The 54,886-nt window shown below is 61.2% G+C and carries 55 protein-coding genes and 1 pseudogene (2 of these 56 running past the window's edge); 21 read left to right on the top strand and 35 right to left on the bottom strand.

The genetic code is table 11. From position 1 onward, the window contains the following. Positions 1-618, top strand: partial view of a hypothetical protein gene (locus AC1DUP_RS13335; RefSeq protein ID WP_477832879.1) — the 3' portion only. Its footprint begins 297 nt before the window's first position; 618 of the gene's 915 nt are visible here — the last part of the coding sequence; the start codon falls outside the window, past its left edge; the stop codon is at positions 616-618. Positions 619-737: 119 nt separating this feature from the next. On the opposite strand, the gene AC1DUP_RS13330 is transcribed toward AC1DUP_RS13335, so the two are convergent. The 5 genes from AC1DUP_RS13330 to AC1DUP_RS13310 all read right to left on the bottom strand — a co-directional run bounded on the left by AC1DUP_RS13330 (position 738) and on the right by AC1DUP_RS13310 (position 4,580). Continuing rightward, the gene (locus AC1DUP_RS13330; protein WP_477832878.1) at positions 738-884 is read right to left on the bottom strand and encodes a hypothetical protein; all 147 of its coding nucleotides are present in this window, start codon (positions 882-884) and stop codon (positions 738-740) included. A 66-nt stretch (positions 885-950) separates the two neighbouring features. Continuing rightward, positions 951-1,142 carry a hypothetical protein gene (locus AC1DUP_RS13325; RefSeq protein WP_113300917.1) on the bottom strand — a complete coding sequence of 64 codons (192 nt, stop codon included), beginning with the start codon at positions 1,140-1,142 and terminating at the stop codon, positions 951-953. A 134-nt stretch (positions 1,143-1,276) separates the two neighbouring features. Continuing rightward, positions 1,277-2,179: a uracil-DNA glycosylase gene (locus AC1DUP_RS13320; protein WP_477832877.1), complete on the bottom strand. Its 903-nt coding sequence runs from the start codon at positions 2,177-2,179 to the stop codon at positions 1,277-1,279. Between the two features lie 68 nt (positions 2,180-2,247). Further along, positions 2,248-3,543, bottom strand: coding sequence for an Hsp70 family protein (locus AC1DUP_RS13315; protein ID WP_477832876.1), 1,296 nt, complete (start codon positions 3,541-3,543; stop codon positions 2,248-2,250). 146 nt (positions 3,544-3,689) lie between these two features. Continuing rightward, the gene (locus AC1DUP_RS13310; RefSeq protein WP_477832875.1) at positions 3,690-4,580 is read right to left on the bottom strand and encodes a LysR substrate-binding domain-containing protein; all 891 of its coding nucleotides are present in this window, start codon (positions 4,578-4,580) and stop codon (positions 3,690-3,692) included. Between the two features lie 104 nt (positions 4,581-4,684). Here AC1DUP_RS13310 and blaOXA point away from each other — a divergent pair, with 104 nt between their 5' ends. Continuing rightward, on the top strand, positions 4,685-5,509 hold the full coding sequence (gene blaOXA, locus AC1DUP_RS13305) for a class D beta-lactamase (RefSeq protein ID WP_477832874.1): 825 nt from the start codon (positions 4,685-4,687) through the stop codon (positions 5,507-5,509). Between the two features lie 37 nt (positions 5,510-5,546). Here blaOXA and AC1DUP_RS13300 read toward each other — a convergent pair whose 3' ends face one another. Both AC1DUP_RS13300 and AC1DUP_RS13295 read right to left on the bottom strand, forming a co-directional pair. Further along, positions 5,547-8,663, bottom strand: a complete 3,117-nt coding sequence (locus AC1DUP_RS13300; protein ID WP_113300922.1) for an efflux RND transporter permease subunit — start codon at positions 8,661-8,663, stop codon at positions 5,547-5,549. Continuing rightward, on the bottom strand, positions 8,660-9,976 hold the full coding sequence (locus AC1DUP_RS13295; protein WP_477832873.1) for an efflux RND transporter periplasmic adaptor subunit: 1,317 nt from the start codon (positions 9,974-9,976) through the stop codon (positions 8,660-8,662). Before AC1DUP_RS13295 ends, AC1DUP_RS13300 begins: the two co-directional genes overlap by 4 nt. 295 nt (positions 9,977-10,271) lie before the next feature. On the opposite strand from AC1DUP_RS13295, the gene AC1DUP_RS13290 reads away from it, so the two are divergent. Further along, a complete protein-coding gene (locus AC1DUP_RS13290) occupies positions 10,272-11,153 on the top strand; it encodes a phosphotransferase family protein (RefSeq protein ID WP_477832872.1) in 882 nt (293 codons plus the stop codon). Positions 11,154-11,162: 9 nt separating this feature from the next. Here AC1DUP_RS13290 and AC1DUP_RS13285 read toward each other — a convergent pair whose 3' ends face one another. Next, a complete protein-coding gene (locus AC1DUP_RS13285) occupies positions 11,163-11,951 on the bottom strand; it encodes an SDR family oxidoreductase (RefSeq protein ID WP_113300924.1) in 789 nt (262 codons plus the stop codon). 254 nt (positions 11,952-12,205) lie between these two features. On the opposite strand from AC1DUP_RS13285, the gene AC1DUP_RS13280 reads away from it, so the two are divergent. Together AC1DUP_RS13280 and AC1DUP_RS13275 are read left to right on the top strand one after the other, a co-directional pair. Beyond that, positions 12,206-13,870 carry an electron transfer flavoprotein-ubiquinone oxidoreductase gene (locus AC1DUP_RS13280; protein WP_477832871.1) on the top strand — a complete coding sequence of 555 codons (1,665 nt, stop codon included), beginning with the start codon at positions 12,206-12,208 and terminating at the stop codon, positions 13,868-13,870. Between the two features lie 230 nt (positions 13,871-14,100). Beyond that, the gene (locus AC1DUP_RS13275) at positions 14,101-14,721 is read left to right on the top strand and encodes a L,D-transpeptidase (RefSeq protein WP_477832870.1); all 621 of its coding nucleotides are present in this window, start codon (positions 14,101-14,103) and stop codon (positions 14,719-14,721) included. A gap of 76 nt (positions 14,722-14,797) precedes the next feature. Here AC1DUP_RS13275 and AC1DUP_RS13270 read toward each other — a convergent pair whose 3' ends face one another. After that, complete coding sequence (locus tag AC1DUP_RS13270) at positions 14,798-15,703, bottom strand: DMT family transporter (RefSeq protein WP_477832869.1); 906 nt, start codon at positions 15,701-15,703, stop codon at positions 14,798-14,800. A 145-nt stretch (positions 15,704-15,848) separates the two neighbouring features. Between AC1DUP_RS13270 and AC1DUP_RS13265 the strand changes: the two genes are divergently transcribed. From AC1DUP_RS13265 to AC1DUP_RS13245, 5 genes are all read left to right on the top strand, one after another. Beyond that, positions 15,849-16,322: an Lrp/AsnC family transcriptional regulator gene (locus AC1DUP_RS13265; protein WP_115036547.1), complete on the top strand. Its 474-nt coding sequence runs from the start codon at positions 15,849-15,851 to the stop codon at positions 16,320-16,322. Positions 16,323-16,445: 123 nt separating this feature from the next. Then, a complete protein-coding gene (locus AC1DUP_RS13260) occupies positions 16,446-17,378 on the top strand; it encodes an ABC transporter substrate-binding protein (protein WP_477832868.1) in 933 nt (310 codons plus the stop codon). Between the two features lie 6 nt (positions 17,379-17,384). Next, positions 17,385-18,398, top strand: a complete 1,014-nt coding sequence (locus AC1DUP_RS13255; RefSeq protein ID WP_477832867.1) for a FecCD family ABC transporter permease — start codon at positions 17,385-17,387, stop codon at positions 18,396-18,398. Continuing rightward, entirely contained in the window at positions 18,395-19,402 is a 1,008-nt protein-coding gene (locus AC1DUP_RS13250) for a FecCD family ABC transporter permease (protein WP_477832866.1), read from the top strand. The genes AC1DUP_RS13255 and AC1DUP_RS13250 overlap by 4 nt, the downstream gene beginning before the upstream one ends. After that, complete coding sequence (locus AC1DUP_RS13245) at positions 19,395-20,192, top strand: ABC transporter ATP-binding protein (RefSeq protein ID WP_477832865.1); 798 nt, start codon at positions 19,395-19,397, stop codon at positions 20,190-20,192. The genes AC1DUP_RS13250 and AC1DUP_RS13245 overlap by 8 nt, the downstream gene beginning before the upstream one ends. A 316-nt stretch (positions 20,193-20,508) precedes the next feature. On the opposite strand, the gene mgtE is transcribed toward AC1DUP_RS13245, so the two are convergent. Beyond that, positions 20,509-21,882 (bottom strand): magnesium transporter, encoded by a 1,374-nt coding sequence (mgtE, locus tag AC1DUP_RS13240; protein ID WP_477832864.1) that lies wholly within the window; start codon positions 21,880-21,882, stop codon positions 20,509-20,511. A gap of 316 nt (positions 21,883-22,198) precedes the next feature. Then, on the bottom strand, positions 22,199-23,212 hold the full coding sequence (locus AC1DUP_RS13235; RefSeq protein WP_477832863.1) for a zinc-binding alcohol dehydrogenase family protein: 1,014 nt from the start codon (positions 23,210-23,212) through the stop codon (positions 22,199-22,201). Between the two features lie 104 nt (positions 23,213-23,316). On the opposite strand from AC1DUP_RS13235, the gene AC1DUP_RS13230 reads away from it, so the two are divergent. Then, the gene (locus AC1DUP_RS13230) at positions 23,317-23,718 is read left to right on the top strand and encodes a winged helix-turn-helix transcriptional regulator (protein WP_113300934.1); all 402 of its coding nucleotides are present in this window, start codon (positions 23,317-23,319) and stop codon (positions 23,716-23,718) included. On the opposite strand, the gene AC1DUP_RS13225 is transcribed toward AC1DUP_RS13230, so the two are convergent. After that, positions 23,686-24,906, bottom strand: coding sequence for an MFS transporter (locus tag AC1DUP_RS13225; RefSeq protein ID WP_477832862.1), 1,221 nt, complete (start codon positions 24,904-24,906; stop codon positions 23,686-23,688). The genes AC1DUP_RS13230 and AC1DUP_RS13225 overlap by 33 nt on opposite strands. Positions 24,907-25,208: 302 nt before the next feature. Between AC1DUP_RS13225 and AC1DUP_RS13220 the strand changes: the two genes are divergently transcribed. Beyond that, positions 25,209-26,153 carry a diacylglycerol/lipid kinase family protein gene (locus AC1DUP_RS13220; RefSeq protein WP_113300936.1) on the top strand — a complete coding sequence of 315 codons (945 nt, stop codon included), beginning with the start codon at positions 25,209-25,211 and terminating at the stop codon, positions 26,151-26,153. Positions 26,154-26,156: 3 nt separating this feature from the next. Here the strand turns inward: AC1DUP_RS13220 and AC1DUP_RS13215 are convergent, their stop codons facing one another. Both AC1DUP_RS13215 and AC1DUP_RS13210 read right to left on the bottom strand, forming a co-directional pair. Beyond that, positions 26,157-27,932, bottom strand: a complete 1,776-nt coding sequence (locus AC1DUP_RS13215) for a GGDEF domain-containing protein (protein WP_477832861.1) — start codon at positions 27,930-27,932, stop codon at positions 26,157-26,159. 165 nt (positions 27,933-28,097) lie between these two features. Then, on the bottom strand, positions 28,098-29,474 hold the full coding sequence (locus AC1DUP_RS13210; RefSeq protein ID WP_477832860.1) for a glutamine synthetase family protein: 1,377 nt from the start codon (positions 29,472-29,474) through the stop codon (positions 28,098-28,100). Between the two features lie 45 nt (positions 29,475-29,519). On the opposite strand from AC1DUP_RS13210, the gene AC1DUP_RS13205 reads away from it, so the two are divergent. Continuing rightward, positions 29,520-30,887 (top strand): aspartate aminotransferase family protein, encoded by a 1,368-nt coding sequence (locus AC1DUP_RS13205; RefSeq protein WP_477832859.1) that lies wholly within the window; start codon positions 29,520-29,522, stop codon positions 30,885-30,887. On the opposite strand, the gene AC1DUP_RS13200 is transcribed toward AC1DUP_RS13205, so the two are convergent. Next, entirely contained in the window at positions 30,884-32,374 is a 1,491-nt protein-coding gene (locus AC1DUP_RS13200) for a glycosyltransferase family 39 protein (RefSeq protein WP_162748624.1), read from the bottom strand. The two genes, AC1DUP_RS13205 and AC1DUP_RS13200, sit on opposite strands and share 4 nt — an antisense overlap. Before the next feature lies 1 nt (position 32,375). After that, positions 32,376-33,386 carry a glycosyltransferase family 2 protein gene (locus AC1DUP_RS13195; RefSeq protein WP_113300940.1) on the bottom strand — a complete coding sequence of 337 codons (1,011 nt, stop codon included), beginning with the start codon at positions 33,384-33,386 and terminating at the stop codon, positions 32,376-32,378. An 82-nt stretch (positions 33,387-33,468) separates the two neighbouring features. Between AC1DUP_RS13195 and AC1DUP_RS13190 the strand changes: the two genes are divergently transcribed. Next, the gene (locus AC1DUP_RS13190; RefSeq protein WP_113300941.1) at positions 33,469-34,428 is read left to right on the top strand and encodes a lysylphosphatidylglycerol synthase domain-containing protein; all 960 of its coding nucleotides are present in this window, start codon (positions 33,469-33,471) and stop codon (positions 34,426-34,428) included. A gap of 7 nt (positions 34,429-34,435) precedes the next feature. Here the strand turns inward: AC1DUP_RS13190 and AC1DUP_RS13185 are convergent, their stop codons facing one another. From AC1DUP_RS13185 to AC1DUP_RS13170, 4 genes are read right to left on the bottom strand one after another with little or no spacing between them, the layout of a single operon-like run. Then, complete coding sequence (locus AC1DUP_RS13185) at positions 34,436-35,671, bottom strand: RNA polymerase sigma factor (protein WP_477832858.1); 1,236 nt, start codon at positions 35,669-35,671, stop codon at positions 34,436-34,438. Between the two features lie 10 nt (positions 35,672-35,681). Beyond that, positions 35,682-36,041 carry a YciI family protein gene (locus tag AC1DUP_RS13180; RefSeq protein WP_113311472.1) on the bottom strand — a complete coding sequence of 120 codons (360 nt, stop codon included), beginning with the start codon at positions 36,039-36,041 and terminating at the stop codon, positions 35,682-35,684. A gap of 2 nt (positions 36,042-36,043) precedes the next feature. Next, the gene (locus AC1DUP_RS13175) at positions 36,044-36,403 is read right to left on the bottom strand and encodes a YciI family protein (protein WP_477832857.1); all 360 of its coding nucleotides are present in this window, start codon (positions 36,401-36,403) and stop codon (positions 36,044-36,046) included. Positions 36,404-36,415: 12 nt separating this feature from the next. Beyond that, the gene (locus AC1DUP_RS13170; protein ID WP_477832856.1) at positions 36,416-36,766 is read right to left on the bottom strand and encodes a YciI family protein; all 351 of its coding nucleotides are present in this window, start codon (positions 36,764-36,766) and stop codon (positions 36,416-36,418) included. Between the two features lie 156 nt (positions 36,767-36,922). Between AC1DUP_RS13170 and AC1DUP_RS13165 the strand changes: the two genes are divergently transcribed. After that, entirely contained in the window at positions 36,923-37,090 is a 168-nt protein-coding gene (locus AC1DUP_RS13165; RefSeq protein ID WP_477832855.1) for a hypothetical protein, read from the top strand. A gap of 44 nt (positions 37,091-37,134) precedes the next feature. On the opposite strand, the gene amn is transcribed toward AC1DUP_RS13165, so the two are convergent. The 3 genes from amn to AC1DUP_RS13150 all read right to left on the bottom strand — a co-directional run bounded on the left by amn (position 37,135) and on the right by AC1DUP_RS13150 (position 39,360). Continuing rightward, entirely contained in the window at positions 37,135-38,637 is a 1,503-nt protein-coding gene (amn, locus tag AC1DUP_RS13160) for an AMP nucleosidase (RefSeq protein ID WP_113300946.1), read from the bottom strand. Between the two features lie 72 nt (positions 38,638-38,709). After that, positions 38,710-38,889, bottom strand: coding sequence for a hypothetical protein (locus AC1DUP_RS13155; protein ID WP_113509043.1), 180 nt, complete (start codon positions 38,887-38,889; stop codon positions 38,710-38,712). A 132-nt stretch (positions 38,890-39,021) separates the two neighbouring features. Then, positions 39,022-39,360: a DUF2147 domain-containing protein gene (locus AC1DUP_RS13150; RefSeq protein WP_113300948.1), complete on the bottom strand. Its 339-nt coding sequence runs from the start codon at positions 39,358-39,360 to the stop codon at positions 39,022-39,024. Between the two features lie 431 nt (positions 39,361-39,791). Here AC1DUP_RS13150 and AC1DUP_RS13145 point away from each other — a divergent pair, with 431 nt between their 5' ends. Next, positions 39,792-40,061 carry a sel1 repeat family protein gene (locus AC1DUP_RS13145; protein ID WP_477832854.1) on the top strand — a complete coding sequence of 90 codons (270 nt, stop codon included), beginning with the start codon at positions 39,792-39,794 and terminating at the stop codon, positions 40,059-40,061. A gap of 146 nt (positions 40,062-40,207) precedes the next feature. Here AC1DUP_RS13145 and AC1DUP_RS13140 read toward each other — a convergent pair whose 3' ends face one another. From AC1DUP_RS13140 to AC1DUP_RS13130, 3 genes are all read right to left on the bottom strand, one after another. Then, complete coding sequence (locus AC1DUP_RS13140; RefSeq protein WP_113311470.1) at positions 40,208-41,320, bottom strand: pyridoxal phosphate-dependent aminotransferase; 1,113 nt, start codon at positions 41,318-41,320, stop codon at positions 40,208-40,210. 89 nt (positions 41,321-41,409) lie between these two features. Continuing rightward, positions 41,410-41,808, bottom strand: a complete 399-nt coding sequence (locus AC1DUP_RS13135; RefSeq protein WP_113300951.1) for a PilZ domain-containing protein — start codon at positions 41,806-41,808, stop codon at positions 41,410-41,412. A 164-nt stretch (positions 41,809-41,972) separates the two neighbouring features. Further along, entirely contained in the window at positions 41,973-42,374 is a 402-nt protein-coding gene (locus tag AC1DUP_RS13130; protein ID WP_113509044.1) for a DUF2177 family protein, read from the bottom strand. A gap of 154 nt (positions 42,375-42,528) precedes the next feature. Here AC1DUP_RS13130 and AC1DUP_RS13125 point away from each other — a divergent pair, with 154 nt between their 5' ends. Continuing rightward, on the top strand, positions 42,529-42,975 hold the full coding sequence (locus tag AC1DUP_RS13125; protein ID WP_113509045.1) for a host attachment family protein: 447 nt from the start codon (positions 42,529-42,531) through the stop codon (positions 42,973-42,975). A 72-nt stretch (positions 42,976-43,047) separates the two neighbouring features. Here the strand turns inward: AC1DUP_RS13125 and AC1DUP_RS13120 are convergent, their stop codons facing one another. After that, the gene (locus AC1DUP_RS13120; RefSeq protein WP_113300964.1) at positions 43,048-43,386 is read right to left on the bottom strand and encodes a hypothetical protein; all 339 of its coding nucleotides are present in this window, start codon (positions 43,384-43,386) and stop codon (positions 43,048-43,050) included. A 383-nt stretch (positions 43,387-43,769) separates the two neighbouring features. Here AC1DUP_RS13120 and AC1DUP_RS13115 point away from each other — a divergent pair, with 383 nt between their 5' ends. Both AC1DUP_RS13115 and AC1DUP_RS13110 read left to right on the top strand, forming a co-directional pair. Next, the gene (locus tag AC1DUP_RS13115) at positions 43,770-44,210 is read left to right on the top strand and encodes a glyoxalase superfamily protein (protein ID WP_477832889.1); all 441 of its coding nucleotides are present in this window, start codon (positions 43,770-43,772) and stop codon (positions 44,208-44,210) included. A 29-nt stretch (positions 44,211-44,239) separates the two neighbouring features. Continuing rightward, positions 44,240-45,607, top strand: a complete 1,368-nt coding sequence (locus AC1DUP_RS13110) for an MATE family efflux transporter (protein ID WP_113300955.1) — start codon at positions 44,240-44,242, stop codon at positions 45,605-45,607. 95 nt (positions 45,608-45,702) lie between these two features. Here the strand turns inward: AC1DUP_RS13110 and AC1DUP_RS13105 are convergent, their stop codons facing one another. From AC1DUP_RS13105 to iolB, 4 genes are all read right to left on the bottom strand, one after another. After that, positions 45,703-45,867 (bottom strand): hypothetical protein, encoded by a 165-nt coding sequence (locus AC1DUP_RS13105; protein WP_477832853.1) that lies wholly within the window; start codon positions 45,865-45,867, stop codon positions 45,703-45,705. Between the two features lie 86 nt (positions 45,868-45,953). Further along, entirely contained in the window at positions 45,954-46,787 is an 834-nt protein-coding gene (locus tag AC1DUP_RS13100; RefSeq protein WP_477832852.1) for a helix-turn-helix transcriptional regulator, read from the bottom strand. 50 nt (positions 46,788-46,837) lie between these two features. Further along, entirely contained in the window at positions 46,838-47,083 is a 246-nt protein-coding gene (locus AC1DUP_RS13095) for a DUF1127 domain-containing protein (RefSeq protein WP_477832851.1), read from the bottom strand. Between the two features lie 91 nt (positions 47,084-47,174). Beyond that, entirely contained in the window at positions 47,175-47,972 is a 798-nt protein-coding gene (iolB, locus tag AC1DUP_RS13090) for a 5-deoxy-glucuronate isomerase (protein WP_113300958.1), read from the bottom strand. 19 nt (positions 47,973-47,991) lie between these two features. On the opposite strand from iolB, the pseudogene AC1DUP_RS13085 reads away from it, so the two are divergent. Next, a pseudogene (locus AC1DUP_RS13085) lies at positions 47,992-48,126 on the top strand (endonuclease domain-containing protein); the annotation flags it as partial. Between the two features lie 19 nt (positions 48,127-48,145). Here AC1DUP_RS13085 and iolE read toward each other — a convergent pair. The 4 genes from iolE to AC1DUP_RS13065 all read right to left on the bottom strand — a co-directional run bounded on the left by iolE (position 48,146) and on the right by AC1DUP_RS13065 (position 54,081). Beyond that, positions 48,146-49,063: a myo-inosose-2 dehydratase gene (gene iolE / locus AC1DUP_RS13080; protein ID WP_477832850.1), complete on the bottom strand. Its 918-nt coding sequence runs from the start codon at positions 49,061-49,063 to the stop codon at positions 48,146-48,148. Positions 49,064-49,127: 64 nt separating this feature from the next. After that, a complete protein-coding gene (iolD, locus tag AC1DUP_RS13075; RefSeq protein WP_477832849.1) occupies positions 49,128-50,978 on the bottom strand; it encodes a 3D-(3,5/4)-trihydroxycyclohexane-1,2-dione acylhydrolase (decyclizing) in 1,851 nt (616 codons plus the stop codon). 202 nt (positions 50,979-51,180) lie between these two features. After that, complete coding sequence (locus AC1DUP_RS13070) at positions 51,181-53,115, bottom strand: bifunctional 5-dehydro-2-deoxygluconokinase/5-dehydro-2-deoxyphosphogluconate aldolase (protein WP_477832848.1); 1,935 nt, start codon at positions 53,113-53,115, stop codon at positions 51,181-51,183. A 93-nt stretch (positions 53,116-53,208) separates the two neighbouring features. Beyond that, positions 53,209-54,081 carry a MurR/RpiR family transcriptional regulator gene (locus AC1DUP_RS13065; protein WP_113301968.1) on the bottom strand — a complete coding sequence of 291 codons (873 nt, stop codon included), beginning with the start codon at positions 54,079-54,081 and terminating at the stop codon, positions 53,209-53,211. A gap of 208 nt (positions 54,082-54,289) precedes the next feature. On the opposite strand from AC1DUP_RS13065, the gene AC1DUP_RS13060 reads away from it, so the two are divergent. Beyond that, positions 54,290-54,886, top strand: the 5' portion of a protein-coding gene (locus AC1DUP_RS13060) for a Gfo/Idh/MocA family protein (protein ID WP_477832847.1). 519 nt of this gene lie beyond the right edge of the window; only the first 597 of its 1,116 coding nucleotides appear in the window; it begins with the start codon at positions 54,290-54,292; its stop codon lies off the right edge, out of view.

Genomic DNA, 54,886 nt, shown 5'->3' with positions numbered 1-54,886 from the left:
ATCACCCATACGCCCGGCGACGAGCGCCGCCGCCCTCGCCATTTCGAGCCGGCCGAAGTCAGCCATCAGGCAATGTTCGGCTGGTTGCACACCAACCTCGGCGCGCTTGATCTCATCGATGGTGGAAACCGGGCGGCGCTCCTGCTGGAAAATCCTCTGCTATTCCGCCAGATCCAGCCGCGTGTCGCCTATAACTGCCTCGAGGATGCCAACTGGCGTGAGCCGCCTGAGCAGGTGGCGCTGTTTCTCTGGACGGAAGCGGGCGGTATGGTCATCGATCATTTCATGTCCCGGCTCGATCTCGAAGGAGCCGATCCGACACGGCTGGCGATCGGCAAGATGGAAACCCGCGCGCTGGCCGGTGATTTCATGATGTCGCGCACGCATCTCCAGCGGCTGCTCGCCAAAGGCGCGCAGCGCGGCTGTGTCGGCTGGTACGACGAGCCGAAGAAGTCGCAGCTGTGGTTGTCGCGCGATTTCCTTAGAGAATATGTCGGCTGGCAGGCGATCAAGTTCGCCTATGTCGATGAAGCGTTCGAATCGGCAAAGGCGCAGCTCGAAAGCGCGAACGGTGACAGCATCAGCCCAAAAATCGGAATCGATTTTCGGAAAGCCTGATGCGCAGATTAAAGAGAGTGAGAGCGTCCATTGTGCATTCGAATGGACGCGCGGCGCTCTGAATCAAATCCAGCAAAAGTGCGCAGCGGTTTTGCGTCCACAACTGCGTGAAAATACCCTCAGAGCGCGATGGCGGAAGCCGGGCTCTTGACCTCGGACGGGGTGTCGCAAAGCTCGCTCCGATATTCGCGCGCGGCGCAGACGGCAGCACGGATATGCTCGAAAGATTCGATGTTGCGCAGCAGTGAAATCAGGATTGTGGACATCGGTCGATACGTCTGAAAACGCAGAAGGGCAGGCGAACCGCCTGCCGGATCGTCATTCCGGAATTCTCAATATTCCTGGAAATCCGCGAAGATCATCGCCGGACGCGACGTACGGCCGCTGATGCCGGTGCCGCGGGCGATCATCTGTTCGTTGGTGGCAAAGCCGAAACGGCTGTAGCCCTGGGTAGTGCGAACTTGATCGCTTGCTTGGCGCAGGGTTTCAAACCCGCAATGTATAGGACGAAAACGCTTGCTCATGGCCTTGGTTCCTGTTCGTTCCTCCCAAGACACGCCTTCTATATTGCAGTGCAGCATCGATTCTTCAATGCACCCTTGCAGGATGCAGCCATGCGTATATTGCATGGACAAATTCATAATATTTTCAAACTTGGCTAATTTGTAAGCAGAGACAGTTCTTTAAGTCTAGCCTGGAAGGTCAGCAGATCGCTCCAGGCGAGCCGCTTATTGACCGGTGCAGTTAACAGGTCCTGCGGATGCAGACTGGCTATGGCCGGGATGACCTGATCTGCGACAGCGATCTCCTTCCACCGGCCGCGAAGCCCGTGAATCGTGTCATTCTCGCCAAAGAAGAACCGTGCCGTGTAATTGCCGAGCAGCAAAATGGCACGCGGCTCGGCGAGCGCGATCTGCCGCTCGATGAAGGGACGGCAGATCTCCGTTTCGGCCGCCGAAGGCATGCGGTTGCCGGGCGGACGCCAGGGAATGATCTGCGTCAGGAGAATGGCTGAGCGCTCCAGGCCGATCGAGGCCAGCATCCGGTCCAGTAACTGGCCCTGACGGCCGGCAAAGGCCGCGCCCTCGCGCTCGTCATCAGCGCCCGGCGCCGGGCCGATCACCATGATGCCGCTGGCCGGATCGCCGCTCGCAAAGATGGTCGAGCGCACGCTGTGCTTCAGATTGCAGCCGTTGAAGGCTTCGAGTGCCGTCTTCAATTCCGCAAGTGAGCGGGCGCTCTCGGCAGCGAACCGCGCCTGCTGCACCGCTTCGCCGTCGGGGATCGCCGGTTGCGTCCGCGTGGCAGGTGGTGGCGCCGCTGCACGCTGTTGCGGTGCGGGCGAGGCTGGACGGGCGACAGCTTGCATCTCCGGTTGCGCCGGCCGTTCCGGTTGCTGTTGGGCAATCGGTGTCGCCGGACGGCGCGCGGCCTTCATCGCCTTGAATTCGGCGAAACGGTCGACCGGCTCTTCTTCCAGCAACCAGTCCACACCCGCTTCCGCATGAAAATGCAGAAGCGCGGCAAGTTCGGCCGGACTCAGGTCGTTGGCGGAGATCATGGACAGACTTTAGCGGAGCGAAAACGGCAATGAAAGGGCGGGCGGACCTGCCGCCGCCCTTTCGGCCGTCATTGCACAGTCCATTGGTCGATGTCGTCGCGTTCGCCGATCAGCGCCAGACCGTGCGCGATCGAGAGCAGCTCGCCGCCGCTTTCGATCTTGTCGCGGTCAAATCGCTCGGTGAAGATGCGCCGCACGGCCGGCACGAAGGATGTGCCGCCGGTCAGGAACACCTTGTCGATGCCGGATGTATTCGTGTTGGTCTTCTCCAGCACCTCGTCGAGCGCCCCTTCGATGCGGGCAAGGTCGTCGACGATCCAGCTTTCGAAATCGCTGCGTTTGATCGTGCGATGGCCGCCGCGGCCGAGCGGCGCGAAATCGAAAGCCGCCTCTTCGGCGGAGGAAAGCGCCATCTTTGTCGCCGAGACCGCCTGATAGAGCGGATAACCTTCGTCATGGTCGATGAGATCCACGAAGGTTTCCAGCTTCTCCGGCTCCAGCGCCGTACGCACCAGTTTCTTCAGATCCTCGAATTCCCGCGATGTCTTGAAGATCGACAGCTGGTTCCAGCGGCTGAAACTTGCATAATAATTTGAGGGCACCTCAAGGACCTTGTCGAAGCTCTTGAAATGGCTGCCCTTGCCGATTTGCGGCGCCACGATGTTGTCGATCATGCGCGCATCGAAATGGTCGCCGGCCACACCGACACCCGAATGGCCGATCGGCGTTGCCGTCAGCTTTCCGGCCTTGGTCTCGAAACGGATCAGTGAATAGTCCGTCGTGCCGCCGCCAAAGTCGGCGACGAGTACGGTCGCATCGGACTTCAGGTTTTGCGCGAAGTAGAAAGCGGCAGCAACCGGCTCATAGACATAATGAATTTCCGGAAAGCCAAAGCGCGTCAATGCCTCGTTGTAGCGCTTTACCGCAAGCGCCGGGTCCGGATTGGCGCCGGCGAAATGCACCGGCCGACCGGCGATGATGCGGCTGGTATTATCTGGCCAGTTTTCGCCTGCGTAATGGCGCAGGCGCCGGATGAAGATTTCCATCAGGTCTTCGAAGCTCTGCCGCTTGCCGAAGATGATCGTGCCCTGGAAGAGCGCGCTTGCCGCAAAGGTCTTGATGGACTGCAGGAAACGGCAGTCGCCGGGATTGTCGATGAACTGCTGGATAGCCGCATGCCCGGCCTCCACCTTCAGCGCCGAAGCACCGAGCTGGGCATCCTTCATGAAGGAGAGCGCGGTGCGCATGCTATCGGCCGTGCCGGCGCTGCTGGTCAGCGATATGGAATGGGTGTCAGCGCCGCCATCTGCCAGCGCCAGAACAGTATTGGTCGTGCCGAAGTCAAGCCCGAGCGCCTGTGCCATGGCCGTGCTCCCTTATCAGATCTATCGAAAATGACTGAACCGGGGCAGGTGCCCCGAAATACGAAAGGGCGCCTTATGGTGCGCCCCTGACATGTTGTGAGAGGCGCGTGATCGCACAGGAGAGGGTGGAAAGCAACCCGCTCTAATCAGTTTCCGAGCTGCACCCGCGTCTCCCCGGCCATCTTGCCGATCCACTTGCGGAACATCTCCATGGCAGGGGTGACGGAACGGGATTGCAGACGGGTCAGCCAGTAGCTGCCTTTTGAAATCCAGATCGGGAAGGGCTGTTCCAGTTCGCCCGCTGCAAGCTGGCGGGAGAACATCAGGGGCGGCGCCAGCGCTACGCCCGCGCCCTGCAATGCCGCCTCGATCATCAGCACGGAGGAATCGAAGACCATGCCGCGGATCGGCGGGGAGGTGACATCGGCCTTCTCGAACCAGCCCGGCCATTCGTCGGCACGGTAGGAGCGCAGCAGCGTCTGATGGGCGACATCTTCGGGGGAGGAGAGCTGGCGGGCAATTGTGGGGATGCAAAGCATGGAAAGCGGTGCTTCGAACAGCGCTTCGGCTTCTATGTCATGCCAGGCGCCATTGCCGAACTTGATCGCATAGTCGAGCCCTTCGGCGGCAATGTCGACCCGGTTGTTGTTGGTCGAAAGCCTGAGATCGATGAAGGGATATTGCTCGCGGAAATCGGCAAGCCGCGGCAACAGCCAGCCGACCGCGAGTGTGCCGACGGCCCCAAGCTTGAGGACTTCGCGCACATGGCCGCCCTCGAACCGCTCCAGCATGTCGGCCATGCGATCGAAGGAATCCTGCAGGGCCGGCAGCAGCGCAAGCCCTTCCTCGGTGATCATCAGCCCGCGCGGCAGGCGGCGGAACAGGCTGACGCCAAGGCGCTGTTCCAGAAGCTTGACCTGATGGCTGACGGCGGCCTGCGTGACGCAGAGCTCGATGGCCGCCCGGGTGAAGGAAAGATGCCGCGCCGCCGCCTCGAAGGCGCGCAGCGAATTCAGCGGCAAATATGGTCGAACCATGGCAATGGCCTAATCTGATTTATGCCTGACCGGAAATATCATCGTTTGATCGGGCCTTCCAGGCTGGCCTAGAAAGCTGAGGTCCAACCATTTGGAGAACGAAAGTGGCTTTCGAAAGACTTTTCCTTCTGGCATTTTCCATAAGTATTACAGCAATTTCAATGAACGCGACGTCGGCCTATGCCGCCGATCCGATCCGCTGCACCCTCATCATCGACGAGAAGACCGGTGACACGGTTTATCGTCAGGGCAATTGCGATCAGGGCTTTTATCCGCAATCGACGTTCAAATTGCCTTTGGCCATGATGGGCTACGATTCCGGCATTCTCGTCGACGAACACACTCCACTCTGGATATATGATCCGAAGCTCAAGCGTTCCAAGCGCGAACAGAAGGATACCGATCCGACCATCTGGGAGCGGGATTCCATCGTCTGGTTCTCGCAGGCGCTGACCCGCAAGCTCGGCGAGCGCGCCTTTGCCGATTACGTCGAGCGCTTCGGCTACGGCAATCAGGATGTTTCGGGCGGGCCTGGCAACACGGATGGGCTGACCGAAGCCTGGTTGATGTCGTCGTTGAAGATCTCGGCCGAGGACCAGGTACAGTTCCTGCGCCGTTTCCGCACCGGCAGCCTGCCGATCTCGGAGCGCGCGCGGCAGATGACCGAGGCGATCGTTCCGCATTTTGAGGCCGCCGCCGGCTGGAATATCCAGGGCAAGACCGGTGCCGGCTGGCTGCGCAACGCGGCCGGCAAGACCCATTACGAACGGCCGCTCGGCTGGTTCGTCGGCTGGGCGACGAAGGGCGACAGGCGGCTTATCTTCGCGAGACTTCACATCGCCAATCACCGCTACAGCGACAATCCGATCAGTTTCGAGACGCGGGATTCGCTGATCGCGGATTTCCCGAAGCTGGTCGACGGCCGCTGACATGAAAAGGGCGCCGGAAGGCGCCCTTTCTGTCTCTCTATTCCGCGGCCATCGCTCGCGCTTCCTGTACCACGTGCTCTTCCTTCTTCCCGCGGCTGAGCATGCGGTGGAGGAAATTCCCGAAGCGGTCCATCTCGACGAAGATGACAGGGGTAATGAAGAGCGTCAGCATTTGCGAAACGATGAGGCCGCCGACGACGGCGATGCCGAGCGGCTGGCGCAGTTCCGAGCTGGCGCCTGTGCCGAGCGCGATCGGCAGGGCGCCGAGCAGGGCGCAGAAGGTCGTCATCATGATCGGGCGGAAGCGTCGCACGCAGGCTTCGTGGATCGCCGCCGTCGCCTTCTCGCCCGTCGTGCGCATGGTCTCCACCGCAACGTCGATCATCATGATCGCGTTCTTCTTGACGATGCCGATCAGCATCAGGAGGCCGATGAGCGCGATGATCGACAGGTCGAAGCCCATGATCTTCAGCGCCAGCAGCGCACCGAAGGCCGCAGCCGGCAGGCCGGACAGGATGGTGAGCGGGTGAATGAAGCTTTCATAGAGCACGCCGAGCACGACATAGATGGTCAGAACAGCCGCCAGGATCAGATAGGGCGTATTGCCCTGCGACTGCTGGAAGATCTCGGCCGTACCGCCATAGGAGGTGAAGACATCGGCCGGCATGCTGATTTCCGTCTTGATCTGGTCGATCCTGGCCGTCGCATCGCTCAGCGATACGCCTTCCGGCAGGTTGAAGGAAACGGTGGTGGAGACGAGCTGGCCCGTCTGGTTGATGGTGACAGGTCCGACCGTGCGCTCGACATGCGCGAAGTTCGAAAGCGGCACCAGGCTGCCATTGGACGAAGCGACCCGGATTTCCGAAAGCTTCTGGTCATCCCAGGGCTTGCTCGTGTCATATTCGACAATGACGTCGTAGCTGTCGCCGGTCGACTGGATTTCCGCAGCCGCAAAACCGCTGAAGGATTCCTGCAGAGTCGTGCGCAGCGTGTCGTTGTCGATCCCGTAGGCGGCTGCCCGCTCGGTATCGATGACGATATTGGCCTGCAGGGCGTTGTTCTGCGCATCTGATGTCACGTCCGTGAACAGGCGGTCGCCTCGCATCGCCTGCTGGATCTTGCCGGCCCACAGGTTGGTCTGGTCGGCATTCAGCGCCTGTATGACCAGCTGATATTGGCTGGCGGTCTGGCGGCCGCCAAAGCGCAGGCTCTGGTTCGGCGTCACGAAGGCCTGCAGGCCGGGGATCTTGTTGATCGCCGTACGCAGTTCGCGCAACGTCTGGTCAAGCGGTGCACGCTGATCCTTGTCCTTCAGTTCGACGAACATCGAGCCGTTGTTCTGCGGCTTGTTGGGGTTGCCGCCGATCGTCGACATCACGTGATTGACCGCCGGGTTCGCCTTGACGACGGCCGCGGCCTGCTGCTGCAGGGCCTCCATCGCCGAATAGGAAATATCCTGCCGTGCCTGGGTGCTGATCGTCAGGCGGCCGATATCTTCCTGCGGGAAGAAGCTCGTCGGCAGCGTCATGAAGAAATAGATCGTCAGCGCCACCGAGCCGAGGAAGACCCCGAGGATGATGGGACGATGGCGAAGGCACCAGCCGACGGCATTGTCGTAACCGCGCAGCGTCCGTTCGAAACCGGCATCGAAGATACGGATGAGAAGCGGCGGGCGGCTGTGGTTGTTGGAAAGGCGTGAGCCGAGCATCGGCGTCACCGTCAGCGAGACGATCGCCGAGGAGATGATGGCAATCGCCACCACCATGCCGAATTCGTTGAACACGCGGCCAACGACACCACCCATCAAGAGGATCGGGATGAAGACCGCGATCAGCGACACCGACATGGAGATGATGGTGTAGCTCACTTCGCCCGCACCCTTGATGGCCGCCTCGCGCACCGGCATGCCTTCCTCGACATGGCGCAGGATGTTTTCCAGCATGACGATCGCGTCATCCACCACGAGGCCCACCGCGAGCGTCAAACCCAGCAGCGAGATGTTGTCGATACTGTAGCCCAGCACATACATCATGCCGAAGGTCGAGATCAGCGACAGCGGAACGGCAAGGCCCGGAATGATCGTTGCGGTCGCATGGCCGGTGAAGAGGTAGATGACGAGAACGACGAGGCCGATCGTCAGAAGCAGCGTGAACTTCACGTCGGCGATGGCATCGCGGATCGGCTTTGCGGCATCGTTCATGACGACGGTGTTGACCGAAGAGGGTATTTCCGCGTGAAGCAGCGGCAGCTTGGCGTTGATCGCATCCACGACATCGACCGTATTGGCATCCGGCTGGCGCTGGATGGCAAGGATGATGCCGCGCTGGCCGTCATACCAGCTGCCTGTATACTGGTTCTCGACGCTGTCCTGCACGTCGGCAATATCGCCGAGATGGATCGGCGCACCGTTCGGATTGGCAATGACCAGCGAACGGAACTGCTCGGCGCTGGTGCGCTGCGTATTCGCCGTGATGGTCATGGCCTGCGAATTGTTCTGTAGGGTGCCGACCGGCTGTTGGCTGTTGGCGGCGGCAAGCGCCTTGTTGACGGTGTCGATGCCTATGCCGCGGGTGAGCAGCTTGTTGGGATCGACCTCGACGCGCACGGCATAGGTCTGCGCACCGAAGACGCTGACCTGGGCGACGCCCGGAAGCGTCGACAGCGACGGCGAGATGATGTCTTCGGCGATCTCGTCGAGCTTGCTGCGCGGCACGGTGTTGCTCTGCACCGAAAGCAGCATGACCGGCGCGTCGGCCGGGTTCGTCTTGCGGTAGCTCGGCGGCGTCGTCATGTTGTCGGGCAGCTGCCGCGTCGCATGCGAAATGGCCGCCTGCACATCGGCGGCGGCCGCATCGATATCGCGGTTGAGGTCGAACTGCAGCACGATGCTGGTGCTGCCGAGCGAACTCGACGCGCTGATTTCGCTGATGCCGGGGATCGTCTCGAACTGCTTGATCAACGGTGTCGAGACCGAGGTCGCCATTGTCTGCGGTGAGGCACCGCTCAGCTGTGCCGAGACGTTGATGGTCGGGAAGTCCACCTGCGGCAGGGCCGCGACCGGCACGAGCCGGTAGCCCGCAAGGCCCGCAAGGATGACGCCGATCGCAAGCAGCGTCGTTGCGACCGGGCGCTGAATACAGAAATTCGGGATCATTGCGCAGCCCCCACCGCGATCGTTTCGGCCTGCTGCTGTCGTTGCTGAGACACGTCAGCAGACGCGACATCGAGCGTCTTGTTGTCGAATTGCTCGTTGACCGCCTGCTGGTCGCTGAGCTGGCCCTGGCCTTCGACGACCACGTGGTCGCCCTCCGAAAGGCCTGACGCGATGGCGGTGAAGCCGCCGTTGGCGCGGGCGACGGTAACAGGCGTCAGATGCGATTTGCCGTCCTTGGCCACGAAGGCAAAGAAACCGTCGGGCCCGGGGCTGACGGCAACCGTCGGCACAACCACCTGCTGTTCGTCATTGTTGAAATGCACGACGATATTGACCGACTGGCCGGGCCACAGGGCGCCGGAGGCGTTTTCGAACTTCGCCTTGGCAAGGATCGTGCCCGATGCCGTGTCGACCGCGTTGTCGTAGAAGCTGACCTCGCCCTTGCGCACTTGTCCCTTGGTGGAATCGGGCGCCGTGCTGACCTCGACCTGACCGGAAGCCAGCGCCTTCTTCAGTACGCGCAGGTAGCGCTCCTGCAGGTGGAACTTCACATAGATCGGATCGTACTTGGCGATGGTGACGATGGCCGCACCGGCATTGACGAAGGCGCCCCTGCTGAGGGCTATATCGCCGAGCCTGCCATCGAAGGGCGCACGAATATCGGTATGCTCGAGGATGACCTGGTCCGAAGCGAGCATGGCCTTGTCGGCTTCCACGGTTGCGGCGGCGGTATCGCGGGCAGCCTTGGCCTGATCGAGGCTCTGTTGGGTGCCGGCCTTCTGGTTGAAGAGGTCCTGCGCCCGGGTCAGCGCCGTCTCGGATTCTGCAAGCGTCGCCGTATCGCGCACGATCATCGCATTGTCCTTGTCGACGGCAGCCTTGGCCGTCCGGTCGTCCAGCTTGGCGATCAGGTCGCCTTCCTTGACCGTGGCGCCGTCTTCGGCCTCGATGCTGACGACCAAGCCCTGTTCCTGTGCGGCAATCGTCGTATTGTCCTCGGCATCGGCCCAGCCAGTCGCCGTTACATCCATGGGCAGAACGGCCTTTACGGCCGCCACGGTGTTGACCATGGTGGGGCCACCGGCACCGCGCCTGCGTCCGCCACTCTGTTGTTGACCACCTTGCTGCCCGCCGCCGCTCTGGGCCTGATCGGCCTGCGCCCGCTGATGGCCGCTGTTCTGGCCGCCCTCCGGCTTGTTGATGAGCTGTGACAGATAGGGGATATCAGAAGCATAGGGAATCTTGTCCCCGAACTGCCAGAAGCCAACCGCGGCCACGGCTACAATACTGATGGTGATCCAAAATTTCTTCATGAGCGAGACCGGTCTTGTTTGGGCAAATTGCATGATTTTCCAGCCCGATTGAGCCGCCTATATTGCGGCGCAAAAAAGACATAATCACCCCGGCGATGATCACTAACCGGTTATAATGGCTTAAATTTTCGTAATGAACATTCTGTAATATTCAAACTATACTAATATATATTCGGGTAGGCAGCGTCGTCCACCTTGGTGACCTGCCAGCGCAGGCTGTATTGGCGAAACACTATTTCCTCCGCATTGCAGGTCTTGCGCGCGATGGAACTGGAAAACGCAGAGGCAGACGGTCATGGCCGAGTTGAATGCCGGTGAATTTCGCTCACTCATCACCAACATCTTTCCGGAGCTTACGGCCTCCGTTTTCAGGCTCGCGACGAAGGGCTGGGATTCGATGGCCATCGATGTGGATGACAAGCTGATCTTCAAGTTTCCGCGCAATCCGGAGGCGGAGAGGGCGCTGGTGAAGGAGGCCGCCCTTCTCGGCATCATCAGGCCGTCGCTATCGATGGCAGTTCCCGACATGCGCGTCCATGACGGCCCTCCGGTCTTCTCCAGCCATGCCAAGATCCGGGGCGAACATCTCATCACCGACGATTATGAGGTGCTTCCGGAAGCGGCTCGCCAACGTCTCGGTGATGATCTTGCCCGTTTCTATGCAGAACTGCACGATCTCGACGACGATCGCATGCGTGCAGTCGGCGCCGCACCGATCCTGCCCTGGCAATCGCCCGAGACCGTCAGGGACAAGGCCTTGCCGCTGCTGTCCTCTCAGCTGGCAAGCTATGCGGAAAATGTCATCCGGGATTTCCAGGCCCTGTCGCCCGACCCCTGCGGCATCACTTACGGCTTCTTCGACGGCCACGGCTGGAACATGGCCTTCGATCATGCTGCGGGCAGGCTGAACGGCCTCTATGACTTCGCTGATTCCGGCTTCGGCCCGCTGCACCAGGAATTCATCTATTCGAACTTCATCTCACCCGATCTGACGGCGCGTATCGTCTCGGGCTATGAGACGTTGACAGGTCGCCAGCTCGACCGCCGGCGCATCGCCATCCTGACCGGTTTCCATCGCCTGTCCGAACTCGCCGAACTTGCTGATGATCCCGCCTATATCGGCGCAAAGATCGATAGCGTCACGGCATGGGCCGCTGCTTCGGCCCATGCAGGATGATGCAATCAGTCAGACGGAACGCGCCGCACCGCCGTCGCAGCGGATCACCGAGCCGGTGATGTAGCTCGCAGGCTGGCTGCAGAGAAAGGCCGCCGTTGCCGCGAATTCCTCGACCTTGCCGTAGCGGCCGACCGGAATGCGTGCTTCCTTTTCCACGCGGATGTCTGCGACGCTCTTGCCGGTCCGTTTGGCGGCGGCACCATCGAGATCGTCGAGCCGTGCGGTCAGGATGCTGCCGGGCAGCAGCAGGTTGGTGGTGACGCCGTGGCCGGCCACTTCCGATGCCAGCGTCTTGCTCCAGCCGGCAAGGGCCGGGCGCAGCGTGTTCGACAGCGCCAGATTGGCAATCGGCTCGATAACCCCTGACGAGGCCACCGTCAGGATGCGGCCCCAGCCCTGCGCCTTCATGCCGGGCAGCAGTGCATTGGTCAGCGTGATGACGCGCGCCACCATGGAGAAGAAATAGGTTTCGAGCTTCTCCGGCGTCATGTCTTCGGTGGTGCCGGGCGTTGGGCCGCCGGTATTGTTGACGAGGATATCGAGCCCGCCGAATTTCTCCTGCACGGCGGCCGTGACGCTTCCGACGAAATTGTCCTCGGAGAGGTCGGCCCAGATCCAGTCGGCCTTGCCCTTGCCTTGCGCATTGATCGCCTTGCAATTGGCGTCGAGCTGCTCGCCGCTGCGCCCGCACAGAAGAACATTCGCTCCCTCCTGCGCCAGCGCCTTCGCAATGCCGAGCCCGAGACCGCGCGAGGAGGCCAGTACGAGTGCGCGTTTGCCCTTGATGCCGAGATCCATGATTTCCTCCATTTCCTGTGCCCTTTCTATAGGGCGCAAGTCCCGGGAAAGAAAAGGCCGAAGACAGCTTCCGAACCACTTCAATAATTGACGTTAACGTAAGCGTTATATAATCTTTTGTGCTAGGGAACATCATTGTGCGAATTGGGGGATTGGCTGTCGTTTCCCGGCTCGACAATGTTTTCCGGTTTTGACAAGAGAGTACCCCATAATGGGGATGAACGGCCTTGAAACGGCCGAGCGGAGACGGATGGATGACCGACATGACTGAGCTGCCCGAACGCGAAAGCATGGAATTCGACGTGGTGATCGTCGGCGCCGGTCCGGCCGGTCTTTCGGCGGCGATCCGGCTGAAGCAGGTCAATCCGGAACTGTCCGTCGTCGTCCTGGAAAAGGGCGCTGAAGTCGGCGCCCATATCCTCTCCGGGGCCGTCGTCGATCCCATCGGTATCGACCGACTGCTGCCCGGCTGGCGCAGCGAAGGCGACCATCCCTTCAAGACCGAGGTCAAGGACGATCACTTCCTGCTGCTCGGCCCCGCCGGCTCTATCCGCCTGCCGAACATCATGATGCCGCCGCTGATGAGCAACCACGGCAATTACATCGTATCGCTCGGACTTGTCTGTCGCTGGCTGGCGACGAAGGCGGAAGAACTCGGCGTCGAGATCTATCCGGGCTTTGCCGCAGCGGAAGTGCTCTACAATGACGAAGGTGCCGTCATCGGTGTCGCGACCGGCGACATGGGCATCGAGAAGAATGGCGAGCCCGGCCCGAGCTACGCGCGCGGCATGGCGCTCATGGGCAAATATGTGCTTGTTGGAGAGGGCGTGCGCGGGTCGCTTGCCAAACAGCTGATCGCCAAGTTCGACCTCTCGAGCGACCGCGAACCGCAGAAATTCGGCATCGGCCTCAAGGAGCTCTGGGAGGTCAAGCCCGAGAACCATCGCCGCGGCCTCGTGCAGCACTCCTTCGGCTGGCCGCTCGGCATGAAGACCGGCGGCGGCTCGTTCCTCTATCACCTGGAGGACAATCTCGTCGCCGTCGGCTTCGTCATCCACCTGAACTACAAGAACCCCTATCTCTACCCCTTCGAGGAGTTTCAGCGCTTCAAGACCCATCCGGCCATCCGCGGCACTTTCGAAGGCGGCAAGCGTCTCTCCTATGGTGCGCGCGCCATCACCGAAGGCGGCTATCAGTCGGTGCCGAAGCTCTCCTTCCCGGGCGGCGCGCTGATCGGCTGTTCGGCGGGTTTCGTCAACGTGCCGCGCATCAAGGGCAGCCACAATGCCGTGCTCTCGGGCATGATGGCGGCCGACCGCATCGCCGACGCCATTGCCGCCGGCCGCGCCAATGACGAAGTGACCGAGATCGAAACCGACTGGCGGGCGAGCGATATCGGCAAGGACCTGAAGCGGGTGCGCAACGTCAAGCCGCTCTGGTCGAAGTTCGGCACGGCCTTGGGCGTGGCGCTCGGCGGTCTCGACATGTGGACCAACCAACTCCTCGGCTTCTCCTTCTTCGGCACGCTTGGTCACGGCAAGACCGATGCTGCTTCCCTGGAGCCGGCCTCGCAGCACAAGAAGATCGACTATCCGAAGCCGGATGGTGTCCTGACCTTCGACCGTCTCTCCTCCGTCTTCCTGTCGAACACCAATCATGAGGAGGACCAGCCGGTCCATCTGCAGGTCAAGGACATGGCGCTGCAGAAGTCATCGGAACTCGGCATCTATGCCGGCCCGTCGACACGCTACTGTCCGGCCGGGGTCTACGAATGGGTGGAAAAGGACGGCGAAGAGACCTTCGTCATCAACGCCCAGAACTGCGTCCACTGCAAGACCTGCGACATCAAGGATCCGAACCAGAATATCAACTGGGTGCCGCCGCAGGGTGGCGAGGGACCGGTCTATCCGAATATGTAACACGGGATGATCGTTCGGTGCCGCGAACTCGGCTCCGGATCGGTCGCTGGGAAAACTTGCTGCAGATCAATGTGGCGCGCTGCTTTGAAGTATTGAACCTATAGCCGAGTAACGCGTCGCCTATACCTGATAACGCATTCGTTATCTCTCTTTGCTGCGTCCGTTTATCATTTCATTAACCATAATCTCCTTAGCTTGCGACATCTTCTTGACGCGCTAAGGACACATTCATGACGATCTCGCGCAGGGGCTTTCTGATCGCTCTGCCCCTTTTTGTTGCCGGCTGCTCTTCGACCACTCTGAATAGCCAGACGAATTATGCAGCCCTTCCGGATGAGAAATTTCCGCTGCGGCAGGTGCCGATCGACAAGATCAAGCCGGAGCTGCGCCGCACCGAAGTGGCCTATGAGGGCAGCTATGCGCCGGGTACTATCATCGTCGATACGCCGGCGCGCCGCGCCTATTACATCCTCGGTGACGGCAGGGCGATGCGCTATGGCGTCGGCGTCGGCCGTGAGGGTCTGGCCTTTGCCGGCAATGCCTATGTCGGCCGCAAGGGGGAATGGCCGAGCTGGACGCCGACGGAAAACATGCAGCGCCGCGAGGAGCGTTACCGCAAGCTCGCCGGCGGCATGCCGGGTGGCCCGAACAATCCGCTCGGCGCGCGCGCCATGTATCTCTATCGCGGCGGCGGCGACACGCATTTCCGCATCCACGGTACCAACCAGCCGCAATCGATCGGCCTTGCCATGTCGAGCGGCTGCATCCGCATGATGAACCACGATGTGATCGATCTCTACAGCCGCGTCGAAGTCGGCGCCAGGGTCGTGGTCATCCAGGCGACAGCCTGACCCCAAGCCGGAACTATCGCCACATAAAAGCCGCCGCAGCTGATCGCCGTCGGCGGCTTTTATTGTTGGAGAATGCTCAGCGGCGCTTGGCGGCAATGCCGGTCGAAAGCGCCACGCCGATGCCGGTGATGACGGCGGCGCTGATTTCGGTAAGTCCCGTCTGCTCGCCGAGCAGCAGGCCACCGCCGAGTGTAGCAAGCACCGGCGTCAGTGCCGTGAAGGCGGCAGCCTGTGTCCCGCCGAGGGTACGAACGGCCGTGCCATAGGCGACCATGGCGACGAGGCCCGAGAGAATGCCTTGGCTCAGCACCTGCAACCCGATCTCCGGAAGAGCAGCCTGCGGCAGTGAAACGCCGAAGACCAGCGCAAGGGCGGCCATGATCAGGAAGGACCAGATGGCGATCAATGCGCTGGCCTGGATGGCGGTCAGGCCCGAGCGGCGGAAGGCATGCGTATAGCTTGCCCAGAGAACGGCGCCTGATGGCAGCAGCACGAAGCTGGTCCAGGGCAGGGAAGCATCGGCAAGGCTGCGCGCAAGCAGGATCATCACACCTGCGACGATCGCCAGCAACCCGGCAATCCGCGTGGCATCCGGCCGTTCGCGAAACAGCAGAATGCCGATCAAGGCGGTGGCAAGCGGCATGGAACCGCCGAGCAGAATGCCCGACGAGGCCGCCGGTGTGGAGTGAATGGCAAGCGTGGTCACCAGGAAGAAGATCGCACCGCAGCCGGCAACCATGATCGCCAGCAGATGCAGCGGAAGACCCTTCGGCAAGAGCCCGGTCCGCAGCCAAACGGGCGAAAGCACGAGCGCCGGAATGCCGAAGCGGATAAGACCGATGTCGATCGACCCAAGCGGCGTTGCCGCACTATGGCGCGTCGCCAGAAACCATGTCGACCAGATCAGCACGGTGATCGTGCCGGCAGCATAACCCAGGGATTGCGAAGGCGATTTGTCGTTTGAAAATGCGATCGTGCTCATCGTCCTGATCCTTTCCTCCGTCCGGATCCTGTCCGGTTGAAGAGAAGATTAGCGCCAGAGGCCGAGGCATGTCCTTGCTATCTATGGCCAAGAAATCGTGCTATGCGCAATGATCTGCCAATTTGTGCCTTCAGAGTTCGCGAAAATGCCGAATCTCGATAAATTCGATATTGCCATCCTGAAATGCCTGCAGGAAGATGCGCGCGCCACCAATGTCGAGATCGCCGAGAAGGTGAACCTCTCGCCATCCCCTTGCCTGCGCCGTATCCGCAATCTCGAGAAAATCGGCGTCATCCGCCGCTACACGGCCGATATCGATCGCAAGGAGGTCGGCCTCGGCCTCACCGTCTTCGTCGAATTCAAGGTCGCCCATCACAGCCGGGAGAATTCCGAGGCGCAACAGGCGACGCTGCTCGCCATTCCGGAAATCGTCTCCTGCTTCCTGATCTCGGGCACCGCCGATTTCCTGGCGGAGGTCGTGGTCGAAGACCTCTCGGCCTACGAACGGCTGCTGACGGAGACGTTGCTGACTCTTCCGAATGTCACCGATATCCGCTCGAATTTTGCCATCCGCAGCATCAAGACGCATGGACCGCTGAAGCTGCCCGAGCGCAATTGACGCAGCAGCGGAATAAGGTGAGTGCGATTGTAAACTTTACTTGAAAAATCCGCTTCATTTCTGTAGCCGGTGTCTCACCCGGTGTGAGGGCCGGTCGATCATTTCAGTATGAGGGATTTTGTCGTGAGCGTTTTTGATATTCCGCTGTCGCGCCGCCAGTTCGGCCTTTTGCTTTCGGCCTGTGCTACCGCTGCCGTCCCGGGCCTTGCCCTTGCAGACGATAATAAGCGCACCATCAAACATGAGCTCGGCACGACCGAAATCTCCGGCAAGCCGTCGCGCGTCGTCGCTCTCGAATTCTCCTTCGTGCAGGCCCTGAATGCGGTCGATGTCGTACCCGTCGGCATCACTGACGATAATCAGCCGAAGCGCATCGAGCAGCTTCTCGGCAAGAAGATCGACTACAGCTCGGTCGGGACCCGCCTGGAGCCCAATCTGGAACTCGTCGCAGCGCTGACGCCCGATCTCATCATCGCCGATGAACTCCGCCATTCGGCGATCTATGAACAATTGAGCGCCATTGCGCCGACCATCCTGCTGAACAGCTGGGAAGGCAGCTACGAGGTGATCAAGGCTTCTGTCGTGACCATCGCCGATGCGCTCGGTGAAAAGGAAAAGGGCCAACAGGCGCTTGCCACGCATGAGGCTATCATTGCCGGCCTGGTCGCAAAGATCCCGGCAGGCGAAAAGCGTCGCTTCCTCCTCGCCGTCGCCAATCCGGATTCCATGAGCCTGCATAGCTCCTCCTCCTTCACCGGTTCCGTCTTCAAGGCCATGGGCCTGACGCCGGCCATCGATTCCAGCGATGCCGTGGAAAGCGGGGCAGGGATCGAGCGCCTTGTCGCCATCAATCCGGACGTATTTCTGGTTGCGACCGATACCGGCGCCACCGTGTTCGACCAGTGGAAGAGCAACGCCGCCTTCAACAACATTGCGGCGGTGAAGGCCGGCATGATCTTTCAGGTCGACCGCAACCAGTTTTCCCGTTTCCGCGGTTTGACGACGGCGGAGATGATCGCCCGCGAAATCCTCGCCAAGGTCTATCAGGCCGGATAAGCGCCAATGACGACAAGGAGCGGCGCAATCATGCGGCATGGAACCGGCAGCCCTGTGCTGCTGGCGCTTTGCCTTTTGCTTGCGCTTGCCACTATCATCCTGGGCAGTATTTCCTTCGGCGTCTCCGAGCTGCCGGTTATCAGGGCCCTGCACCTGCTCTTTGCACCCGATGGCTCGCCGGACAGCGCGCTGGTCTGGGACGTCCGCCTGCCGCGGGCAATGCTTGCCATGCTAGTCGGCGCCAATCTCGCTGTTGCCGGGGTACTGATCCAGACGCTCACCCGCAATTCGCTCGCCTCACCCCAGACTTTCGGCATCAATGCCGGGGCTTCACTGGTCATCGTCATTAGCCTTATTGCAGTGCCGGGCCTAAGCGCCGGCGGTACGGTCTGGCCGGCCTTCATCGGCGCGGCCGCCGTCGGTTTTGCCATGTGGGCGCTTTCGGTGTCCGGCGCCATGAACGAAATGAAGCTGGCACTCGCAGGCATCTCCATCCAGCTCGTGCTCGCAGCTCTCGTGCAGGCGATCCTCATCGCCAACAATGCCGGGCAGGATATCGTTTACTGGCTCGCCGGCTCCATCAACGGCGCGCAGTGGAGCAAGGTCTGGATAATCCTGCCCTTCACGCTTTTGGGTGGTGGTATCGCCCTGATTGGCGGCCATCATTTCGGCGTTCTGGCGCTCGACGACGCCACTGGCGTCTCGCTCGGCCAGAATGCCAGGCGCGTCGGCGGTCTTGCGGCGGTGCTGATCGTCATTCTCGCCGGTTCCGCCGTCGCCGTCAGTGGCCCGATCGGTTTTATCGGTCTGTTGGTGCCGCATATCGTGCGCCGTCTGGCGGGCGGCGATCAGCTGACGGTCATTGCGCTCAGCGCCATCACCGGTCCCCTGCTGCTGAATGCCGCCGATCTGCTGGGCCGCGTCGCCGCCTTTCCGGCAGAGACGCCTGTCGGCATCGTCACGGCGCTGATCGGCGCACCGGCCTTTCTCGTCATCCTCTGGCATCAGAGGGCGAAATGACGAGTGCCGCGTTGCCATCGAAGAACCTGCGCGCAGCAAGCGTCTGCCTTGCCATCGCGGTCCTCATCCTCGTCATTGCCATCATCGGCATGACGATCGGCGCCGTCACACTGTCGGTCGGTCAGGTGCTGGATGGTATCGCCGGCGGCAAGAGCGCCTTCATCGTCATGCAGTACCGCGCCCCGCGCGTCATCGTTTCCATCCTGGCCGGCGCCTCGCTCGGCGTTGCCGGCGTCTTCCTTCAAGCCGCGCTGCGCAATCCGCTGGCCTCACCCGATGTCGTCGGCATCACCAAATGGGCAGGCTTCGGTGCCTTCCTTGCTGGCCTCTTTGCGCCGCCGGCCTGGGCCGTCTGGGCAATTCCGGCCGGCGTCGTCGCCGGTGCCGTTGCCGGTGCGCTGGTGCTGCTCGCCATCGGACGCGCATTCGGCGGCGGTATTGCGGCATTGGCGCTCGTCGGTGTGGCGCTCGGCATGCTGGCCCAGGCGCTGATGCAATATGTCATGGTGCTCTTCCCGACCCGCGCCGACCAGTCGATGGTCTGGCTCGCCGGCAGTGTCTACGGCTCGACGATGACCGATGCGATTGCGCTCTCGCTCTGGCTTGTCGCCTGCCTGCCCTTGGTGCTGATCGCTACTATCAGGCTCGATGCCGGCGGTTTCGGCGACGATACGCTGACGAGCCTCGGCATTTCGCCCGGCCTGTTGCGCGGCGGCCTTATTGTCGTCTCGGTGCTGCTCTGCGCCGGCAGCGTCGCCGCTGTCGGCTCCATGGGTTTCCTCGGCCTGTTGTCACCGCATGCCGCGCGCCTGCTCGTCGGCCCGCGCGCCCGTCATATGGTTCCGGCAAGCGCCCTGATCGGCGCTTTGACGCTATCGACTGCCGATCTGATCGGCCGGCTCGTGGCCCTGCCGAACGAGATCCCGGCCGGCATTGTCGCTGCCGTCATCGGCGGTCCCTATCTCATTTTCCTGCTGATCAAGGAGGCCGGCCGTCATGACTGATGCCGTCCATTCACGCCTCTCCGCCGAGGATCTGACGCTCGGTTATGCCGCCATCAAAGTCCTCGACCATGTCGATGTCGTAATCCCCGACGGCAAGATCACGGCGCTTATCGGCGCCAACGGCTCCGGTAAATCGACGCTGCTGCGCGCCCTTGGCCGCATCATCCAGCCGCTCGGCGGCACGGTGACGCTGGACGGCAAAGCGATTGCCGAAATGCCCGGCAGGGCGATTGCCCAGACGCTGGCGCTGCTGCCGCAAAGCCCGGTTTCGCCTGATGGCCTCACCGTGCGCCAGCTCTGCCGCTTCGGCCGCCACCCGCACAAGGGCATGCTGTCACGCACGACGCGCCATGACGAGCAGATCGTCGAAGCGTCGCTTGCCGCAACTGGCCTGACCGATCTCGCCGAGCGCCCGCTCGACCGCCTCTCCGGCGGCCAGCGGCAGCGCGCCTGGATCGCCATGGCGCTGGCGCAGGAAACGCCGATCCTGCTGCTGGACGAGCCGACGACCTATCTCGACATCGCCCATCAGCTGGAAGTTCTGGAACTGTTGAAGGAACTGAACGGGAAAAGTGGACGCACCGTCGTCATGGTCGTCCACGATCTCAACCACGCCGCCCAATATGCCGACCACATCATCGCGGTCGCTGATGGCGGCATTCACGCGTCAGGCAGTCCTGTCGATATTCTGAAGCCGGAGCTCATTCGCGCCGTCTTTGGGATCGACGCGGTCGTGATATCCCATCCCGTTGATGGCACACCGCTCTGCCTGCCCTTCGTCGAACGTTAGAGCCATCCCAGCAAAAACGTGCAACGGGTCTGCGTTGAACCGATGGGATGGAGCTGTTCTTGTACAGAACGAACCAGATCATTGGTAAGGTGCATAGGATGCAGGGCTTGCATAGGTATTTTTATAGGTCGCGTGGGAATTGTCAGACGGTGATATGACAGCCATTGAATCTGACAATTCCTATAGAGCGACGAAAACTGCCCCTGCATCTCCTGCATCCTATGCAGGCACTGAAGGACTCGCCCGGAATTGCATCATAACAAAGCGTTGGGTGGAGATGATTTCAGGCCGAGCGGCCTGAAATCTGAAGCAGGATCTAGAGCAGCGTCCCGCTGAGGATCAGCAGAGCCACCGAGAAATAGATGACGAGCCCGGTGACGTCGACCAGCGTGGCGACAAACGGAGCCGATGCCGTTGCCGGATCGAGCCGCAGCTTCTGCAAGATGAACGGTAGCATCGAACCCGAGATGGAGCCGAAGGTGACGATACCGACCAATGCGGCAAAGACCGTCAGGCCGACGAGCTGCCAGTGCGGGCCGTAATCATAGAGCCCGGCCGTCTGCCAGAAGATGACGCGCAGCATGCCGACAAGTCCGAGAATGGCGCCGAGCGTGATGCCCGTCGGCAGTTCGCGCAGCAGCACCCGCCACCAGTCGGTCAGCTTCAGCTCGCCGACAGCAAGCGCCCGGATGATGAGCGAGGTTGCCTGCGAACCGGAATTGCCGCCGGAGCTCATGATCAGTGGAATGAAGAGCGTCAGCACGACAGCCTTCTCCAGCTCGCCTTCGAAATGCTGCATGGCGCTTGCCGTCAGCATTTCGCCGAGGAAGAGGGCGCAGAGCCAGCCGGCCCGCTTGCGGATCATGCCGCCGAAGCTGATCTTCATATAGGGCTTGCCGAGTGCTTCCATACCGCCGAACTTCTGGGCAGCTTCGGTCGTATCTGAGATCATCGTGTCGATCACATCGTCAACCGTGACGATGCCGAGCACCATGCCGTGATCGTCGATGACGGGCAGCGCCAGCAGGTCGTGCTTGCGGATCAGCCGTGCGACGTCTTCCTGCTTCATCAGCGCATCGGCCGAAACCGGCGTCCCCTTCTGCGCGACAGAAAGGATCGAAGCGTCGGCCTCGCCGGTAATGAGGCGGCGCAACGTCACGACATGCAGCAGCGCGCCGGAATTATGGTCCAGCACATAGATGGCATAGACGGTTTCCCGCGAGCGTTCGACCTGACGCACATGGTCGAGCGTCTGGGCGATCGTCCAGTCGTCGGGTACGCTGACGAATTCCGTCGTCATGATGCTGCCGGCCGTGCGCGGCGGATAGCCCATCAGATGCTGGATGGCGATGCGGACAGGTTCTTCCAGGCTGGAGAACAGGCGCACGCGGTCGTCGATACCAAGCTCCAGCAGGACGTCGGCGACGCGGTCGTTCGACATGCCATGCAGGAGGCGGGCCGAATCCGTGCCGTCCATCAGCGCCAGAATGGCCGGCGCGTTGCGCAGCTCCGGACGGTCGAGAATGTGGACGGCATATTCCTGCGGCATCCGCGAAAGGATGCGGCCGGCTTCAGCCGGGGCAAGCCCGTTCAGCGATTCCACGCGCTCGGCAATGGACGCAACACGGCTGTTGTTCATGAAGGCACGGGCGGCATAGCCGGCCCGCAGGGGGAAGCGATTGATATTCATTGGCTCGCCTTTCCGTCGATCCGCCGTAGCGTCCGATCGGGCGAGCCCGGAGCGTCCAGGTCAGCGCACGAAGGCCGCGTACGGCAAAGGCAATCGACTGCTACTGTCGCTTGGCATCTGAATGATGGCTCCGTTGATATCCGTGCAAAACGTGTGTCATGCACGTGTCGCACTAGGTGGTCTCGAATGCGGGAAAAGTCAAGTTGCTTAAATGCTTAACGCCACAATGCCGCACCCTCGGCGCGGCATTGTAAGTCAGTATCGTTTACGTATTATTTCAAACGATTGAAAAAGCTGGTTTCCGAAGTCCGGAAATTCAGAATCCGGCGAGAACCACCTTTCCCTTCATCGTGCCGCTTTCGACCATGGCGTGCGCCTTTTTCATGTTCGTGGCGTTGATCGTTCCGACGGTTTCCGACAGCGTCGTGCGGATCTTGCCCGCATCTACGAGCTCGGAAATCTTGTTCAGGATCCTGTGCTGCTCGATCATGTCGGGCGTGCCGAAGAGTGGGCGGGTGAACATCAGCTCCCAGTGAACCGAAGCCGCCTTGCGCTTGAAGGGAACGATATCGAAGGTCTTGGGGTCGTCGATCAGCGCAAACCGGCCCTGCGGCGCGAGCGCTTCCACGATGTCGGCAACATGCTTGTCCGTGTTCGTGGTGGAAAAGATGAAGCCCGGCGCGCCGATGCCGAGGGCCGCGACCTGCGGCGCGATCGGCCGCGAGTGGTCGATGACGTGATGGGCGCCGAGTTCTTTCACCCATCCTTGCGTTTCCGGGCGCGAGGCCGTGGCGATGACCGTCAGATCCGTCAGCACACGCGCAATCTGGATGGCGATCGAGCCGACGCCACCGGCACCACCGATGATGAGCACGGCAGGCGCCGCACCCGGCACGGGATCGGTGACGCGCAGCCGGTCGAACAGGGCTTCGTAAGCGGTGATGGATGTCAGCGGCAGGGCGGCCGCAGCGGCGAAGTCGAGAGTCTTCGGCTTCCTGCCGACGATGCGCTCGTCAACGAGCTGGAATTCGGCATTCGAACCGGGGCGATTGATGACGCCGGAATAGAAGACTTCATCACCCGGCTTGAACAGCGTCACATCGGAACCGACGGCCTTGACGATGCCGGCGGCATCAAAGCCGAGCACTTTCAGCTCATCGGCAGGCGGCGCCATGTTGGCGCGCACCTTCACGTCGACGGGGTTGACGGAGACGGCCCTGATCTCGACCAGCAGGTCGTGTCCCTTGGCCTCCGGCGTCGGCAGTTCGACATCGATCAACGAGGTTTCGGCGGCGATTGGCTGTGGGGTCTTGTAAGCGACGGCGCGCATCTTGGTAACTCCTGTGTCTGTTGTACGAGAGCTAGATGCGACCTATGTTCCGGCAACGCAAGAATGCACAAATTCTGTACGTAGTACCAAAAAGGATACTGTAAATGTCACGCCCGCGCGCCAAGCTGATCGAGAATTTCCCCGGTTGCCCGGTGGAGGCGACGCTGACTTATCTTGACGGAAAGTGGAAGGGCGTGATCCTTTTTCACTTGATGGACAAGACGTTGCGCTTCAACGAGCTCAGGCGCCACCTGCCGGCGATCACCCAGCGCATGCTGACCAAGCAGCTGCGCGAGCTGGAGCAATCCGGCCTGGTCTCACGAACAGTTTACCCGGTCGTGCCGCCGCGCGTCGAATATGCGCTGACGCCGCTCGGCTCCACGCTGAAGCCGGTCATCCGGGCGCTTGCCGCCTGGGGCGATGAATTCGTCTTCTGCAGCCCCGAGGGACGGGAGCTGCGCATATCCCAGGCGCTAAGCGCTCCGGCTGCGGTGCTCCAGGCGTAGCGACGCGGCAAAGACGAAGAGGCCTAGGAAGGACAGGACGGCGCCGACATAGCCGGTCGCCGCATAGCCGTAACCCCAGGCAATGACGAGGCCGCCGAGCCATGCGCCGAGCGCGTTGGCGATGTTGAAGGCCGAGTGGTTGGAGGCGGCCGCCAGCGTCTGCGCATCGGCCGCAACATCCATCAGGCGCGTCTGCAGCGCCGGGCCCGCCGCAAAGCCGCAGCCGACGAGGAAGACGCAGAGCCCGAGCATGTAAGGGTTGGAGGCGGTCAGCGAGAACATCGTCAGTACGATGATATTGTAGACCAGCGAACCCCCGATCGTGCCGAGCAGCGACTTGTCGGCAAGCCACGAGCCGATGAAGTTGCCGGCATTCATGCCGACGCCGAAGAGCACTAGCATGAGCGCAACGGCCGTTTCCGGCAGCATCGCCACCTGCGTCGTCGTCGAGGCGATATAGCTGAACATGGCGAACATGCCGCCGTAACCGACAGCGGCGATGGCAAGCGTCAGCAGCACCTGCGGACGGCGGAAGGCGCTGAGTTCGCGCAGCGCGCTTGCCCCTTCCGAAACCTTGTCATGCGGCACGTAGAACCAGATGAGCGCGACCGTTACAACCCCGATGATGCCGACGGTCAGGAAGGCGACCTGCCAGTCGAGCGCCTGGCCGAAGAAGGTGGTCAGCGGCGTGCCGAGCAGGGTCGCGACCGTCAGGCCGAGCATGACGCGGCCGACGGCCCGCGCGCGGCGATGCACCGGCACCATGGAGGCGGCGACGAGGGCGGCAACACCGAAATAGGCGCCATGCGGCAGGCCGGTGATGAAACGCAGAACCGCGAAGCTCTCGAAGGTCGGAGCGACTGCGCTCAGGATGTTGCCGACTGCAAAGAGCAACATCAGGCAAAGCAGCAGCGTGCGCCGCGCCATCTTGGCGGCAAGCACGGCGATGACGGGCGCACCGATGACGACGCCAAGGGCATAGGCACTGATGACATAACCTGCCTGCGGCGTCGTGACCGAGAAAGTGTCCGCCACATTGGGCAGCAGGCCCATGATCGCGAATTCGCCCGTACCGATGCCGAAGCCGCCGGCGGCGAGCGCCAGCTGAACCAGTGCGACAGTCGTGGCCGAGGGAAGCGCTGCCTCCAGTTCGGAATCGATGGAATCGTTGACGGCAACCTGGCTCACGGGTGGTCCTTCGGAGGATCTAAGCTTGGCAACGGCTGCTGGCGTTGAGCGCAGAACCGGTCATTTAGAATTGGTGGGCAGAAATGGCGGGAGGCGGAGATGTGATCTCCAGTATTCCATCTATTGAACGCGAAGCTGACAGCGTCGAGTGCTTTTTTTGCAGTGCAGCGTAGCGCTATCTGCATACGTCCATTGCAATATTTGCGTTTCGGCGATGTTGCCGGGCAAATCATCCGGCTTGAAATCGCATATGCTTCAACCATCTTGAGGTCAGGAACAGCGGGATAGGGAACAGGCACCTCATGAAGCTCGTCGGTTTATTCAATCGCGACGGCGGTACCTTCAGAACGACAGACATGCAGGCATATGAAAGGCGCGCGGAAGAAGTCTTCCGCGAAGCCGGCCATGATTTCGATGCCATCGTCTTCTCCGGCAACGAGATCGTTCCCGCCATGGAACGGGCAGCGCGGCGTGACGACATCGACGGCATAGTCGCCGGCGGCGGTGACGGCACCATTTCGGCAGCAGCGTCGATCGCCTGGAAGAACGGCGTAGCGCTCGGCGTCGTGCCGGCCGGCACCATGAACCTCTTTGCCCGCTCGCTGAAAGTGCCGCTCGATATCTGGCAGGCGCTGGACGTGCTGGCTTTCGGCGAACTCGACAATGTCGATATCGCCAGCGCCAACGGCAGGCCCTTCATCCACCAGTTCTCCGCCGGCCTGCATGCGCGCATGGTGCGCTACCGCAATTCCTACAGCTATCGCTCCCGCTTCGGAAAGATGCGCGCCAGCACTCGCGCCGCCTTCGGCGTCGTCTTCAACCCGCCGGAATTCGAGGTCGCCTTCGAGGCGGCCGGCATGAAAGAAACCCGCCGCGTCTCGGCGATATCGGTCTCAAACAACCCCTTCGGCGAAAACGCGTTGCTCTATGCCGATAATCTGCGCAGCGGCGAACTTGGCTTCTACACCGCAAAACCGCTGAAACCGCTCGGTGTCGCGCGATTGGCTATCGACATGCTGCGCGGCAAATTCCGCGAAAACGATGCGGTCATGGTCCTGCATCCGGCCGAGGTGCATCTGCACTTCCCGAAGCTGCGCGCCAAGGCGAATTGTGTGATGGATGGCGAGCTTCTGCCGCTGCAGCGCGACGTCACGATCAAGCTTCATCCCGGCGAGTTGAAGGTGCTGGTCAAGCAGGGGCTCGCCGCACAGGAAGGCGAGGGGGAGCGGCGCGAGCCGGCCGCTTGACGCTCAGAGCGAAGCGGAGCGCCTGGCTCTAAAAGGAATGAGAGCGTTTTCGGCGATATCCCGGTCCGCTTCGTCGCCGAATACACAGGTGCGGTTGCGTCCCTGCTTCTTGGCGCAGTAAAGCGCCTCATCGGCCGATGCGATAAGCTGTCGCCAGCCTTCGGTACCGCAGGCGCCGGAGGCGACGCCGATGCTGACGGTGACGGAGAGATCGACGCCGGTTTCCGCATCGCGGATGACATGCGCCTGAATGCGGCTGCTCAGTTCCTCCGCAAAAGCCGCGGTGGCCTCAAGATCGGCATTCGAAACGAGAACGGCGAATTCCTCGCCGCCATAGCGCGCGACAATATCCGTCGGCCGCATGGCGCTCTGCAGCAGTGACGCGATTTCGATGAGCACGGCGTCGCCGGTGAGGTGACCATAGGTATCGTTGACCGTCTTGAAGTGATCGATATCGATCAGCATCAGGCAGACATCTTCCTCGCGCTCCGAAGGGGCATTGCCGAAGCCTTCCAGCGCCCGGCGGTTCCATACGCCGGTCAGGCCGTCCTTCTCGGCCTGCATCTTCAGGCGGGCCTCATACTCGGCCCGCTCGTCAAGCTTGCCGCGAAGCAGTTCCAGCGCTTCGAACAGGCTGCGCATCTCCGGTGCCTTGGAGACCCCAAGGTTTGTCATGGCGTTGCCCTCGGCAAGCGCGATGATCTGCCGGCGCGCCGTCAGCAGCGGATCGAGCATGTGAAGGCGGATGGAGCGGAAGAGGGAGAGCAGCACCGCCAGTGCAGAAGCCGTGATGACGGCAATGGCGGCCAGACGGTAGGAGGCTGCGTCATGCTGGGCCCTGTAGCGTTTCACGACATCATCGAGGAAGACCGTGCGCAGCCGCGCTAGTGGCTGCAGCGTCGGAACATAGTTGCGCGTCAGATCGACGGCGGAGATCGAATAATCGCCGGAAATCTTACCTTGTTCGATGAGGATCTTCACGAGGTCGAGGCCGGATCCGAAAAAGATCGTATCGACATCCTTCATGAGCTTGGCAGACAGCGCATCATGATCGCTGACGATCTTCTGGCCCTGCATCAGCGTGCGCAATTCCAGAAGCCGCCCGATAGTGCGGTTTGCATCGGTGATATGGCTGTCGCGCAGCGGCTGGCGTGTGGCGATCGGCCCCATGATCTGTGAGGCGGCCCGCCCGCCATATTCGCGCATGTCACTGATCATGCGTCCGGTGAGGAACGGCGCGGTCAGTTCCGGCCGGCGGCTCGTGAAGGCCGCCACGTGCCAGTCGACGACATGCTGGAAGGTTTCGATCACCTCGATCATTTCGCCGATCGCGCCCTGGACATCCTGCGGCCGGCGCTCGGCAAGGGGCGTTGCGGCAACCCGGTCCACGGCCTCACGGGCTTTGCGAAGCTGGTCCCTGGTATCGTCGATAGCCTTCTGCAGATCGGGCAGGGCGGAAGAGACATCGACGGCAAGCGGCTCGTCGAGAGCCTCGAGCGCCAGATCGCTGATGCGCCGGAAGACCCTCAGCCGCTCCGTCGCTGGGGCGCTGCTATCCGGCTCGATCGCCATAATGTCGTTGGCCGGGCCGCGCTCCGCGGACATGTGGGTAGCGACCTCCAGAACCTGTTGGAAGCGTTCCACCGCAAGCAGATTGTCATGAGTCGAACGGTAGCTCTCATAGGTCGGAATGAGGGCGCTTACCGTCAGAACGAAGGTGAGAAAGGCGACGATGACGGTCGCAAACAGCAGCTTTCCCTCAAGAGTGATGCGGTTCATCAGACCGATCCCTTTCCCTGTCCGATTATCCATGCCGGCTCCGCTGCCGGTCACTGCACATGCCGGTATCAGGCATATATTACTGATGCCGAGTATATATCGGCGAGAATGCCAACAGGGTTAAGAAAAGCGTCTAGATGACTGTTATGTGACGGGTTATATTAACTAGAGGCGCGCAAGATATGTGCGGTAGTCGAAATCCGATACCGTGCGCAGATGCGCGATCGCTTCCTTGTACTTTGTGTCGCCATAAAGCTTGCGATACCGCTCGCCGAAGACATCGGCGATGAAAGCGGAGTGCCGGAATGTCTCCACCGCCGTCAGGAAATCATGCGTGAGCCGCTTCGCGCCCGGCGGGGTGTAGGCGGGCGTCGTTTCCTCACCGGGATCGAGATCACCATCAAGGCCAAGCAGCATGCCGCCAAGGATAGCCGCCAGCAGCAGATAGGGGTTGGCATCGGCGCCCGCCACGCGATGCTCGATGCGTGCAGCCGGCCCGTTGCTGTCGGGGATACGGATGGCCGTGCCGCGATGCCCTGTGCCCCAGGTGAGGTCGGTCGGCGCGAAGGATCCCGGCTGGAAACGGCGATAGGAATTGGCGAAGGGTGCAAAGACGAGCTGCGCCTCATGCATGGTCCGCAGCATGCCTGCCGTCACTGATTTCAAAAGCTTGGGCTCGCCGCCCTTGGCATCGAGAATATTGTTGCCATCCCTGTCGATGATGCTTGCGTGAACATGCAGACCCGAACCGGCATGTTCCGAATAGGGCTTGGCCATGCAGGTCGATTTCAGCCCGTGCTTGCGCGCTGCCTGCTCGGCGATGCGCTTCAGGTAGAGGCAGTCGTCGGCCGCAGCCAGCGCATCGGGCCGGTGCAACAGGTTCACCTCAAACTGGCCGGGGCCGAATTCCGCCGTCGTCGCCTCCGCCGGCAGGTCCATCGCTTTTGCATAGGCGCGCAACGTCTGCAGATAGGCGTCGAGCGCGTCGATGGCGCTCATGTCGTAGAGCTGAAAGCCGTTCGGCTCGCCGCGGTAGGTGAGGCTAACAGGCGGAGAGGGAATGCCCGTCTCGCGCCAGTTCTCCTCGACCACATAAAACTCCAGCTCGGTTGCCACGACGGGCGTCAGCCCGCGCTCGGCGTAGCGTTCAAGCACAGAGGCGAGAATGCCGCGCGGGTCCATGAAGCTGCGGCTGCCGTCGAACTCGTGCATCGTGGCGAGCACCTGCATCGATCCCTCCGGCGCCCAGGGCATCGGCGTCAGGCTGCGGCGATCGGGGATGACATTGCCGTCGGGATCGCCGATCGTCAGCGACAGGCCGGTAATGTCGTCATTGTCGTCACCCCAGATGTCGAGCGACTGCGTCGAGGTCGGCAGGCGGATATCGCCGGCCCAGACTTTCTTTTCGGCCGAAAGCGGAAGCTGCTTGCCGCGCAGATCGCCATTCATGCCAACGATCAGGATCTCGAAACGCGGATCGCCTTCTCCAGCCTCTTTGCCGTTGCTCGCCATGACCTTGAAAATCCTCTCGCAGAAGGCCAAGGTCGTAAACCATCACAGAAAGCCTTTCAATCCGAAGGTCTAATCATGTCCGATACTTACCCGCTTTCGAACCTTGCCGCGATCGATGCCGCCCATCACCTGCATCCCTTCTCCGACATGAAGAAGCTGAATGCCGAGGGAACGCGCATCATCCAGCGCGGCGAGGGCGTGCATATCTTCGATAACAACGGCAAAAAGTATCTCGATGGTTTTGCCGGTCTCTGGTGCGTCAACATCGGCTACGGCCGCAAGGAAATCGCCGATGCCGTCGCAAGGCAGATGAACGAGCTCCCCTACTACAACACCTTCTTCGGCACGACCTCGCCGGCGGCGACCCTGCTGGCCCAGAAGGTGACGTCCAAGGCCGGACCGCGCTTCAACCATATCTTCTTCACAGGCTCCGGCTCGGAGGCGAACGACACCTGGTTCCGCATGGCCCGCGTCTATTGGGCGGCGGTCGGCCAGCCCCAGAAGAAGACAGTCATTGCGCGTCGCAACGGCTATCACGGTTCGACGGTCGCCGGCGCCAGCCTCGGCGGCATGAAATACATGCACGAGCAGGGCGACCTGCCGATCCCCGGCATCGTCCATATCGGCCAGCCCTATTGGTATGGCGAAGGCGGCGATCTCTCGCCCGCCGAATTCGGCCTGAAAGTTGCCCGCGAACTGGAGGCCAAGATCGATGAGCTGGGCGAGGAGAATGTCGCAGCCTTCGTCGCCGAACCGATCCAGGGCGCAGCCGGCGTCATCATTCCGCCGGAGACCTACTGGCCGGAGATCGACCGCATCTGCAAGGCGCGCAACATCCTGCTCGTCACCGATGAAGTCATCTGCGGCTTCGGCCGCCTCGGCGAATGGTTCGGCCATCAATATTTCGGCGTCGAGCCGGACTTTGCCCCAATCGCAAAGGGCTTGTCGTCAGGCTATCTGCCGATCGGCGGCGTGCTCGTCAGCGATCGCATTGCCGATGTGCTGATCAACGAGGTCGGCGATTTCAACCATGGCTTCACCTATTCCGGCCACCCGGTCTGCGCTGCCGCCGCCCTCGAAAACCTGCGCATCATCGAGGAGGAAAAGCTGGTCGAGCGCGTGCGCGATGACATCGGCCCCTATTTCGCCAAGAAATGGGGCGCCCTTGCCGAGCACGATTTCGTCGGCGAGGCTGAAAGCGTCGGCCTCATGGGCGGCCTGCAGCTTGCCGCCGACAAGAAGACCCGCACCCGCTTCGAAAAACCCGATCCGATCGGCGCGCTTGTGCGCAACCATGCTCTGGCAAACGGCCTCGTGCTGCGCGCCACCGGCGACCGCATGCTGGCCTCGCCGCCGCTCGTTATCAGCCACGAGGAGGTCGACGAGATGGCGCGCATCGCCAAGATTGCGTTGGATGCTGCTTGGAAGGAGCTGCGCTCTTAGGGATAGGCGATCGCGTAGGCGAATTGATAGGTGTCACCCGGCTGGCCGTAGATATAGGGCAGGGCAACGATATGCGTCTCCGGCTGCTTCAAGCCGGTTTGCGCCAGTACATCTCCAAAATATTCATTCGGCCAGGCCGGGGGCGTTTTGCCCTTGTCATCACGCCAGACGAAGACGATGGGATGTTTTGCGTCCAGCTGGAACTTCGGCTTGAAGTCCGGATAGAAATAGGACTGTACCGGGGTGCCGGGCATCAGCAGCCGCATATTGCCGTCGAGATGCGGGTCGTAACCGACGATCAGCCCCGGCTCGCCGCCGATATCCTTGCGGATCGTCTCGGCGAAGCTGCCGTAGGGGATGTTCAGCCGCTGATATTTGCCGAAGAGCGGGCCGTAATAGGCGCGCATGGCGAGCACGGCCAGCACGACGCCCATGATCACGCCGCTCACCGCCAGCGATGCGCGCAAGGGCGCTCCCGCATCGACCTCGGCGCTGTCGGCCTTCATGCAGATATAGAGCGGCAGGATGAGGAAGAGTGGCGTCAGCCATCGGTCGGCGACGTTGTCGACGCCGGCAAGCAGGATCATCAGCGCAATGGCGCCGATCTCGATCAGCAGGATGCGCCCGGCAATTCTCGACCAGCGGCTGGAAGCGCGCGACATTGCCGGCAGCGATTTGGCAAAGAGCGCCAGAAAGATGACGACGGAGACGCCGGCAATGCCGACCATCGCGGAGATGAAGCGGAGAAAGCCGGTCGATATCTGCGAGAGATAGCCTTTCTCCTCACCGGTCATCTTGTGCAGCGTGCGATCGATGGCGAGGTCGAGATGCTGCAGGAACCAGATTGCATGCGGCGTGACGATAGCGATCGAAATCACGATGGTCAGTATCAGTCGCCGATCGAACAGGCGCTTGCGGAAATCGGTATCGATCAGCGCAGCGACGAATGCCGCGGCTGGAAGAAGCGCGAAATTATACTTCGATATGATGCCGATGCCGGTCGCAACGCCGACGATCGCATAGGAAATGGCCGACGGCGTCTTCAGCGTGCGGAAAAAGCCGTAGAGGAATAGCGATCCGGCAAAGATCGTCGCCACCGAATGCGTCAGGTCCCGCTGCGCCTCGAAGACGATCTGCGGCACGGTGAGCAGGCCAAGCGTCGCGACCACCACCAGGCTGCTGTTCTTCAATGTCAGCCGCGCCGTCAGCCAGTAGAAGACATAGGACAGGAACAGCATGGTGCATTTGAGGAGCGACAGCGAAAACAGCGACGCGCCAAGCAGCGATGTCACCCCGTACTGCACCCAGTTGTAGAAGGGAGGTTGCGAATTATAGCCGAAGGCGAACCACTGCGAGAGCAGCATCTGCTCCGCCTCGTCCAGCTCCAGCGCATTCGGAATGCTGAGCCGCACGATCAGGTGGAGCAGAAAATAGGTTCCAAGCACCGCCAGGATGAGATTGGGCCGGCGGCTGAAAAGGCTCTGCACCTCAGCTTTCTCGGGAGAAGATCTGGCGCACGATATAATTCGGCGAGGCATCGTCGCGGTAGTAGGTCCGCGCGATCATCTCCGCCAGGATGCCGGTCGTGATCATCTGCACGGACGACAGCAGCAGCACGACGCCGACCATGAGCATCGGTCGCGTGCCGATATCATTGCCCATGATGAACTTGTCGAAGCCGAGATAGAGCAGGATCAGCGCTGCGAGGCCGCCGAGGCCGAGGCCGAGCGAGCCGAAGAAATGGCCCGGACGCGCCTTGTAGCGCATGAAGAACATCACCGACAGCAAGTCCAGGATCACGCGGAAGGTGCGTGAGATGCCGTATTTCGACGTGCCGTGCTGGCGTGCGTGATGGGTGACAGCCATTTCGCCGATGCGCGAGCTCGGCACGACGCCGGCAACCCAGGCCGGGATGAAGCGGTGCATCTCGCCCATCAGCTTCACCTGCTTGATGATCGAGGCACGGTAGATTTTCAGGCTGCAGCCGTAGTCGTGCAGCTTCACGCCGGTGATGCGGCCGATGAGGTAGTTCGCGCACCAGGAGGGGATCTTGCGAAGCAGCAGCCCGTCCTGGCGGTTCTTGCGCCAGCCGACGAGCAGGTCGAGTTCGCGCCGTTCCAGCTCCGAAACCATCGAAGGGATATCCTTCGGGTCGTTCTGCAGGTCGCCGTCCATTGTGGCGATCAGCCGGCCTTGCGCGGTATCGATGCCTGCCTGCATGGCGGCGGTCTGGCCGAAATTGCGCTGCAGCTCGACGATGCGCAGCGTCAGTCCCTCGTGGTTGACGAACTTGCGGGCATTGACGAGCGTTGCATCGGTGCTGCCGTCGTCGACGAGGATCAGTTCCCAGCGATGCGGATAGTCGACCATCGCCGCGGCAATGCGCTCGACGAGCGGGCCGATGCTTTCTTCCTCGTTGAAAACAGGAACGACCAGCGACAGCTCGAGCGGTTGCACCTGATCATTCGCACCGCGAATGGACTCTACCGTTGTCTGCAACTTTCATTTCTCCTAAAAGGCCCAGCAATGGAAAACCCGCTGGAAAACCAGCCGCCGCAGCCAAACTTAGGAAGCCTGATACATGAAGACCCCGAGTGTTGAAAGCGGGCAATCCTGGTTTCTGCGCAATCGCATGAGCCTGCTGACGGTGGCAATCGTCGCGGCCTATGCGCTTTTCATCGAATGGTTCTGGGGCTGGTCGGTCATATTGCAGCAATGGGCGGCCGTCGGTCCACGTCCGGTCATCGGCGCGCTGATACTCCTGACCAGCACCTATTTCCTACGTACATGGCGCATCTACGATTATTTTCCACGGGAGACGGCGGGCCGTTTCGCGGCCCTCTTCCGCGTCACCCAGATCCATAATCTCCTGAACATCATGCTGCCGTTCAGGGCAGGTGAGACCAGCTTTCCGGTGCTGATGCGCACGGAATTCGGCATCCCGCTGACGCGCGGGACCTCGGCGCTGTTCGTCATGCGGTTGCTGGACCTGCATGCGCTGCTGGCCGCCGCCGGCCTCGGCTTTGCTGTGGCCGCCCCGAACGCGGCGTTCGCCTGGCTCGTCTGGGTCCTCTTTCTGTTCCTGCCGATCTTCGCCTTTGCCGCCCGCAAGCCGCTGCTGCGCCTCGGTGCGAAACTTCTGCCGCGCAAGGCGCAGGCGCTGCTTCATGAAATCGAGAACGGCCTGCCTTTCGATGCCGTCGCCTTCAGCCGCGCCTGGGCGATGACGATCGTCAACTGGCTGGTGAAGGTGCTGGTGCTCGCCTGGGCGCTCGGCCTGATGGGCGTCATGCCGATGGCCGCAAGCTTCGGCGGCGCGCTGGGCGGTGAGCTTTCCTCCGTGCTGCCTGTGCACGCGCCTGGCGGCGTCGGCACTTATCCGGCCGGCATCACTGCCGGTGCCGTCGCATTCGGCGCATCGAGCGAACGCTCGGCCCTGGACGCCCTGGCGCAGGCAAGCGTAAGCGCGCATCTGCTCATCATCGTTTCCGCGTTGACGGGCACCGCCATCTCGCTACCGCTCGGCCGCCGTAAGGGTTGAGAACGGTTCAGGGCGAAGCCGCAAGCTCCGCGATACGCTTGCGCAGAAAGACCTGCTCCGGTTCCTGCCGGCAGAGTGTCAACGCCGTCTCGTAAGCATCGATCGCCTCGGCCCTGCGTCCGAGCCGGCGCAGGAAATCCGCCCGCGCCGAATGGGCGAGATGGTAGGTCGTCAGTTCGCCCTTGCCGATGATGGCATCGACAAGCGCCAGCCCTGTCTCCGGTCCTTCGGCCATGGCGACCGCCACGGCGCGGTTGAGTTCGGCGATATCAGAGGGATGTGCGGCAATCAGCAGGTCGTAATAGAAGGCGATGCGCCGCCAGTCCGTTTCCTCGTTGCTTCCGGTCTTCGTGTGCTCCGCGGCGATTGCCGCCTGAACCGTATAGATGCCGATATCAGGCGTACGCATGGCGCTCGCCAGCAGCGACAGCCCCTCTGATATTCTTGCCCGGTCCCAGAGCGAGCGATCCTGATCGGCAAGCAGCACCAAAGCTCCCTCGCCATCCTGCCGGGCAGCACGGCGCGACTCCTGCAGAAGGAGCAGTGACAGCAGGCCAGCGACATCCGGATGCGGCAGCAGGGTTGCCAAGAGCCGCGCCAGCCGGATCGCCTCCGTCGTCAGGTCGGCGCGCACGATCATATTGCCCGAGGATGCCGAATAGCCCTCGTTGAAGACGAGGTAGATGACATGCAGCACGCGATCCAGCCGCTCTGGCAGCTCGGCTCCGGCAGGCACTTCATAAGGGATCTTTTCCGTCCTGATCCGGTTCTTGGCGCGCACGATGCGCTGGGCGACGGTTGGCGCCGGCACCAGGAAGGCGTGCGCAATCTCTTCCGTCGTCAACCCGCAGACCTCGCGCAGCGCCATCGCCATCTGCGCATCGGCGGCAAGAGCCGGATGGCAGCAGATGAAGATCAGCCGCAGCATGTCGTCCTCGATCGGTTCCATGTCGCCGATCTCCGTTTCCGTGCCGCCAGGGTAGAGCCCATCCTCGATATGCTGCAGCGAGGCATTGAAACGCGCCCGCCGCCTGAGGTGATCGATCGCCTTGAAGCGGCCGGTCGACACCAGCCAGGCGATGGGATTGTTGGGCATGCCGTCAACCGGCCATGCCCGCGCCGCAGCCGCAAAGGCATCGTGCAGTGCCTCCTCAGCGCGGTCGAAATCGCCGAGCAGGCGGATCAGCGTTGCGAGAACCCGGCGCGAATGCTGTCGATAGAGTTCCTCGATCACCCGTTCCAATTGCCTATCCTCACTGCGGCAGCGTGAGCGTTCTCACCGGCCGCAATTCGATCGCCCCGACCCGGACGCTCGGAATGCCCGCGACGACTTTGCGCGCCTCTTCGAGATCGGCCGCCTCGATGATGTAGATGCCGGCCAGATGTTCCTTGGTTTCGACATAGGGGCCGTCGGTCGAAGACAGAATGCCATGACGCACTCTTAGCACTGAGGCACTGTCAGGACCTTCCAATGCATCGGAATGGATCATGATGCCTTTATGCTCAAGCTCCTCGTCATACCGGAAATGCGCCCTCACGAGCTCGTCGCCCTCGGCCTGGCTGAGTGTGCCGTCCATGTCGGCGGGATTATAGATGAGGCAAACGAAGCGCATGGCTATTTCCCATCCTTGATCGAATAGGCGGGCCGGATCTCGATCGACGCATATTTGAGGATCGGGAAGGTGGAGATGATCGACTGTGCCTCCTCCATATCCCTGGCGTCGATCACGACGAAGCCGCCGAGATGCTCCTTGATTTCGGCGAAGGGACCATCCGTCGCGGCGACGGTGCCATTGCGAACCCTGAGCGTCACGGCCTGCTCCGGCTCGTAAAGCGCCAGCGCGCTGAGCATATGGCCGCTCTCGCGCCATCCGTCGTCACTGACGATGCATTCCTGCGTGATCGCCGCCCACTCTTCCTGAGTGACCAGTTTGCTCTTTTCAGTATCGAACCAGATCTGACCGAGAAACTTCATGACACGACCTCCTCAACCGAATTCATGGATGGGGCGAACCTCGATTGCGCCGAGCTTCGCCAGCGGAATGCCCGCTGCAACCCGGATCGCATCATTGAGGTCCTTGGCGTCGATCAGGATGAAGCCCCCGAGCGCTTCCTTCGTCTCGATAAAGGGGCCGTCGGTGACCGACATCTCGCCGCCGCGCACCCTCACCGTGACTGACGATTGCGGCGACTGCAGCGCCTGGGCGACGATCATGTGACCGCTCTCGGCAAGGTCGCGGTCATAGGCGCGCGAATCCCGATCGAGCTTGTTCTTCTCGTCCTTTGACATGGCCGACAGCACCGTGCCGTCGAACCAGACCTGGCAAAGATATTTCATCCTCTTGTCCTCCACGCTGTGTTTTCACAGTCCTTGGACGAGCAGCCTATGCGCTTTTCGACAGGGAAGAAAAAAATCTTTTGAGCGGTGCATGTGTCGAAAGGCCGGGGCAGCGCTCGACAAGCTTCCATCGAAACCTATCGAGGAGATGGAGCAATGAGCATGCTTGAAATCGCAATCGCGCATCTGATCGTCACGCGGGACATACGCAACGCGAGGCCGATCGAAAACGCCGAAGTAGTGAAGGTGTTGGTCAGGACCGGAATCGCACTGGCCATATTTGCCGGCGTCGTCGCGGCCTTGCAGATCGCAGCAGGCGCCTAGAAGAAAGACAGCCCGGCAAATGATGACGGGCTGTCCAAGATATCTTACTGAAACGCCGTTTCGAAGAAGCTGCGCAGCTTGCGCGAATGCAGGGCTTCCGGCGGCATGGCGGCAAGCTTCTGGATCGCCCTTATGCCGATCTGCAGGTGCTGGTTCACCTGCGTGCGGTAGAAGGCAGTCGCCATGCCCGGCAGCTTCAGCTCGCCATGCAGCGGCTTGTCGGAAACGCAGAGCAACGTCCCGTAAGGCACGCGGAAGCGGAAGCCGTTGGCGGCGATCGTTGCCGATTCCATGTCGAGCGCGATGGCGCGGGCTTGCGACAGTCGCTTTACCGGGCCCGCCTGATCGCGCAGTTCCCAGTTGCGGTTATCGATCGTGCCGACTGTGCCGGTGCGCATGATGCGCTTCAGCTCGAAGCCTTCGTAACCGGTGATCTCGGCAACGGCCCCCTCGAGTGCCACCTGCACTTCGGCAAGTGCGGGGATCGGCACCCAGACCGGCAGGTCGTCGTCGAGCACGTGATCTTCGCGCATATAGGCATGCGCCAGAACATAGTCACCGAGGCGCTGGCTGTTGCGCAGGCCGGCGCAATGACCGAGCATCAGCCAGGCATGCGGGCGAAGCACGGCCACATGGTCGGTGATCGTCTTGGCGTTGGAAGGACCGACGCCGATATTGATCATGGTGATCCCGGCATGGCCCTTCTTCTTGAGGTGGTAGGCCGGCATCTGCGGCAGGCGGGTAAGCGTTGCATCCGTTTCCGGAACGCTCGATCCTGCCAGCGTCACGATGTTGCCCGGCTCCACGAAGGCCGTGTAGCCGTCGCCGCCTTCGGCCATCAGCTTGCGCGCCCAGGAGCAGAATTCGTCGACGTAGAACTGGTAGTTCGTAAACAGCACGAAATTCTGGAAGTGCTCGGCACCAGTCGCCGTATAGTGCGACAGGCGCGCCAGCGAATAGTCGATGCGCTGCGCGGTGAAGGGCGCCAGCGGCGAGGGCTCGCCCGGAGGCGGCAGGTATTCGCCGTTGGCGATCTCGTCATCCGTCGTGTTGAGGTCAGGCGTATCGAAGAGATCGCGCAGCGGAATATCGACGAAAGCCGCAGCCGACGCTTCCACATGCGCGCCTTCGCCGAAAGCGAAGTGCAGCGGGATCGGCGTGGAAGATTCCGAGACCACGACAGGTACATTGTGGCTCTTCATCAGGAGCAGCAGCTGCTCCTTCAGGTAATGCTTGAAGAGCTTCGGCCGTGTCACCGTCGTCGTATAGACGCCCGGTGCCGTCACATGGCCGTAGGAGAGGCGGGAGTCGACATGGCCGAAGCTCGTCGTCTCGATGCTGACCTGCGGGTAGAGGGCGCGGTAACGGCAGGTGACCGGCGCACCCTGGGCGAGCTTCGTGAAGCTGTCGATCAGGAAGGAGGTGTTGCGCTCGTAAAGCTCTGTCAAAGCTTCGACGGCTTTTACCGGATCATCGAAGGTTTGCGGCTCGAAAGGGGGAGGCGACGAAATGTCGAAAGCGGACAGGGGAGAGATTCGTTTGCTCATGGTGCATTATAGAGAGTTGTTTTTAACAAGCAAACGACGGGCGAAGCCTGAGTCCCAGATATTTTCCCGATATCAGCGGATGACGGTGCAGTAACCGCCGTTGCTTTCCAGGCAGGTATAGTTCGCGCCGAAATGCGACTGCAATGCACCGCCGCCGCCGGTACGCACGATGACTGCCGAAAACGAGATCGCGAAGATCGCCGCAAACAGCGTTATGATTGTAAACCGTCTCGCCAGAATGAACACGTCCACGTCCTTACCCCCGATATACGCCCTTCATGGTGCTCTTTTGCCATGATGTGGCTGAACGGGTGCTGAGATGGCGGTTCATTTGGCGTTCAGTTTCCGAGGCCGGCTAAGGTCCTCAGAGGCTGGCCCACTGCCTCAGAGACGGGTCCAGGTCTGCGACTTGCAGAGGACATTCAGCACGCAGCCTTTCAGCTTGAGAGATCTGCCGGAAACGCTGCCCGAGCCGCTGTAGATCTTGTCGTCGGCGGGATCGGTGATCTCACCGCTATAGCTGCCGCCGGTGCCGGCTAGCGTGCCGATCTTCTTGCCGGCATATTTGCCCGACTTGAGTGTGATGCAGTATCCCCCGCCACAGGGGCCGATCGCTGCCGTGTCGCCGGCGACCGTCTTCCAGTTGCCGACGATCGGTTCTTCCGCCTGTGCAAGGCCTGCCACAAGTGCCAGCGCGCCGGCGAGAACGAGGGTACGGATCATCTCTTTCCTCCATGAGATACGAAATGGCGCGAAAATAACTGACGCGAACGTAAAGGTAAATATCCCGTCGAAAGCGCCTGAAATGCAGCCTTCGGCATCCGTTTTTTCTGCCGATGGCCTGATCGATGCTGATTTCAGGGTAAACAAATCCTCAATTTCCAAATCCTAATTTTTCGTAAAAGGCGCGCAAAAATCCTTAATTCGCAGGGATTCCGATGTTTAACAAAAACCCAATTTTACCAAGCATTTGCACTTTGTTTGCGTCAAATTAATCATGCATTTTAGGCGTTTTTTGAAAGCCGTTTGGCATAGTGAACCCATCAAACGAGCGGGGCAAACCCGCCGGACCGGCAAGGCCGAAAGCCACACAAGATGGCAAGGCCCAAAGGTAAAACAGGGTACGTCTAAACAGGCTAACAGGGATAGAACCGATGGCACGCTTTGAAATGCACAATGCTGAAATGGCCACCATGGCTGGCGACAACAACAGCGCCGATGTCTTCTGCGAAATGGGTCTGATGTATGCGACCGGCCGTGGTTGCGAGATCGATCTCGTCTCTGCCCACAAGTGGCTGAACATCGCCGCAATCAAGGGCAACGACCGTGCCGCCGAGCTGCGCGCCGATGTCGCCGCTTCGATGAGCAAGATGCAGCTTGCATCCGCGCTCCGTGCCGCCCGCGAATGGATGACGATCCACTAGGGAACGTCGCCACCACGACAATTCGAAATAACAACCTCAAAAGAGGGGAGCTGGCGGGGCGCTTTGGACGGGGCCGACGCCGGGAGAAGGAAACCGCGACCGGCAACACCCGCCGGCCGCGGTTCACCCGTTTTGATTTCCTGTTGTCAGGCGAGTTTTTTCAAGACCAGTGGCAGCGCCGCTTCGAGCCGCGCCATATCGGCTTCCGGCCCGACGCTGACACGAATGCAGCGGTTCAGCGGCACGACACCCGGCATGCGGATGAAGACGCCACGCTCCATCAGCCCGTCCACGACGGCCCGCGCATGGGTGCCGTCGCGTCCGGCATCGATCGCCACGAAATTCGTGGCCGATGGCAGCGGCTGCAGGCTGTTCCTCCTGGCAATATCAGCGATCCTATCGCGTGCGGCATGGATCTTCCCGATCACTTCGGAAAGGTAAGCCTGATCCTTGAGGGCTGCGAGTGCGGCGACCGTCGCAAGGCGGTTCATGCCGAAATGGTTGCGGATCTTGTCGAAGGCCTGCGCGGTGCCCGGCGTCGAGATGACATAGCCGACGCGGGCGCCGGCAAGCCCGTAGGCCTTGGAGAATGTGCGGGTGCGCACGATGTTCGGCAGGTCGATAAGGGAATCGATCGAGGGAACGGCGGAGGCCGGACCGGTCTCGCTGTAGGCTTCGTCGAGGATCATCATGCAGGTTTCCGGCAGGGCGCGCGCAAAGGCGACGATCTTGTCGGCATCCCACCAGCTTCCCATCGGATTATCGGGATTGGCGAAATAGACGAGAGGCGCGTTCTCCCGCTTGACTGCATCGAGCAGCGCGTCGAGATCCTCGCGGTCGCCGGCATAGGGAACGGTGACCAGCCGGCCGCCGAAACCGTTCACGTGGAAATTGAAGGTCGGATAGGCGCCGAAGGACGTGACCACGGCGCCGCCGGGCTCGATGACCAGCCGCACGATCTGGCCGAGCAACTCGTCGATGCCGCCGCCGACGGCGATATTGGCCGGTGTCACACCGAGATGGGCGGCGAGCGCTTCGCGCAGCACGTAGTTTTCCGGATCGTTATATTTCCAGATATCGCCGGCCTGTTCCCGCATGGCGGCAATGACCGAGGGAGCCGGGCCGAAACCGTTTTCATTTGCGCCGATGCGTGCTTCGACCTTCAGGCCGCGCTGGCGCTCGATGGCCTCGGGGCCGACGAAAGGAACGGTGGAAGGCAAGGCGCCGGCAAGCGGCGTGAAGCGCGAGAAGGCAGACATGCGATGGCAATTTCCCGGAATTGTTGAAAAAGCCGCGCAAGAATAGGCTCTCGCTTCGCCAAGGCAAGCAAGATTATTTCTCGTTCGGCTCAGACGCGGCTGCCGTTGCGGCGCGCGTCGATCGCTTCCGTATTGCCGATCATGAAATCGGCCCGCACTACCTTGCGTAGAACGTCCGGATCGATGATGTTGATGAAACGAACACCGATGCGTTCATGATGGCGGTAGACCTCGGCACAGCCGATGCGGTAGGCAAGCCCCAGGATGTTCAGGTAATAGTGTTTGGGCAGGCCGGCCGTCGTCGACACAACGAAGGTCGCGCCGCCCTGGGAAATGTCGAGGATTTCGGCACTGCGCATCGAAATCCCCGTCAGACAGGGGCGAACGGCCACGATACGGGCTGGTCGTTTGACGTTGAACTCCTCCCACCGAATGTCGTAGACAGCCGACTTCACCGTGGCGAGGTGCGTTGCGCGGAGCATTTCCATTTCGCATTCTCCGTCAGACAGTTCAAATTTCGGGCTGTTCTACGGAGAGGCTCACACGAATGTTTTTCACATTCGTCAAATATAAAACTACAATTTTACCGAGTTTGAAATTTGTGCGTTAGCGGCACATCTATTGTACTCTCTTGGGAATATGACAGCGCCGCTCAGGCGAAAAATCTTGCCGCGCAATAGCCTCCAACAGCACTAAGTGCCGTCAGAAACGTGCCCCAGACCATGTCCACCAGGCTCATGGCGAGCGGCCAGTTCTTAAGTGTCGACAAATTTGTGATGTCATAGGTGCCGTAAGCCGCCAGTCCCAAAATGGCACCATAGAGAAGCGCCGTTCCGATCGAGCCGCTGGAGAGCGCCGGCAAGACCGCAAGTATGACAATCGCAACCGTGAAGAGCAGATAGAAGAGGGCTGCAATGGCAATATTCGGTGACGGCAACATCAGTTCGCCGAGCTGATCGCGGTAGAAGCTGCGGGCCACAATGCCGAGCCATATTGCGTCGATGACGGCAAGGGTGAGAAGGCAACCGGCGTAGGCGACAAACGCTGTCTTCATCGTCTTGATCTCCGCTTCGGCCTCTCTACGGCGAGGCCGGCCTTTCGGATCGCCGACCGCCGCTCTTTCCGCAGAATTTCCCGAACTCTTTCAATTGCCGGGCGTTCTCCTCAAGCCATGCGCTGCTTCCAATGATGAAAGCGAGGAAACTCAAATGACAGACATCAAAATTCCCTGGGAATCCTGGGTCGTTGTCTGCGATGGGGCCAAAGCCCTGATCCTGCAGAACGCGGGTGACGCGGAACTCATGAATCTCCAGGTTCGCGAAACCCTTACGCAACCCAACCAGCCCGACCGTGAACTCGGCACAGACAAGCCGGGGCGCTCCTACGCCCCGAACGGGATGAGCGGCAGCGCCATGGAAGAGACCAATTGGCAGGATCAGGCGGAAGCCGACTTCCTGAAGGGGATTGCCGACAAGCTTGACGAACTCGTCCATGAGAAAGAAGCGCGCCGCATCGTTCTGGTCGCACCTCCGCGCGCTCTCGGAACGTTGCGCCCCAATCTCAGTGCCGACGCGCAGGCGGCGATTTCAGCCGAAGTGGCGAAGGACTATACCAACCTTCCCGTCGATCAGATCGAGCGGCATCTCGCCGCCTGATCGTCGCAAGCCATCGCTCTTCGAAACGCGGGTCGCAAGGCCCGCGTTTTCTTATGCGAATGAAGACGGAGATCAGAGCTCGGTTTCGAAGCTCAACCGCAGCACATGATGCAGGAATTCGGGGTTCAGCAGCATGTTGAAGCTGATGGTCACGAATTCGCCTTCGCGCTTGACCACGGTCGAGCCGATCTCGTCGTGGATGCCGAGGATTTCCAGGAAGAAATGCTGCGGTATTTCAACGCTGGGGCTGACTTCCAGCAGCGCGCCGGCAAGCGTGATGGTGCGGATCAGGCAGCGGACTTGCGTGCCGGTGCTGAGGTGGTGGCCGACAAAGATGATGTTGCCGGGCCGGTCGAGGTTGAATTCTCTGTAAGCCTGTTCGGGCTTGGGATGTTCTGTGTCGAGGTGCATCTGAAAGGCCATGTCAGCCTCCGCTTGTTGTATGATCTGACTTTAACGCAGGATTGCTCACATCTACTGAATAATGTCTTTAAAATTGAAAGCTTGTGCAAAATCTAACGGCATAACGCTTTTATTGCCGACAATACTGTCCAGAATCTGCCCAATTTTTCACCATCCGTGTGCCGTCATTGACTTGGCGTCCGTCGTCGCGCATAGAGAAGCCGGTTCGAGGCACCGGCCGCTCGCGGATGAAGATCCATGGTGAAGCCCTCGCGATCATGGTCACAGCCACTGTGCATGCTGACTGACGGCAATGCGAGCCCCCCTGACAGTCGAATGGCATGCCTTGAGAGGCTGAATCCATGACTCATACGCCTATGACTCGTATACCGATGACTGGGACCTATCCACCGGTCGACGAATTGAAGACCCAGGCAAAACGCCTGCGACAGGCCATGACCGAGCGCGGCAGCGAGATAAACCATGCCGCCGCCCTGGAACTGATCGCCCGCCAATATGGCGCCCGCGACTGGAATACTCTGTCGGCCCTTGCTGCAAAACCCAATGACAAGCCCTCCTCGCCGATTTTCGTCGGCGCCCATATCCGCGGTCGCTACCTGAACCAGCCCTTCACCGGCAAGGTACTGGCTCTTTCTGCTGTAGCAGGCAGCGAGTTCTACAGGGTCACCATCCATTTCGATGAGCCGGTCGACGTCGTGACCTTCGAGAGCTTCTCGGCATTTCGTCAGCGCATCCACGCCCAGATCGATGAGAACGGCATCTCGCCGCGCAAGACCTCCAATGGCCTGCCGCACCTTGTCCTTGATCTCTGATCGCCTGATCGCCAATCCGGATTCCGTCCATGACATCAAATTCCGAAACCAATGCCTTCCTGACAGGCCCGCTGCCATCGGTCTTCGCCCGCACCGCGTTGCCGATTATCCTGATCACCACCATCAACGGCCTTTTTGCCGTGGTGGACGCCTATTTTCTCGGCGCTTATGTCGGGGCAGGGGCGCTTTCTGCCGTCACGCTGATCTTTCCCGGCCTGATGATGCTCGTCGCCCTGCAGTCGCTCGTCTCGAACGGCATGGCGAGCATCCTTGCCCGCGAGCTCGGCGGCGGCAATCGCGATGCGGCGCGCCGCACCTTCGCTGTTGCCCATGTGCTGGCGATCGTGGTCGTCCTGCTCGTCAACGGTATCTACTGGACCGTCGGCTGGCGGATCGTCGACAATGCGGCGGCAGGAGATCTTGCCGTTGCCGAAAATGCCCGGACCTTCATGGGGATCATGGTTGGAGCTGCACCCATAGCTTTCTTCCTGTCGCTCAATATCGATGCCCTGCGCAGCGAAGGCCGGATCGGCTTCATGACCATGGTGATGCTGACTGCCACAGGACTCAACATCGCCGCCAACTGGTTCTTCATGGCGATCCTGCAATGGGGTGTCGCAGGCTCTGCGCTCGGCTCCGTGCTGGCGCAGGCAATCTGCCTCGTTGCCGTACTGGTCTATCGCTGGCGCAATGAACGCGCGCTTCGCCCGGCAGCGGGCTTTCCGCTTGCGGACTGGCGGCCGATCCTGGCGCTCGGCGCCCCGATGAGCCTCGGTTTCATCGGCATCTCGCTCTGCTCGGCGGCTGTCATTTTCAACCTGTCGGTCTGGGGTGAGGGGGATTATGTCTCGACCATCGGCGCTTACGGCATCATTACCCGCGTCATGACGGTTGCCTATCTGCCGCTGCTCGGTCTCAACATCGCCTCCCAGACGATTTGCGGCAATAATTATGGAGCAGGTCTTTCGGAGCGGGTCGGCCGCAGTCTGCAGATCGCCTTGATCGCGGCCCTTGTCTACTGCACCGGCGTCGAGATCACGGTGGAGCTGCTGGCAACGCGCCTCGGCCACATCTTCGTTGCCGATCCCATCGTCATCGCCGAAGTCTCGCGCATCCTGCCCTGGACGGTAGGCGCCTATTTCCTGTTCGGCCAGATGATCGTGCTGTCGGGCTATTTTCAGGCGATCGGCGATGCCAGGCGCGCGGCGATCTTCGGCCTGTCACGCGCCTATCTCTTCACGCTGCCGCTGACTTTCCTGTTGCCGCATGCTTTCGGGGAGATGGGCATCTGGATGGTGCCGGTCTTTGCGGAAGCCTGCATGTTCCTGCTGGCCTTTGCCGTCCTCACGCGGAATGCAAAGCGGCTGGGCTGGCGCTACGGGCTGCTGCCCGCTTGAGGGCAAAGCAATTCCAGCAAAAGTGTGTAGCGGTTTTGTGTCCGGAATTGCGTAAAGCAAAGGAAAAGACCGCGCCTCTCGGCGCGGCCTTGTTTTCAATCCTGGCTGGCTGCGGGCGCGGATGCCGCAGCAGCCTCCGCTTCCCCGAGCGCCTGCGCGCATTCCTCGCAGCAGACTTCGACGGTCTTGCCGCCAAGCTTGACGCTGATCGCATCAGGGCCGAGTTCGCAATCGCAGGCGGCGCATGTGGTCTTTTTCATCTGGTGATCCTCCGGTTTGTGCCCATCTGGGCAGGATCATAAAACCACTGCAGGCATTCTGCCTGCTGTCGAATTCTTTAGCGACTTTACGCTCGCAGCCGCGTCGCGCGCTGAAATTCCGCCGGCGTCTGGCCATAGGCCTGGCGGAAGGACGAGGTGAAATGGCTGTGGCTGGAAAAGCCGAGATCGAGCCCGAGCGCCGTCAGATCGTCGTACTCGCCGAGAAGATCGAGCGCGCGGGCAAGACGAAGCCGAAGCTGATAGCGATAAAGCGGTGTCGCTTCCACCTGCTGGAAAACCTGCGTGAGATAGACAGGTGAAACGCCGACTTCGGTCGCGATTTCCGCCAGCGTCCAGCGTCGCGCGAGATCGGAGGAGAGCACGAGCTTTGCCCGGTCGACAAGCTTCTGCCGTCCAGCACTGGCACCCGCCGCATGCGAGGTGCGCTCGCCGAGCGAACGGCGCACCAGGGTCAGCGCCAGTGTTTCCGCCTCCAGCGTCTCGGCGACACCTCGGCGAAGACCATGGCGCAGAAGCGCAACGAGGGCCTGCGCGCGTGGATCGACGCGCCGGCGCTGGCGTTTGAAGCCGAACAGCTCGCCGGCCTGCACCTGATCTCCAGGCGCAAGCTCGGCAAGCAGGGATTCGTCGATGGACAGATCGATGCAGGCATCGCCGCCATCGACCGGATGGCTGATGCGATAGCCTTGGCCGGCATTGAAAAACAGCACCTGATTGGCTTCCGCCACGGTGTCGTTGCGCCCGACATGGCGCATGAAGACGCCGCGATAAGGATAGACGAGGCTCGTCTTGTGGGCGCACTCCTCGTCGCTCTTGTGACGGCATTCGCCATTGCAGACGATGTCACGGATCGTGACGGTCTTCGTCTTCAGGAGCAATGCGGTCGAAAATTGCGACATCGGTCTTTCCGGAGTTCGGGCAGCAGGGCATCGCCCGCCGCACCACCCTATCACAATCCCTTGTTGTTCCAGTAGTGGCTTGAGACATGCACGTCGCTTTCGATCTGGCCACGGGAGAGGCCGATATCCTTCAGCTGATCGTCGGACAGCTCCATCACGGCGCTGCGATTGCGCCGCTCGGCGAGCTTGCGCGCCATCCACCCCAAACCATCAACGAGGCTGGCAAGAAGCCGGGATTGCCTGATTTCTGACCGGCGGGTGGTCTGAGAGTAAACGGTAAGGCTTGAGCCGCGCATGGTGTTCCTCCATCCATTGCGTTTGAATGAGAGGATTGAACCATGTGCGCGGCTCGCCCGCTGTCAGATTATTTAGCGATCTGCGGCCGGATCAGGCTTTCAGCAGCCACTCGTGCTCCGGTGCATTGTAGAACTTCCAGACGCGCTTCGGCCCTGCCATGACATTGAGATAATAGAGATCGTAGCCATGAGTTGCCGCGCAGGGGTGATAGCCCTTCGGGACCAGCGTCACGTCGCCGTCTTCGATGGCCATCGCCTCATCGAGCGAGCGGTCGTCGGTATAGACGCGCTGGAAGCCGAAACCCTGCGGCGGGTTGAGGCGGTGGTAATAGGTCTCTTCCAGCATGCTCTCGTGCGGAAGATTGTCCTGATCATGCTTGTGCGGCGGATAGGAGGAAGTGTGACCGCCGGGCGTAATGACCTCGACGACGAGCAGCGAATGCGCCGAGCTGTCATCTTCCGGCATGATGTTGTTGACGTGGCGCACATTCGTGCCCTTGCCGCGCGTCAGCGGCGGATGCGTGCCGGGCGGAATGGCCTTCGCCTCATAGGTACCGCCGCCGGGTGCCGAGCAGACGGCTAGCTCGAGATCGGTCTCGGCTGTGACAGACCATGTCGATTCCATCGGTATATAGAGAGCGTGCGGCGCTCCATCGAAGGGGCTCATGCGTTCGCCAAGCGTGCCGAAATCCCTGGTGCCTGCCGAGGCCTTGCCCTTGCCGCTCACCCAGACGAGGCAGACTTCCCGCTCGCCCGTCTCTCCAGAGGCCGTCTCGCCCGGCTTCAGGCGGTACATGTCGAAGCCGACATAGGTCCAGCCGGCGCTTTCGGGCGTCACATGCGTGACGCGGCCAGTCTTGCCTGACGGTTTTACCTTGAGGTTTGGCATTGGTGTTTCTCCTCCTGAATTGGTGGGTGCGGCCCCCTCATCCGGCTGCCGCCACCTTCTCCCCGCTGGGGAGAAGGGATATGCCGCGCCGCCTCTTTCCTCCCCTTCTCCCCAACGGGGAGAAGGTGCCCGAAGGGCGGATGAGGGGGCTCCTTGCTCTGACGGCCGTCCAGTTACCCCTTCGGGAAACCTTCCGTCTCCACCGTATAACCAGCCGCCGTCATCACCCGCATCAATTCTGCGTGGCCGATCTCGGCCATCTTCTGCGGCGGCGCTTTACGCGGATCCTGCTCGGCTTCGACGACAAACCAGCCTTCATAGCCATAATCGGCAAACCGCTTGACGATCGCGCCGAAGTCGAGCGAACCGTCGCCCGGCACGGTAAAGGCGCCGAGCGCCACCGCATCGAGGAAGGACTGCCGGCTGCGGTCGAGCCTATCGACGACAGACTTGCGGATATCCTTGACGTGCACATGATTGATGCGGGCGTGGTGATTGTCGATGGCGCGCAGCACATCGCCGCCGGCAAAGGCGAGATGCCCGGCATCGAGCAGCAGCGGAATGCCGGCACCCGAATTCTTCATGAAGGCGTCGAGTTCCGGTTCGGTTTCGACGACGGCCGCCATATGGTGGTGATAGGAAAGCGGCATGCCCTGGTCGGCGCACCATTCGCCGAATTCGGTGACACGGCGCGCATAAGCCTTCATCTCGTCATCGGCGAGCCGAGGCTTGGTTGCGAGCGGCTTGGAGCGGTCGCCCTGGATCGAGCGGCCGACTTCGCCATAGACGATGCAGGGCGAATTGACCGCCTTGAACAGCTCGATCATCGGCGCGATGCGGTCCTTGTTGGCCGAGAGATCCTCGTTGACAAGCGTGCCGGAGAACCAGCCGCCGCAGAGCGTCACGTCGGCGGCGCGCAGGATCGGCAGCATCTCTTGCGGGTTGCTCGGGAAGCGGCGGCCCTGCTCCATGCCGGTAAAGCCGGCGGTGCGGGATTGCCGCAGGCATTCCTCGAGGGATACGTCGTCGCTGAGTTCAGGAAGGTCGTCGTTCCACCATGCGATGGGCGACATGCCGAGTTTGGCCTTCATCAGTGGTCTCCTTAAAAATAGTGCGGAGGAGCGTTGCCGCTCCTCCAGAAATCATAGCAATCGATCAGCCAACGCGCTGGGCAGCGCGCGCTTTGACATAGGCCTCATGGGCCTTGTTGACTTCGCCGCGCATGCTGACCTCAGGCACCGCGACATCCCACCAGTGGCCGCCGGCATCCGTGGTAATCAGCGGATCGGTGTCGATGACGAAGACCGAGGTGCGGTCGTTCTTCTTGGATTCCGCAATCGCCTGTTCCAGTTCGGCAATCGAGGACACCTTCACCGCAATCGCACCCATCGCCTCGGCATGCGCCCGGAAGTCGATCTCGGGCATGACCTCGTGATAGGAGTCCTTCAGCAGATTGTTGAAGTTTGCGCCACCGGTCGCCATCTGCAGGCGGTTGATGCAGCCATAGCCCCGGTTGTCGAGCAGCACGATGTTGAGCTTCAGGCCGAGCATGACCGAGGTCGCAAGCTCCGAATTCATCATCATGTAGGAACCATCGCCGACCATGACGACGACGTCCTTTTCCGGATGCGCCATCTTGGCACCGAGGCCGCCGGCAATCTCATAGCCCATGCAGGAGAAGCCATATTCCATATGGTAGCTGCCGGGCACGGTGGCCGGCCACAGCTTGTGCAATTCGCCGGGCAGGCCGCCCGCCGCACACAGAAGCGTGGTCTTCTCGCCGCCGATCGAGCGCACGACAGCGCCGATGACCTGCGCATCGGAGGGCAGGGCGGCATTGGTGGAGCCCATCGCCTTGGCGGCAGCCTCCATCCAGACCTTCTTTTCCTTCGTTGCCTTCTCGGCAAGGGCAGCCGGCGCCTTCCAGCCGGAAAGGCCCGATGACAGCGCCTTCAGCCCTTCGCGCGCATCGGCAACCAGCGGATGGCTGTCATGCTTCAGCGCGTCATAGGCTGCGATGTTCAGGCTGAGCAGCTTGAAACCTTCATTCTTGAAGAGCGCCCAGGAACCGGTCGTGAAATCCTGGCAGCGCGTGCCGACGGCAATCACCAGATCGGTTTCTTCGGCGATCGCATTGGCAGCCGACGTGCCGGTTACACCGACCGATCCGAGCGCCAGCGCATGACGCTCGTCGATTGCGGATTTGCCGGCCTGGGTGACGACGACGGGAACGCCATGCGCTTCCGCGAAAGCCGCAAGCTCTTTCGTCGCCTGCGAATAGAGGACGCCACCGCCGGCAACGATGACGGGCTTTTGCGAGGCCTTGATCAGCGCAATGGCATTCGCAAGTTCGTCGGCATCCGGCTGCGGACGGCGCACCGTCCAGACCTTTTCCTCAAACAGGCTCTCGGGATAGTCGAAGGCTTCCGCCTGAACGTCCTGGCAGAGCGAAAGCGTCACCGGGCCACAATCCAGCGGATCGGTCAGCACCTGCATGGCGCGCTTCAGCGCCGTGATGATCTGTTCTGGCCGTGTGATCCGGTCGAAATAGCGCGAAACAGGGCGGAAGGCATCATTGGCCGAAACCGTGCCGTCACCGAAATCCTCGATCTGCTGCAGCACCGGATCGGGCGCGCGATTGGCGAAGATGTCGCCGGGCAGGAAGAGAACGGGGATGCGGTTGACATGCGCGACACCTGCAGCAGTCACCATGTTCAACGCACCGGGGCCGATCGAGGAGGTGCAGGCCATGAAGCGCTGGCGGAAGCTCGCCTTGGCATAGGCAATGGCCGCATGCGCCATGCCCTGTTCGTTATGCGCACGGTAGGTCGGCAGTTCCTGGCGGACCTGGTAGAGCGCTTCGCCCATGCCGGCAACGTTGCCGTGGCCGAAGATCGCCCAGACGCCACCGAAGATCGGCACTTTCTTGCCGTCGACGATCGTCATCTGTACTTTAAGGAAATGCGCGACAGCCTGCGCCATCGTCAAACGGATTGTCTTACCCATCGGGTCCTCCCGAACCTTCGCTCTATCTGTTTTCCTCTCCCCAACCCCTCCCCACAAGGGGGAGGGGCTAACCCGCCGGGCTCTCTGCATTCCGCCGCAACGTCTCGTCCAAAGGACGCTTGCTGATGGCGCAAGGCGATAGCCCCAAGTTAAGTCTCTCCCCCTTGTGGGGAGGGGTTGGGGAGGGGTCTAAATTCTATTTCTACCGAAGCCCGCGCGTCTTAAGCCAGGCCTCAGTCAATTGCCGGAAACGTCCCGCCATATCGGCAATCGCTTCCTCGTCGTTGATCTTGCCCGAAAGCCAGCCGCGCGCCGCATCGGCAAAGATCGTGCGGCCAACCGCAAAACCCTTGACGGAGGGGGCAGCGAGCGTCGCTTCGAAACCCTTCACCAGTTCGTCGGCCGGAGCCTCCAGCCCCAGCAGCACGATACCGCGGCACCATGGATCATTTTTGGCGATCACCGCATCGATCTTCTTCCAGGCGCCGCTTGACGCCTGCGGCTCCAGCTTCCACCAGTCCGGCTTGATGCCGAGCGCATAGAGTTCTTCGAGCGCCGTCGACACCGTATCGTCGGTAAGCGGCCCGTTCTTGCTGGAGATGATCTCCACCAGCAGTTCGCGGCCGACCTTGCGCGCAGCTTCGAAGAGCGTACGCAACTTCTCCTGCTGTTCCGTCTTGAGAGCCGCCGGATCGTCGGGATGGTAGAAGCACAGGCACTTGATGCAGTGGTCGAGCGGCCATTCCACCAGCTGCGAGCCGATATCCTGGCTGAACTCGAAGCGCAGCGGCTTGGAGCCCGGAAGCTCGACCGGCCGGCCGATCCAGGTGAAATTCTTCTTGGCCGCATCGAAAAATGCATCGCGCCCGAAGCGCTCGTCGATCAGCATGCCGTAGCCTCGCCGCCCATCGGCGACGCGGGAGGCGGCTTCCACCGCCAGCCGCTTGAAGGCGACGATCTGCTTGTAATTGACGCCGAGCTCGTCGCAGACGCTTGTCAGTTGCGAACGATGGTCGATGGCAAGCGCCATCAGCAGCGGAATCTCGCCCTTGCGGGTCGAGGCCCAATGGATGTGGTTGATCGCCTCGTCCTTGCGCAGTGCGCGATGTTCGCTGCCATTCCCCAGGAAGAAGTCGAGCTCTGCCCAGGTTGGATATTCCGGCGAGCACAGCAGGCGTGAGACGGCGAAAGCGCCGCAGGCATTCGCCCAGGTGGCGCAGGTCTTCAACGGTTCGTCGCGCAGGAAGCCGCGCAGCAGGCCGGACATGAAGGCATCGCCGGCGCCGAGCACATTGAACACCTCGATCGGGAAGCCGTCGCCGACGATCCCGTCTTCCAGATTGTCGCTGATCGGGCCGTCATAGACGATGCAGCCCATCGCTCCACGCTTCAAGACGATGGTCGCCGGCGAAAGGCGCCTGATCTCCTTCAGCGCACCGAGAACGTCATCGGCGCCCGACGCAATCAGGATTTCCTCTTCAGTGCCGACGATGAGATCGCAATCCGGCAGCGTCTCCTTCATCTTCGAGGAGACGCGGTCGGACTTTACGTAGCGCTCGAAGCCCTCGGCATGGCCGGCAAGGCCCCAGAGGTTCGGCCGGTAGTCAATGTCGAAGATCACCTTGCGGCCATTGGCCTTGGCAATCCGGATCGCCTTGCGTTGTGCTGCCTCGGTATTCGGGCGGGAGAAATGCGTGCCCGAAACGAGCACGGCGCGCGAGGACTTGATGAAATCCTCGTCGATATCGCCTTCTTCGAGCGCCATGTCGGCGCAGTCGGAGCGATAGAAGATCATCGGCGAAACGCCTTCGGCTTCTACCGCGAGCAGCACCAGCGCCGTCAGCCGATCCTTGTCCGTCTTGATGCCCTTGGTCTCGACGCCTTCGCGGGCCGACTGCTCGATGATGAAGCGTCCCATCTGTTCGGCGCCGACACGGGTAATCAATGCCGATTTCAGCCCAAGCCGTGCAGTGCCGATAGCGATATTGGCCGGGCAGCCGCCGACGGACTTCGCAAACGAGCCGATATCCTCCAGCCGCGAACCGATCTGCTGGCCGTAAAGGTCGACAGAGGAGCGGCCGATGGTGATCACGTCAAGCGACGGCTCCGGCTGTGAGCCCGGATTCGGTTGTGCCATGATGTCCTCCCGCTAGATTTTCAGGCGGYCTGTAGCGCCCGCCAATTTTGAATAATGAAACATCGGTTCCGTCTCTTTGTCAATTCGGAATGTTTATTCCATTTTTGTCTTTGCGGGTTTGGAATGCTGAAGCTTGCGCCGCCGCTCGGCAATGGCGACCGGCAGCGCCATAGTGAGCGCCATCGATGCCGAGAGCGAGCGAAAACCGCCGAAATCAGCCTCCGCCACCTCGAACCAATGGGTGGCGCAGGCGGCCAGCGGTGAAAAGGCCGAATCGGTGATCGCAATGACCGGTACACCGCGATCGGCAAGTTCCTGGCTTTGAGTGAGGCTGTCTGCGGCGTAGGGCGAAAAGCTCGCAGCAATCGCCGCATCGCGTGGCGTGGCGAACTGCACCATCTCCGGATCGACGCCATTCGGCGAGGCGACGATCTGATGGCGGATATTCAGCTTGGAAAAGGCATAGGTCATATGCGCCGTCAGCGGATAGGAGCGCCGCTTGGCGATGAGATAGATGGTCTCGGCAGCTGCCAGAATATCGACCGCCTTTATAAAAGTATCGGTCTGTACCGTCGCCGCAAGCCGGTTGACGGACTGGCTGGCCGCCGAGATGAAGCCGGAAAGAAGCGTCGCATCCTCGTCATCTCCACCGGACTGTTCCAGCGTGACGAGACGTTCCTCGTAGCTCAGCGTCCGGTCGCGGAGCCGCTCGCGAAAGATGCTCTGCAGGTCGGAGAAGCCTTCATAGCCGAGGTGATGCGCAAGGCGCACAAGGGTAGACGGCTGCACATCCGAGGCGGCGGCAATACTGGCCGTCGTGCCGAAAGCGATTTCATCGGGATTGCCGAGAGCAAAGGCGGCCACCTGCGCCAGCCGCTTCGGCATGTTTGCCTTGCGTTCGATGATGGTGCTGCGCAGGCTTTCGAAATCGCGCGGCACGCGCGCTCTTTGGGGATCACTATCCATGCTGACGGCTCAGAAGATGAAACAAATATTCCATATTTCGAAGCATAAACGATTTCGATGAGGTCGCCTAATTGTTTTTAATCCGCTGAAAATCAAGGGTTTTGGACAATTTCCGGAAAGGCAGGGCGAAATGATGCGTCAGCGCCCGCTTGTCAAAATGATCCAAATATTCCAAAAATTCACATGGATTTGAGGAGGAGACCCTGACATGAAGCCACTCGGCGTTGGTTTGATCGGCACCGGTTATATGGGCAAGTGCCATGCGCTTGCATGGAATGCGGTGAAAACGGTGTTCGGCGATGTCGAGCGGCCCCGTCTTGTGCATCTTGCCGAGGCAAACCCCGAACTCGCGAGCGCCCGCGCTGCCGGATTCGGCTTCGAGAAGGCGACGGCCGACTGGCGGGCGCTGATCGCCGATCCAGAGGTGGATGTCGTCTCTGTCACGACGCCCAATCAGTTCCATGCCGAAATGGCGATCGCCGCTTTGCAGGCCGGCAAGCACGTCTGGTGCGAAAAGCCGATGGCGCCCGCCTATGCGGATGCCGAACGCATGCTTCAAGTCGCCAGACAATCCGGCAAGGTCGCCGTACTCGGGTACAATTATATCCAGAACCCGATCATGCGGCATATAAAGACGCTGATCGGCCAAGGTGCGATCGGCTCCGTCAATCATATCCGCGTCGAAATGGATGAGGATTTCATGGCCGATCCCGATGTCCTCTTCTATTGGAAGAGTGAGTTGTCGGCCGGGTACGGCGCCCTCGATGATTTCGCTGTCCATCCGCTGTCGCTGCTCTGGTATCTC

The sequence above is a fragment of the Rhizobium sp. 01L419 genome, from assembly GCF_056400025.1.
This window is presented reverse-complemented; position numbering and strand designations above follow the sequence as displayed.

What these genes read in the sequence shown, in the direction of transcription:
- iolE (WP_477832850.1), bottom strand. Translation starts at nt 49,063, where the DNA reads ATGAAGGCCAAACTCGGCATGTCGCCCATCGCATGGTGGAACGACGAC.
- AC1DUP_RS13170 (WP_477832856.1), bottom strand. Translation starts at nt 36,766, where the DNA reads ATGAAATATCTTTGCCAGGTCTGGTTCGACGGCACGGTGCTGTCGGCC.
- iolB (WP_113300958.1), bottom strand. Translation starts at nt 47,972, where the DNA reads ATGCCAAACCTCAAGGTAAAACCGTCAGGCAAGACTGGCCGCGTCACG.
- AC1DUP_RS13315 (WP_477832876.1), bottom strand. Translation starts at nt 3,543, where the DNA reads ATGGCACAGGCGCTCGGGCTTGACTTCGGCACGACCAATACTGTTCTG.
- AC1DUP_RS13235 (WP_477832863.1), bottom strand. Translation starts at nt 23,212, where the DNA reads ATGCGCGCCGTCGCTTACAAGACCCCACAGCCAATCGCCGCCGAAACC.
- AC1DUP_RS13135 (WP_113300951.1), bottom strand. Translation starts at nt 41,808, where the DNA reads ATGGAAATGCTCCGCGCAACGCACCTCGCCACGGTGAAGTCGGCTGTC.
- AC1DUP_RS13180 (WP_113311472.1), bottom strand. Translation starts at nt 36,041, where the DNA reads ATGCGCTTCGTTTGCCTCATCTATAATCCCGCCGACATGGACGGCACA.
- AC1DUP_RS13245 (WP_477832865.1), top strand. Translation starts at nt 19,395, where the DNA reads ATGACTGATGCCGTCCATTCACGCCTCTCCGCCGAGGATCTGACGCTC.
- AC1DUP_RS13285 (WP_113300924.1), bottom strand. Translation starts at nt 11,951, where the DNA reads ATGGATCTCGGCATCAAGGGCAAACGCGCACTCGTACTGGCCTCCTCG.
- AC1DUP_RS13330 (WP_477832878.1), bottom strand. Translation starts at nt 884, where the DNA reads ATGTCCACAATCCTGATTTCACTGCTGCGCAACATCGAATCTTTCGAG.
- AC1DUP_RS13320 (WP_477832877.1), bottom strand. Translation starts at nt 2,179, where the DNA reads ATGATCTCCGCCAACGACCTGAGTCCGGCCGAACTTGCCGCGCTTCTG.
- AC1DUP_RS13130 (WP_113509044.1), bottom strand. Translation starts at nt 42,374, where the DNA reads ATGAAGACAGCGTTTGTCGCCTACGCCGGTTGCCTTCTCACCCTTGCC.
- AC1DUP_RS13275 (WP_477832870.1), top strand. Translation starts at nt 14,101, where the DNA reads ATGACGATCTCGCGCAGGGGCTTTCTGATCGCTCTGCCCCTTTTTGTT.
- AC1DUP_RS13165 (WP_477832855.1), top strand. Translation starts at nt 36,923, where the DNA reads ATGAGCATGCTTGAAATCGCAATCGCGCATCTGATCGTCACGCGGGAC.
- AC1DUP_RS13215 (WP_477832861.1), bottom strand. Translation starts at nt 27,932, where the DNA reads ATGAACCGCATCACTCTTGAGGGAAAGCTGCTGTTTGCGACCGTCATC.
- AC1DUP_RS13310 (WP_477832875.1), bottom strand. Translation starts at nt 4,580, where the DNA reads ATGGTTCGACCATATTTGCCGCTGAATTCGCTGCGCGCCTTCGAGGCG.
- AC1DUP_RS13095 (WP_477832851.1), bottom strand. Translation starts at nt 47,083, where the DNA reads ATGCGCGGCTCAAGCCTTACCGTTTACTCTCAGACCACCCGCCGGTCA.
- AC1DUP_RS13255 (WP_477832867.1), top strand. Translation starts at nt 17,385, where the DNA reads ATGACGACAAGGAGCGGCGCAATCATGCGGCATGGAACCGGCAGCCCT.
- AC1DUP_RS13325 (WP_113300917.1), bottom strand. Translation starts at nt 1,142, where the DNA reads ATGAGCAAGCGTTTTCGTCCTATACATTGCGGGTTTGAAACCCTGCGC.
- AC1DUP_RS13125 (WP_113509045.1), top strand. Translation starts at nt 42,529, where the DNA reads ATGACAGACATCAAAATTCCCTGGGAATCCTGGGTCGTTGTCTGCGAT.
- AC1DUP_RS13070 (WP_477832848.1), bottom strand. Translation starts at nt 53,115, where the DNA reads ATGGCACAACCGAATCCGGGCTCACAGCCGGAGCCGTCGCTTGACGTG.
- AC1DUP_RS13265 (WP_115036547.1), top strand. Translation starts at nt 15,849, where the DNA reads ATGCCGAATCTCGATAAATTCGATATTGCCATCCTGAAATGCCTGCAG.
- AC1DUP_RS13270 (WP_477832869.1), bottom strand. Translation starts at nt 15,703, where the DNA reads ATGAGCACGATCGCATTTTCAAACGACAAATCGCCTTCGCAATCCCTG.
- amn (WP_113300946.1), bottom strand. Translation starts at nt 38,637, where the DNA reads ATGAGCAAACGAATCTCTCCCCTGTCCGCTTTCGACATTTCGTCGCCT.
- AC1DUP_RS13300 (WP_113300922.1), bottom strand. Translation starts at nt 8,663, where the DNA reads ATGATCCCGAATTTCTGTATTCAGCGCCCGGTCGCAACGACGCTGCTT.
- AC1DUP_RS13105 (WP_477832853.1), bottom strand. Translation starts at nt 45,867, where the DNA reads ATGAAAAAGACCACATGCGCCGCCTGCGATTGCGAACTCGGCCCTGAT.
- AC1DUP_RS13280 (WP_477832871.1), top strand. Translation starts at nt 12,206, where the DNA reads ATGACCGACATGACTGAGCTGCCCGAACGCGAAAGCATGGAATTCGAC.
- AC1DUP_RS13115 (WP_477832889.1), top strand. Translation starts at nt 43,770, where the DNA reads ATGACTGGGACCTATCCACCGGTCGACGAATTGAAGACCCAGGCAAAA.
- AC1DUP_RS13295 (WP_477832873.1), bottom strand. Translation starts at nt 9,976, where the DNA reads ATGAAGAAATTTTGGATCACCATCAGTATTGTAGCCGTGGCCGCGGTT.
- AC1DUP_RS13250 (WP_477832866.1), top strand. Translation starts at nt 18,395, where the DNA reads ATGACGAGTGCCGCGTTGCCATCGAAGAACCTGCGCGCAGCAAGCGTC.
- AC1DUP_RS13190 (WP_113300941.1), top strand. Translation starts at nt 33,469, where the DNA reads ATGAAGACCCCGAGTGTTGAAAGCGGGCAATCCTGGTTTCTGCGCAAT.
- AC1DUP_RS13065 (WP_113301968.1), bottom strand. Translation starts at nt 54,081, where the DNA reads ATGGATAGTGATCCCCAAAGAGCGCGCGTGCCGCGCGATTTCGAAAGC.
- AC1DUP_RS13110 (WP_113300955.1), top strand. Translation starts at nt 44,240, where the DNA reads ATGACATCAAATTCCGAAACCAATGCCTTCCTGACAGGCCCGCTGCCA.
- mgtE (WP_477832864.1), bottom strand. Translation starts at nt 21,882, where the DNA reads ATGAATATCAATCGCTTCCCCCTGCGGGCCGGCTATGCCGCCCGTGCC.
- AC1DUP_RS13220 (WP_113300936.1), top strand. Translation starts at nt 25,209, where the DNA reads ATGAAGCTCGTCGGTTTATTCAATCGCGACGGCGGTACCTTCAGAACG.
- AC1DUP_RS13150 (WP_113300948.1), bottom strand. Translation starts at nt 39,360, where the DNA reads ATGATCCGTACCCTCGTTCTCGCCGGCGCGCTGGCACTTGTGGCAGGC.
- AC1DUP_RS13175 (WP_477832857.1), bottom strand. Translation starts at nt 36,403, where the DNA reads ATGAAGTTTCTCGGTCAGATCTGGTTCGATACTGAAAAGAGCAAACTG.
- iolD (WP_477832849.1), bottom strand. Translation starts at nt 50,978, where the DNA reads ATGGGTAAGACAATCCGTTTGACGATGGCGCAGGCTGTCGCGCATTTC.
- AC1DUP_RS13140 (WP_113311470.1), bottom strand. Translation starts at nt 41,320, where the DNA reads ATGTCTGCCTTCTCGCGCTTCACGCCGCTTGCCGGCGCCTTGCCTTCC.
- AC1DUP_RS13205 (WP_477832859.1), top strand. Translation starts at nt 29,520, where the DNA reads ATGTCCGATACTTACCCGCTTTCGAACCTTGCCGCGATCGATGCCGCC.
- AC1DUP_RS13100 (WP_477832852.1), bottom strand. Translation starts at nt 46,787, where the DNA reads ATGTCGCAATTTTCGACCGCATTGCTCCTGAAGACGAAGACCGTCACG.
- AC1DUP_RS13145 (WP_477832854.1), top strand. Translation starts at nt 39,792, where the DNA reads ATGGCACGCTTTGAAATGCACAATGCTGAAATGGCCACCATGGCTGGC.
- AC1DUP_RS13290 (WP_477832872.1), top strand. Translation starts at nt 10,272, where the DNA reads ATGGCCGAGTTGAATGCCGGTGAATTTCGCTCACTCATCACCAACATC.
- AC1DUP_RS13120 (WP_113300964.1), bottom strand. Translation starts at nt 43,386, where the DNA reads ATGCACCTCGACACAGAACATCCCAAGCCCGAACAGGCTTACAGAGAA.
- AC1DUP_RS13230 (WP_113300934.1), top strand. Translation starts at nt 23,317, where the DNA reads ATGTCACGCCCGCGCGCCAAGCTGATCGAGAATTTCCCCGGTTGCCCG.